The sequence below is a fragment of the Haloarcula sp. H-hyl6 genome (assembly GCF_056934455.1).
The window spans coordinates 114,014-170,690 of sequence record NZ_JBRIIK010000003.1; the positions used below are offsets into that span (position 1 = coordinate 114,014).

The 56,677-nt window shown below is 61.5% G+C and carries 55 protein-coding genes and 1 pseudogene (2 of these 56 cut by a window edge); 32 read left to right on the forward strand and 24 right to left on the reverse strand.

Features of this window, described 5'->3' with window-relative positions; translation table 11 throughout:
- On the forward strand, positions 1-1,187 hold the 3' portion of the coding sequence (locus tag Hhyl6_RS19075) for an aldehyde dehydrogenase family protein (RefSeq protein ID WP_483740839.1). 328 nt of this gene lie to the left of the window's left edge; only the last 1,187 of its 1,515 coding nucleotides appear in the window; its start codon lies beyond the left edge, outside the window; the stop codon is at positions 1,185-1,187.
- A 1,265-nt stretch (positions 1,188-2,452) separates the two neighbouring features.
- On the opposite strand, the gene Hhyl6_RS19080 is transcribed toward Hhyl6_RS19075, so the two are convergent.
- Positions 2,453-2,932: a hypothetical protein gene (locus Hhyl6_RS19080; RefSeq protein ID WP_483740840.1), complete on the reverse strand. Its 480-nt coding sequence runs from the start codon at positions 2,930-2,932 to the stop codon at positions 2,453-2,455.
- A 25-nt stretch (positions 2,933-2,957) separates the two neighbouring features.
- Between Hhyl6_RS19080 and Hhyl6_RS19085 the strand changes: the two genes are divergently transcribed.
- Positions 2,958-3,188 carry a hypothetical protein gene (locus Hhyl6_RS19085; RefSeq protein ID WP_483740841.1) on the forward strand — a complete coding sequence of 77 codons (231 nt, stop codon included), beginning with the start codon at positions 2,958-2,960 and terminating at the stop codon, positions 3,186-3,188.
- A 102-nt stretch (positions 3,189-3,290) separates the two neighbouring features.
- Here Hhyl6_RS19085 and Hhyl6_RS19090 read toward each other — a convergent pair whose 3' ends face one another.
- Together Hhyl6_RS19090 and Hhyl6_RS19095 are read right to left on the reverse strand one after the other, a co-directional pair.
- The gene (locus Hhyl6_RS19090) at positions 3,291-3,710 is read right to left on the reverse strand and encodes a DUF8059 family membrane protein (protein WP_483740842.1); all 420 of its coding nucleotides are present in this window, start codon (positions 3,708-3,710) and stop codon (positions 3,291-3,293) included.
- 1,003 nt (positions 3,711-4,713) lie between these two features.
- Positions 4,714-5,763 (reverse strand): DMT family transporter, encoded by a 1,050-nt coding sequence (locus tag Hhyl6_RS19095; protein ID WP_483740843.1) that lies wholly within the window; start codon positions 5,761-5,763, stop codon positions 4,714-4,716.
- A 927-nt stretch (positions 5,764-6,690) separates the two neighbouring features.
- Between Hhyl6_RS19095 and Hhyl6_RS19100 the strand changes: the two genes are divergently transcribed.
- Positions 6,691-7,521, forward strand: coding sequence for a succinylglutamate desuccinylase/aspartoacylase family protein (locus Hhyl6_RS19100; RefSeq protein WP_483740844.1), 831 nt, complete (start codon positions 6,691-6,693; stop codon positions 7,519-7,521).
- The gene (locus tag Hhyl6_RS19105; protein ID WP_483740845.1) at positions 7,518-7,811 is read left to right on the forward strand and encodes a hypothetical protein; all 294 of its coding nucleotides are present in this window, start codon (positions 7,518-7,520) and stop codon (positions 7,809-7,811) included. Before Hhyl6_RS19100 ends, Hhyl6_RS19105 begins: the two co-directional genes overlap by 4 nt.
- Before the next feature lie 902 nt (positions 7,812-8,713).
- On the opposite strand, the pseudogene Hhyl6_RS19110 reads toward Hhyl6_RS19105, so the two are convergent.
- Both Hhyl6_RS19110 and Hhyl6_RS19115 read right to left on the reverse strand, forming a co-directional pair.
- Positions 8,714-9,200: pseudogene (locus Hhyl6_RS19110) on the reverse strand (flavodoxin domain-containing protein).
- A gap of 147 nt (positions 9,201-9,347) precedes the next feature.
- Positions 9,348-10,244: a CPBP family intramembrane glutamic endopeptidase gene (locus tag Hhyl6_RS19115; protein WP_483740846.1), complete on the reverse strand. Its 897-nt coding sequence runs from the start codon at positions 10,242-10,244 to the stop codon at positions 9,348-9,350.
- A 93-nt stretch (positions 10,245-10,337) separates the two neighbouring features.
- Between Hhyl6_RS19115 and Hhyl6_RS19120 the strand changes: the two genes are divergently transcribed.
- The gene (locus Hhyl6_RS19120; RefSeq protein WP_483740847.1) at positions 10,338-10,766 is read left to right on the forward strand and encodes a universal stress protein; all 429 of its coding nucleotides are present in this window, start codon (positions 10,338-10,340) and stop codon (positions 10,764-10,766) included.
- Positions 10,767-10,896: 130 nt separating this feature from the next.
- The gene (locus tag Hhyl6_RS19125; protein ID WP_483741154.1) at positions 10,897-13,077 is read left to right on the forward strand and encodes a heavy metal translocating P-type ATPase; all 2,181 of its coding nucleotides are present in this window, start codon (positions 10,897-10,899) and stop codon (positions 13,075-13,077) included.
- A gap of 14 nt (positions 13,078-13,091) precedes the next feature.
- Here Hhyl6_RS19125 and Hhyl6_RS19130 read toward each other — a convergent pair whose 3' ends face one another.
- The 3 genes from Hhyl6_RS19130 to Hhyl6_RS19140 are packed head-to-tail and all read right to left on the reverse strand — an operon-like array spanning position 13,092 to position 15,916.
- Complete coding sequence (locus tag Hhyl6_RS19130; protein WP_483740848.1) at positions 13,092-13,745, reverse strand: hypothetical protein; 654 nt, start codon at positions 13,743-13,745, stop codon at positions 13,092-13,094.
- Between the two features lie 31 nt (positions 13,746-13,776).
- Positions 13,777-15,696 carry a heavy metal translocating P-type ATPase gene (locus Hhyl6_RS19135; protein ID WP_483740849.1) on the reverse strand — a complete coding sequence of 640 codons (1,920 nt, stop codon included), beginning with the start codon at positions 15,694-15,696 and terminating at the stop codon, positions 13,777-13,779.
- Between the two features lie 4 nt (positions 15,697-15,700).
- The gene (locus tag Hhyl6_RS19140) at positions 15,701-15,916 is read right to left on the reverse strand and encodes a heavy-metal-associated domain-containing protein (RefSeq protein ID WP_483740850.1); all 216 of its coding nucleotides are present in this window, start codon (positions 15,914-15,916) and stop codon (positions 15,701-15,703) included.
- A 201-nt stretch (positions 15,917-16,117) separates the two neighbouring features.
- Here Hhyl6_RS19140 and Hhyl6_RS19145 point away from each other — a divergent pair, with 201 nt between their 5' ends.
- Positions 16,118-16,639, forward strand: a complete 522-nt coding sequence (locus tag Hhyl6_RS19145; RefSeq protein WP_483740851.1) for an ArsR/SmtB family transcription factor — start codon at positions 16,118-16,120, stop codon at positions 16,637-16,639.
- Between the two features lie 407 nt (positions 16,640-17,046).
- A complete protein-coding gene (locus Hhyl6_RS19150; RefSeq protein ID WP_483740852.1) occupies positions 17,047-17,292 on the forward strand; it encodes a hypothetical protein in 246 nt (81 codons plus the stop codon).
- Positions 17,293-17,660: 368 nt separating this feature from the next.
- Here the strand turns inward: Hhyl6_RS19150 and Hhyl6_RS19155 are convergent, their stop codons facing one another.
- Together Hhyl6_RS19155 and Hhyl6_RS19160 are read right to left on the reverse strand one after the other, a co-directional pair.
- A complete protein-coding gene (locus Hhyl6_RS19155; RefSeq protein ID WP_483740853.1) occupies positions 17,661-17,936 on the reverse strand; it encodes a DUF7521 family protein in 276 nt (91 codons plus the stop codon).
- A gap of 3 nt (positions 17,937-17,939) precedes the next feature.
- Positions 17,940-18,290: an ArsR/SmtB family transcription factor gene (locus tag Hhyl6_RS19160; RefSeq protein WP_483740854.1), complete on the reverse strand. Its 351-nt coding sequence runs from the start codon at positions 18,288-18,290 to the stop codon at positions 17,940-17,942.
- Positions 18,291-18,404: 114 nt separating this feature from the next.
- Here Hhyl6_RS19160 and Hhyl6_RS19165 point away from each other — a divergent pair, with 114 nt between their 5' ends.
- Positions 18,405-18,971, forward strand: a complete 567-nt coding sequence (locus tag Hhyl6_RS19165; protein WP_483740855.1) for a DoxX family protein — start codon at positions 18,405-18,407, stop codon at positions 18,969-18,971.
- Positions 18,972-19,086: 115 nt separating this feature from the next.
- Positions 19,087-19,392, forward strand: a complete 306-nt coding sequence (locus tag Hhyl6_RS19170; RefSeq protein ID WP_483740856.1) for an SHOCT domain-containing protein — start codon at positions 19,087-19,089, stop codon at positions 19,390-19,392.
- Positions 19,393-19,415: 23 nt separating this feature from the next.
- On the opposite strand, the gene Hhyl6_RS19175 is transcribed toward Hhyl6_RS19170, so the two are convergent.
- From Hhyl6_RS19175 to Hhyl6_RS19205, 7 genes are all read right to left on the reverse strand, one after another.
- A complete protein-coding gene (locus tag Hhyl6_RS19175) occupies positions 19,416-19,730 on the reverse strand; it encodes a ferredoxin family protein (protein WP_483740857.1) in 315 nt (104 codons plus the stop codon).
- A gap of 1 nt (position 19,731) precedes the next feature.
- Entirely contained in the window at positions 19,732-21,090 is a 1,359-nt protein-coding gene (locus tag Hhyl6_RS19180; RefSeq protein WP_483740858.1) for an FAD-dependent oxidoreductase, read from the reverse strand.
- A complete protein-coding gene (locus tag Hhyl6_RS19185; protein ID WP_483740859.1) occupies positions 21,087-22,112 on the reverse strand; it encodes an electron transfer flavoprotein subunit alpha/FixB family protein in 1,026 nt (341 codons plus the stop codon). The genes Hhyl6_RS19180 and Hhyl6_RS19185 overlap by 4 nt, the downstream gene beginning before the upstream one ends.
- On the reverse strand, positions 22,109-22,900 hold the full coding sequence (locus Hhyl6_RS19190; RefSeq protein ID WP_483740860.1) for an electron transfer flavoprotein subunit beta/FixA family protein: 792 nt from the start codon (positions 22,898-22,900) through the stop codon (positions 22,109-22,111). The genes Hhyl6_RS19185 and Hhyl6_RS19190 overlap by 4 nt, the downstream gene beginning before the upstream one ends.
- Before the next feature lie 263 nt (positions 22,901-23,163).
- On the reverse strand, positions 23,164-24,474 hold the full coding sequence (locus tag Hhyl6_RS19195; RefSeq protein WP_483740861.1) for an MFS transporter: 1,311 nt from the start codon (positions 24,472-24,474) through the stop codon (positions 23,164-23,166).
- A gap of 89 nt (positions 24,475-24,563) precedes the next feature.
- Entirely contained in the window at positions 24,564-24,797 is a 234-nt protein-coding gene (locus tag Hhyl6_RS19200; protein WP_483740862.1) for a hypothetical protein, read from the reverse strand.
- Positions 24,798-24,990: 193 nt separating this feature from the next.
- Entirely contained in the window at positions 24,991-25,782 is a 792-nt protein-coding gene (locus Hhyl6_RS19205; protein ID WP_483740863.1) for a 2-oxo acid dehydrogenase subunit E2, read from the reverse strand.
- Positions 25,783-26,017: 235 nt separating this feature from the next.
- Between Hhyl6_RS19205 and Hhyl6_RS19210 the strand changes: the two genes are divergently transcribed.
- Both Hhyl6_RS19210 and Hhyl6_RS19215 read left to right on the forward strand, forming a co-directional pair.
- A complete protein-coding gene (locus tag Hhyl6_RS19210) occupies positions 26,018-26,569 on the forward strand; it encodes an SRPBCC family protein (protein ID WP_483740864.1) in 552 nt (183 codons plus the stop codon).
- 305 nt (positions 26,570-26,874) lie between these two features.
- On the forward strand, positions 26,875-28,032 hold the full coding sequence (locus Hhyl6_RS19215) for an MFS transporter (RefSeq protein WP_483740865.1): 1,158 nt from the start codon (positions 26,875-26,877) through the stop codon (positions 28,030-28,032).
- 230 nt (positions 28,033-28,262) lie between these two features.
- Here the strand turns inward: Hhyl6_RS19215 and Hhyl6_RS19220 are convergent, their stop codons facing one another.
- The 3 genes from Hhyl6_RS19220 to Hhyl6_RS19230 all read right to left on the reverse strand — a co-directional run bounded on the left by Hhyl6_RS19220 (position 28,263) and on the right by Hhyl6_RS19230 (position 31,949).
- Entirely contained in the window at positions 28,263-30,605 is a 2,343-nt protein-coding gene (locus tag Hhyl6_RS19220; protein ID WP_483740866.1) for an outer membrane protein assembly factor BamB family protein, read from the reverse strand.
- Positions 30,606-30,795: 190 nt separating this feature from the next.
- A complete protein-coding gene (locus Hhyl6_RS19225) occupies positions 30,796-31,155 on the reverse strand; it encodes a group I truncated hemoglobin (protein WP_483740867.1) in 360 nt (119 codons plus the stop codon).
- A gap of 149 nt (positions 31,156-31,304) precedes the next feature.
- Positions 31,305-31,949 carry a helix-turn-helix domain-containing protein gene (locus tag Hhyl6_RS19230; RefSeq protein ID WP_483740868.1) on the reverse strand — a complete coding sequence of 215 codons (645 nt, stop codon included), beginning with the start codon at positions 31,947-31,949 and terminating at the stop codon, positions 31,305-31,307.
- Between the two features lie 306 nt (positions 31,950-32,255).
- Between Hhyl6_RS19230 and Hhyl6_RS19235 the strand changes: the two genes are divergently transcribed.
- Positions 32,256-32,729 (forward strand): FKBP-type peptidyl-prolyl cis-trans isomerase, encoded by a 474-nt coding sequence (locus Hhyl6_RS19235; protein ID WP_483740869.1) that lies wholly within the window; start codon positions 32,256-32,258, stop codon positions 32,727-32,729.
- 41 nt (positions 32,730-32,770) lie between these two features.
- On the forward strand, positions 32,771-33,097 hold the full coding sequence (locus Hhyl6_RS19240; protein ID WP_483740870.1) for a DUF5783 family protein: 327 nt from the start codon (positions 32,771-32,773) through the stop codon (positions 33,095-33,097).
- A 203-nt stretch (positions 33,098-33,300) separates the two neighbouring features.
- On the opposite strand, the gene Hhyl6_RS19245 is transcribed toward Hhyl6_RS19240, so the two are convergent.
- Positions 33,301-34,734 (reverse strand): PAS domain-containing sensor histidine kinase, encoded by a 1,434-nt coding sequence (locus tag Hhyl6_RS19245; RefSeq protein ID WP_483740871.1) that lies wholly within the window; start codon positions 34,732-34,734, stop codon positions 33,301-33,303.
- Between the two features lie 693 nt (positions 34,735-35,427).
- Between Hhyl6_RS19245 and Hhyl6_RS19250 the strand changes: the two genes are divergently transcribed.
- The gene (locus Hhyl6_RS19250) at positions 35,428-35,886 is read left to right on the forward strand and encodes a pyridoxamine 5'-phosphate oxidase family protein (protein WP_483740872.1); all 459 of its coding nucleotides are present in this window, start codon (positions 35,428-35,430) and stop codon (positions 35,884-35,886) included.
- A 346-nt stretch (positions 35,887-36,232) separates the two neighbouring features.
- On the forward strand, positions 36,233-36,538 hold the full coding sequence (locus Hhyl6_RS19255; protein WP_483740873.1) for a DUF8000 family membrane protein: 306 nt from the start codon (positions 36,233-36,235) through the stop codon (positions 36,536-36,538).
- 186 nt (positions 36,539-36,724) lie between these two features.
- Here the strand turns inward: Hhyl6_RS19255 and Hhyl6_RS19260 are convergent, their stop codons facing one another.
- Positions 36,725-37,885 (reverse strand): zinc ribbon domain-containing protein, encoded by a 1,161-nt coding sequence (locus Hhyl6_RS19260; RefSeq protein WP_483740874.1) that lies wholly within the window; start codon positions 37,883-37,885, stop codon positions 36,725-36,727.
- Positions 37,886-38,351: 466 nt separating this feature from the next.
- Between Hhyl6_RS19260 and Hhyl6_RS19265 the strand changes: the two genes are divergently transcribed.
- From Hhyl6_RS19265 to Hhyl6_RS19340, 16 genes are all read left to right on the forward strand, one after another.
- Positions 38,352-38,495, forward strand: a complete 144-nt coding sequence (locus Hhyl6_RS19265; protein WP_483740875.1) for a rubrerythrin-like domain-containing protein — start codon at positions 38,352-38,354, stop codon at positions 38,493-38,495.
- 2 nt (positions 38,496-38,497) lie between these two features.
- On the forward strand, positions 38,498-39,787 hold the full coding sequence (gdhB, locus tag Hhyl6_RS19270) for a glutamate dehydrogenase GdhB (RefSeq protein ID WP_483740876.1): 1,290 nt from the start codon (positions 38,498-38,500) through the stop codon (positions 39,785-39,787).
- Between the two features lie 198 nt (positions 39,788-39,985).
- Positions 39,986-41,641 (forward strand): right-handed parallel beta-helix repeat-containing protein, encoded by a 1,656-nt coding sequence (locus Hhyl6_RS19275; protein WP_483740877.1) that lies wholly within the window; start codon positions 39,986-39,988, stop codon positions 41,639-41,641.
- A 108-nt stretch (positions 41,642-41,749) separates the two neighbouring features.
- Positions 41,750-42,574 carry a YihY/virulence factor BrkB family protein gene (locus Hhyl6_RS19280; protein WP_483740878.1) on the forward strand — a complete coding sequence of 275 codons (825 nt, stop codon included), beginning with the start codon at positions 41,750-41,752 and terminating at the stop codon, positions 42,572-42,574.
- A gap of 207 nt (positions 42,575-42,781) precedes the next feature.
- The gene (locus Hhyl6_RS19285; protein ID WP_483740879.1) at positions 42,782-43,219 is read left to right on the forward strand and encodes a universal stress protein; all 438 of its coding nucleotides are present in this window, start codon (positions 42,782-42,784) and stop codon (positions 43,217-43,219) included.
- A gap of 812 nt (positions 43,220-44,031) precedes the next feature.
- Entirely contained in the window at positions 44,032-44,292 is a 261-nt protein-coding gene (locus tag Hhyl6_RS19290; RefSeq protein WP_483740880.1) for a DUF8071 domain-containing protein, read from the forward strand.
- 250 nt (positions 44,293-44,542) lie between these two features.
- Positions 44,543-44,875, forward strand: a complete 333-nt coding sequence (locus tag Hhyl6_RS19295) for a HalOD1 output domain-containing protein (RefSeq protein WP_483740881.1) — start codon at positions 44,543-44,545, stop codon at positions 44,873-44,875.
- Positions 44,876-45,244: 369 nt separating this feature from the next.
- The gene (locus Hhyl6_RS19300) at positions 45,245-48,115 is read left to right on the forward strand and encodes a bacterio-opsin activator domain-containing protein (protein ID WP_483740882.1); all 2,871 of its coding nucleotides are present in this window, start codon (positions 45,245-45,247) and stop codon (positions 48,113-48,115) included.
- A 121-nt stretch (positions 48,116-48,236) separates the two neighbouring features.
- Positions 48,237-48,380: a rubrerythrin-like domain-containing protein gene (locus Hhyl6_RS19305; protein ID WP_483740883.1), complete on the forward strand. Its 144-nt coding sequence runs from the start codon at positions 48,237-48,239 to the stop codon at positions 48,378-48,380.
- 192 nt (positions 48,381-48,572) lie between these two features.
- Positions 48,573-48,875, forward strand: coding sequence for a hypothetical protein (locus tag Hhyl6_RS19310; protein WP_483740884.1), 303 nt, complete (start codon positions 48,573-48,575; stop codon positions 48,873-48,875).
- A gap of 123 nt (positions 48,876-48,998) precedes the next feature.
- A complete protein-coding gene (locus tag Hhyl6_RS19315) occupies positions 48,999-50,252 on the forward strand; it encodes a Glu/Leu/Phe/Val family dehydrogenase (RefSeq protein ID WP_483740885.1) in 1,254 nt (417 codons plus the stop codon).
- A 750-nt stretch (positions 50,253-51,002) separates the two neighbouring features.
- The gene (locus tag Hhyl6_RS19320) at positions 51,003-53,228 is read left to right on the forward strand and encodes an AAA domain-containing protein (protein WP_483740886.1); all 2,226 of its coding nucleotides are present in this window, start codon (positions 51,003-51,005) and stop codon (positions 53,226-53,228) included.
- A gap of 77 nt (positions 53,229-53,305) precedes the next feature.
- Positions 53,306-53,536: a HalOD1 output domain-containing protein gene (locus Hhyl6_RS19325; RefSeq protein WP_483740887.1), complete on the forward strand. Its 231-nt coding sequence runs from the start codon at positions 53,306-53,308 to the stop codon at positions 53,534-53,536.
- A gap of 127 nt (positions 53,537-53,663) precedes the next feature.
- Complete coding sequence (locus Hhyl6_RS19330; protein ID WP_483740888.1) at positions 53,664-54,380, forward strand: winged helix-turn-helix transcriptional regulator; 717 nt, start codon at positions 53,664-53,666, stop codon at positions 54,378-54,380.
- Positions 54,381-54,584: 204 nt separating this feature from the next.
- Positions 54,585-55,235, forward strand: coding sequence for a DUF7344 domain-containing protein (locus Hhyl6_RS19335; protein ID WP_483740889.1), 651 nt, complete (start codon positions 54,585-54,587; stop codon positions 55,233-55,235).
- A 133-nt stretch (positions 55,236-55,368) separates the two neighbouring features.
- On the forward strand, positions 55,369-56,169 hold the full coding sequence (locus Hhyl6_RS19340) for a hypothetical protein (RefSeq protein ID WP_483740890.1): 801 nt from the start codon (positions 55,369-55,371) through the stop codon (positions 56,167-56,169).
- Positions 56,170-56,198: 29 nt separating this feature from the next.
- Here the strand turns inward: Hhyl6_RS19340 and Hhyl6_RS19345 are convergent, their stop codons facing one another.
- Positions 56,199-56,510 (reverse strand): hypothetical protein, encoded by a 312-nt coding sequence (locus Hhyl6_RS19345; RefSeq protein WP_483740891.1) that lies wholly within the window; start codon positions 56,508-56,510, stop codon positions 56,199-56,201.
- A gap of 90 nt (positions 56,511-56,600) precedes the next feature.
- Positions 56,601-56,677, reverse strand: the final stretch of a protein-coding gene (locus tag Hhyl6_RS19350) for an ester cyclase (protein WP_483740892.1). 346 nt of this gene lie beyond the right edge of the window; the window shows 77 of its 423 coding nt (coding positions 347-423); its start codon lies off the right edge, out of view — the gene reads right to left on this strand; its stop codon occupies positions 56,601-56,603.

Here is a 56,677-nt window from a genome sequence, read left to right on the forward strand (position 1 = left end):
GTCTCGACACGGGCAAACCGATGCGAGACGCCCGTGGTGAGGTCGAGGGCGCGATCAGTACGATCGAATACTACGCGTCGATCGTCCGGGCCCAAACCGGTGAACAGGTGCCGGCCCAGAACGACCTGCACATGTACACCCGGACCGAACCGTTCGGCGTCGTCGGACAGGTCACGCCTTGGAACTTCCCGGCTTGGGCCGCCGCTTGGAAGCTCGGGCCGGCGCTCGCAGCCGGTAACGCGGCTGTATTGAAACCCTCGGCACACGCGCCGCTCTCGACTGTTCGGATGGCGCAGCTATCGAAAGATATTCTGCCCGACGGCGTACTCACCGTCCTCACGGGCTCGGGTTCGACTACCGGTAAATCGCTGGTCGAACACGAGGACGTCCGGAAAGTCTCGTTTACCGGGAGCGAGAGCGTCGGCGCGGAGGTGATGCGTGCAGCAGCCGAGCGCATCGCACCGGTGACGCTCGAACTGGGTGGGAAATCGCCGATCGTCGTCTTCCCCGACGCCGATATCGAGACGGCTGTGCAAGCGGCCGCCGACGGCATCTACTACAGTACCGGCGAAATCTGTGACGCCTTCTCCCGAGTCCTCGTGCACGACGATATCCACGACGAATTCGTCACCGAATTCGTCGAGATGTCTGAGAGCTACGAACTGGGAGACCCCCTCGTCGAAGAGACGACGATGGGTCCGCTGACGAACGGCGAGCAACTGGACACCGTTACCGAGTATATAGAGGTCGGACAGGCGGAGGGCGCAACCCTCGCAACGGGCGGGGAGATTCCGGACGACCCGGCGCTGGCGGACGGTCACTACGTCGAACCGACCGTGTTCACCGACGTCGATAACGATATGCGAATCGCCCGTGAGGAGATATTCGGTCCCGTGCAGACGATCCAGTCCTTCGAGACGTACGAGGAGGCGATCGAACTCGCGAACGACACCGAGTTCGGATTGGCAGCCGGCATCGCGACCGAATCGACCGACATCGCACACAACGCGGCTGCGGACATCGATGCCGGCATCGTCTACGTGAACGCCTACGGACCGATTCGGTCGGAAGGACCCTACGGAGGGTTCAAAAAATCCGGAATTGGCCGCGATCTCGGAGAGTCAGCGCTCGATCACTACCGCCAGACGAAAACCGTCTACGTCAATCTCGACGAACCGAAGGTGTAGTTTCCAGCTCCGTTGAAACTTACAGAGAATAACAGGTTCGACAGGTAGGTTGACCGAAGGCAGGTTATCCCGAAATCGGGGTTGCTTCGGTTTGTTGAGCGAGCGTTTCATTTGACCTTGCCGCGGTTACTGCCCTGTGTTCCGAGGAGGCCAGTATCACCCTCGCTCTGAAAGGTCCGATATGACTGTTTAGTCGATATCGGATTGTGTCAGTCGATGAGTCACACTCTCACTTCCACATTCGATTCAGAGCGAGGAATAGTTCGAGTACTTCGATAGCTCGGTCGTGACCAATCAGCGACTATTGTAAGATTTCTCGATAATTGATTCCGAATACTCACGCTAAACTCTGCAAACAGGAGGTCGTGGTATGCCCGCAACGTGCACAGAAGCGGGCCGAGTCGTGATTGGGAAGCCAACTGGGCGTCGTCTTTTGTCGCTCGAGAACGAGCCCATCAACAGTCAATATCGGACCGACGTCGACGGCACGCCTCGGTGAGAGCCTCCAGTCAATAGGGACAAGTATCACGACGTGGCTGCAGTTGGTGGCCTCCTTGCGTTGCGCTTAGAGACCAATGAAGTCCGTCAGTCTGTTTTCCGTGGCGTCGATATTCTCGAAATTATCGGTTTTCTCTGTCGAATTCGGCAATATGAAATATAAATTGTCTATTTTAGAGTTATAAAAATCAATACAGTAATATCTCTCCTCTATTGAATGTGGAATTTAGAAAATCTCGATATCGAACAATATTGAGTGTAGATACAAAACGTACTATGCCAAGAGAACCTACTGGACGTGTGGCGATGCCAGTCTGCGACCGGTATGGCCCATACTTGCCTGCGCGCCCGGCCCACCAGTCCTGGGTGGGTCATGCCTCACGCTCCCGAGGCCCAATAGCCCTCAGTACCGGAGCCATCGGACGGTCGGGAATTGTCCCAGGGCACACAGACCGTCAAGCGCTCTGGAGCGCGCCGGATGCGAGCATTCCGACCGCGTCGGTGTCCGGCCGACGTCGGGAACCGTCATGCCGGACCACAGCCCAGTCGGTTGGCAGGTGCGACCTTGATAATGCAACCCCTTTCGCGCTCGACCCACGAGTTTGCGGTGGGCCTCGATACTCCTGACCCTCGCGGGCAGACCGATATCACGAACACACCAAGGTCCGCTCTACGGAGAGCTTACCCGTTCGCTCGCCGGTGTTACTGGAAGTGGCGAGTGGACCCTGGACCGCCTCACCTGACCTAAGTACCCAGTCTGGGGTCCGCTAGAGCGGCAGCGTCTGTGTGAAAATTAGCTTGCACAAGCAAGGATTATCTGCCTGAAGCGCCTGTTCAGGGCCTCTCCGAACAGTTCTGGGGTCCCAATCACTCCGCCACTCGTTGAGAGCGATAAGGACGTAGAGCAGGCCAACAACGCGCGTCCCGGTGTACACCCACGGCTTCCACTCTGGCGAGGATTCCTCGGTGTACGCGACGTCTGCGCCATAGTCCACGTACGCTCGTGGGAAGAACAATGCAAGCAGACCGACGAGACCAAGGCATTTCTTGAACGCCGAATACGAGTCCTCACTCCGCCAGACAAGCCAGAGAATGACCACTCCCTCAAGTCGGGCACTCGGAACTACCCACGACCGCCAGTCACACTCGCCGGAATTTTCGAGAGCAACTCGTTCGGCAGACTCAAGCAACGTCCCTGGAGCAAGCACCTCAACGGTACCGACCACAGTGAGCACCTTGCGAAGCATAGAGATACGTTTGCTGTCCGTGAAGATGAACACCGCGGCCCCACAGAACCAGCAGGTGAGCATCCAGAACAGTCGACGAGTGCCAATCATCGGCGCCGCCGCCTATGTCGCACAGCCACAGACCAGCGGTGAGGTATCGGCGACCGTCCGTCGAGCCGGCGACCTCACCGACCGCACGTGGTCGTTTCCGCAAGGGGAAGTCGAAGTGGCGCGGACTATCTCCGAGCAGGTGCCGACGCTGAACGGGCCAGCGTAGATACCACTTAACCTGTCGCTCAGTGGGGGTGCGTACTGCCGGCAAATTCTCGACCTTGTGACAGTGTCAGGAGAGGGGGAAACCACCGAACGACACAATAGTCTAATCGTCGGTCGGAATCGTGCCAGCTGGACCGGTCCCGGTCGTCTCGTTGGGATGCGTGACCGACTTATAGAACATGATAAGCATAGACACGATGAGTGCGCCGCCCCAGAGAAATCCGGTCGGGAGTAGAATCATCAGACCGAAGCCCTCACCGAGCCATACGATTCCGGGAATTCCCCACTGCCCTGAGATGAAGAGAACAGTTACGGCTGCTCGGAGTCGTCCGGTCACGCCGAGTGCAGGCACGGCGAACCCCATCACAATGGCGAGAATCGAAAGCACACCGAGGTGTGCGTGCCCGCCAATCATCCATCCGGGGACCCCTTGTCCACCAGACAGTAAGACAAACTGATACAGCCCCACTGCCATCATTGTTGCCAAACCGAGGAAACCTGATCCTTTGAGTGCTCGCGTCATGACACCATCATCGACCAAAACGGGTGATTTAATAAGTCTTTCTGATACGTAATATATCTGTACTTACTCAATTTCTCATGTTCAAGCGACCCCAAGCCTGTTTGGTGTGGACTAAGACGTTGGGCCGCGAGTCGGCGACTCTCTATCGGCGGTCACGTACGGGTATCGAGGCGTGAGCGGTCTCATGAAACAGTACGGGCGGGTTTGTCGGACTGCCCGAGTATTCGAGATTCGGTGGCGACCGCGGCCGTCGACGTCGTCGCGGCGGAGAGGTCGACGAGTGGGGCAACGTCAGTATCTCCGTCGTCGATATCCTTCGTCAGTTGCGCAGCTAGAGTAGTCCCGGTATCGCTACGGGCCTCCTGCGTCGCGGGTCCATCCTTTGTGACTACACTCCCGTCCCCAGTATCGTGTCGGGCTGGGCCGTCCACGGCACCGACTATATCGCAGTGGGGAGTCTCGGTAGTGGCTAGCGACGTCGGTAGCTCCCAGTATCGGTGTGTTTAGTCAAAGACGCGGTCCGAGGCCCACTCGTGAGCACCACCAGTGGGACAGATGGAGTACTCGATTGGGACGTGTCCTGTAGGGTAAGCCGGGCCAAACCGTTCGGTATCACCTGACTGTTTTTGTGTCGGGAGTGCAAGGTCACGATACGGTCGTCGGCCACTCGTGTTCTCACCCAAGAGCGTTTGATGGTCGGCGACCATCCACCACCGGTTAGCCGCGTTGCTGTGCACGGACAGGCGTGTCGTCCCTTCTCAGGTACCGCCGACGCCTCCAACACAGTGACACCAATCCCCTCATCATCGTGCTCGAAGGCGACCGTCGCGAGGCCATCCTCGACAGCTCCCACGAGGCCAGTATACTGACCACTGCGAGTGAGTGGACAGCCGTTTGTACGTCTCCTGTCGCACGATGTGATGTCCCGTCACCGTTTCGCACACCGACGCAGCCACGTATTCGACGGGTGAGTCAGCGTGACAGACGTGGCCCCGTGGCAATCTCAGTCGTCACAGTCCGCTCTGTCTCCACCAACAGTCTGTCCACGGAGTCGTCGACCGAGCCGGGCGAGTTCCGCGCCAACGACGTGGCGTTCGATGAGTGCGAACCCGGCGACGACGACGAGGAACCCGACGCCAGTCCAGAGCGAGACAGTCGACTCGAGTAACAGCCAGCCGCTGAGGGCGGCGAAGACGGGTACGAAATAGGCTACTAGGTTCGTCCGGACCGGCCCGACCCGCTCGATGAGTCCAAAGTAAATCGCGTATGCTACTGCTGTCGATGGAATCCCGACCGAGAGCAGGCTCAATACCGTCACGGATTCGAGGGCGAGCAGGTTCGGTTGCGACTCCCCTATGGCGAGACTGCCGGCGTGGAGGAGTACCGCTCCAGCGGCCATGGCCCACGCGGTCAGCGAGATGCTCGCCATCCGTGGCTCGAGGCGGCGGAGTAAGACACTCCCCAGAGCGACCGCTCCAGCGGCCCCGAGGACGAGCAACTGTCCGATGGCGCTGGCATCGGTAAACGTCGACGGCGACGGCTGGACGATAATCACGACGCCACACAGCGCAACGCCAATCCCGACCACACCACGTGCGGAGAGTCGGTCCCCGAGTAACCACCACGCGAACACGGGTGCCAGTATCGGATTGAGTCCGTACATCACCGACGCTGCAGCGGGGGTCGTCGTGACCTGCCCGAGGAACAATAGTCCGTTGTTGAGTGCCACGAGAAATACCGCTCCGGTTCCGATACCGAGGTAGTCAGCACGGGTTTTCGGCAGCCACGTCGACCGGTCGCTCGTAACAGCGATGTAGGTCAGTAGGACGACAGCGGCGATGTCGAAGCGCAAGCCTGCGAATATGAGCGGTGACAGCTCACGGAGCCCGGTTTTGATTGCGACGAACGACGCGCCGAAGAGGGCCGCAAGGAGCACGAAGAGACCGGCATCACGATACCGGGGAGAGAGTGCGCTTCTGGACCAGCGGGCAGTGGACACACGATAGATATTCGCCCGATAAATAAGAGCACTGTGAAGCCAGTGTGCAGCCATGCAGCGTGGAAGCTGTCGGCATCGAACTCAATGTCACGACGCTGAGTCACCGCGTCCATCAGCGTCGGTTCGGTGCCGATTCTGTCCTCAAGCCCCGTTCGTCACGAGTTAGATGGACGATGTTATCACAACGGGTGTGACACCGACCGTCGTTGTCTGTCGGTCACTGGTCTCCGGGACCGACGTCGGGACGTCGTGCCGGACCACCGCCCAGTCGGACAGCAGAAGTCACCCTGATAATGAAAGCCCTTTTTGCTCTCAACCCATGAATTTTCGGCGGGCCTCGGGGCGGCGTGCTCACAGGACAGACCCACTATCACAAACACACCCGAGGTCCGTTCTGCGGCGGTATGGGAAGTAATCACCCTACTGTCACTAGAAACGTAGATAGAGGATACGGGTCCTGAGACTCCCCTCGTGACCCAATTTCGTATTCCCGGACGACGTTCTACCGGCGCGGCCGCGCCTGCGTGGAACTCGGCTTGCACCAACAAGCATCATCTGTGGGGACGAGACGACACACGATTGAATTCGCGTTCCACAACCGGACAGCTATGCTGGAGAGACAGCCAGTGAGGAGTGTCCCGAGAAGTCGGCGTCGCAGTTCGGGCCGTCGCGATGACGGCGTCCGACCGCTTCTTACGTCACCACTACCAATCCAGACCCTCGTCCTCGATACATAGTCGACATGCATGGCCCGTTGTGCGCCGTTCGTGGGGTAGACGGGCGGCTTTCTCGGCGTCGAAGACACACCGCGTCGTCAGGGGTCGCGTCGTCATCGTGAATTAGTCGAAAAGCGCGGTGCAAGCCGCACACAACCGCCAGCAGCGCGGGAGCAGGGTGCACCACCACGTCTCACAGCAACGAGACACGACGAACGTACTTAGCTGCCCGATAATTTTCCAGTCGTGGGTTCGAAGGCGAACAATGAGACGACGGACGTTCCTTGCCCACTCGGCGGCGGCCCTCGGTGGCTCAGCGCTCATCGGGACCGGTGGGACGACAGCAACGACGGCACCGACGCAGACAGGTGGGGGTGCGCGCTCGACGGAGACGCTTCTGGCGGGGACGAAGTACGCATCGGAAGTGGTCACCATCGATGCGTCGAACGACGGCCCCACCGCCGTCGTCGTCGGCGGGATGCACGGTGACGAACCGAGCGGGTATCGGGCGGCGAGCGACGTCGCCTCGTGGGAGTTCGACGCCGGAAAACTAGTCATCCTTCCGAAGGCGAACCAACCCGCCATCGAGCGAGAGATGCGACACAACGACAACGGTGACCTGAATCGGAAGTTCCCCACAGGTCGAGAGGCAGAGACGAAACTCGCGCGGGCCATCTGGCGACTGGTCGAGAAATCCGACCCCGACGTCGTCCTCGATTTACACTCCTCCCAAGGCGTGTATCGAACCCACGAATCGTCCGTCGGGCAAGCAATCTTCCCGACGGTCGTCGACCCAGCACCGGCGTACGCGCAGACGGCCATCGATACCGCGAACGACACCGTCGTCCCGTGGTATATGCCGTACCATCGCTACAAGCGCGGGAACCTCCTCGACGGGTCTTCGCCACTCCTCGTCCACAAGGTCGCAGGTGACCTCGACCTCCCGGGTTACATCGTCGAGTCGACGAGGTTCATTCTCGACACGTCGACCGGGACACAGTGGACATCGCTCATCGCCGAGACGTTGTTGGCGAAACACGGCATCTCGCGGCGTGACGGGCGGGTCGAAACCACGGGCGGTGACAGGAACACATGAGCGACGCAACTGCGGGTGGACTCGACCGCCAGCATCTCCGGACGGTGTTCGCTGGTCGCGTCGTCGCAGTCGTGTTCACCTTCCTTACGATTCCGCTCGCCGTCGGCAGTCTGGACGGCCGGCTGCTGACGCCGTTGGCGTATCCGGGCTACCTCGTGATGATGCTCGGAAGTTCCGTCGGGAGCTATCTGTTCCCGCACTTCGAACTCTGGGTGTTCTGGGCACCCTTCTTGTTCGGGAGCTACGCTGTCGCCATCGTCGCCGGTGTCGGCTACCGCATCATTCGCTGACAGCCGTCCGCTGGCAACCACTGACGAGACGGCCGAAGGCGAACGCACACGAATCGCATTCGGAGTTCACTACCGTGACAAGCGGCGAAAGATGCCTCGAAAAGCCGAATACTCGGTTCGTTCGTGAGCGAGACGCGCACGTATCCACTACTCCTTATCCCAGTCGTGTTCATCCGAGCGGTGACACTCTCGTAGCCGGTGGTCGCTCGTAGCCAGAGCTCTCGAGCAGTTCGATGCCTCGCTCCACGACTCCATCGTAACGGACAGACTGGTCTCAGCTTGCAGTGGTCGCATGAGTTCGAGTTCATTCGATATCGAGAGTTCGCCGCGCCGACATCCCCGACACGGCTGCTGGTGCGCTCGCGGAACCCCCTGCCGGAGAATCCGGCGGTCCGAGTCGCCTCCCTCGCAGCCCTCGACCCGGTTTCGTCACTGATGACCTACGGAATGCTCCAGGGGATACGGGGCCGGGCGGAACGACTCGCCAAGACGGGACGAGACAGGGAGCGAACCGAGCCCGGCGAGGTGACCGCGATATTTCCCGCGTACCTCGTGGATGTGTCCGGATTCCCGCCGCGTAACAGCCCTTGAGGGAAGAGAACGTAGCTGAGAACCACGCCGCTGTGAACACGCTTGGGACGACGGTCCGCAGAGAAACGAACCAGACGAGGATGTCGTCGTGATTGACGTATAGTCCGGTTCGCTCCGACACCCGACCGATCGACCCGGGCGCGTTCGACGCCGCCATACGGCTAGTCACCGTGTGGCGCTGACAGATATATCCGCGAGACGGCCGGTCTGCGCCGAGCGACGTCCCGACGCTGACGAGAGCGACGACGTCGACGGTGTGCGTCGATGCAACGAGAGAGGGCCGGTGAGGCGTCGGGGCAGTGGCGAGGTCCTCATACCGGCGAATCATCGATGGTGTCCGGGGTATCGCCGAGACGGCCTTCGACGAACGCGGCGACGTCCGCTGCGAAGGCGTCGACAGCGTCCCAGTCGGTGAACTCGATGTCGGTTTTCGGTTTCCGCTCTTCGGTACGGAGTTCTTTTGCGATTTGCTTCATCACGAGGCGCTTGAGGAATCCGTACTCGGAGAACCGAAGCGCGCCGATGATAGCGACACCTGGAAGAATGCGGTCGGCATTCCCGACGAGGCGTCTCGATTGTCGGTGACGAAGTCACGGATCGCGTCCTAGTGTTTGCCGACGTGGATCGACGCGCCCACGACGACGGTGTCGTACACGTCCGGGATGAAGAGTCCGGACGGTCACGCACGTCGATTGCGTTCGCCTCGTGACCGCGCTCGCTGATTGTGGCCGCGATTCGTTCTGCGATCGTCGCCGTCTGACCTTCGCCCGTCCCATAGAGTGTCAGAAAGGCGCTCACGTGTTCTCACACCTCAGTACGTGTGTTCGCCGCACCGCCAGGTGAATTCTGGTTGGACTCGAGGTTCCCGCCGAGTCGCGGCTCGACGGCTGGTAGTTCGAACGGGAGCAACTCCGAACCCGTTAGGTGTCCATCGTTGGTGTGTACTCACCCGGGAGCTTCTGATTCGGTCTCCGGTGGGAGGCCGGCGTCTTGGGGGGTCGGTGGGTCGCGATTTGCGAGCCGATCCGCACCGTAGACGACGACCAAGAGAATCGCGATCAGCACGAGTGGAACGGCGCCAGTGACTTCGGCGAGCAGATTCAGCCAGGGGTCCGGCACACCGTTCGGGATGAGCGCCTCCGGGTCGGCGGGGTGGAAGATTCCCATCGCATTGACGCCGGCGTGGAACACCGCGACGGCGAGGACGCTCCCGCCGGTGCTGTTGTACATCCAGGTCCAGAGAATAGATCCGGCGAGTATAGAGACCATCCAGAGGAGTTGTTGGGAGAGCGGCCAGCCGCCGTGGGTGGTCGTGGCGTTCAGGAACAGCGGGAGGTGCCAAGCCGCCCACGTGACGCCCACGATGGCACTCGACACCAGCGCGCTGTAGGAGTCTTGGAGTATGGGCAGCATGAAGCCACGCCACCCGAGGTCTTCTTGACCGCCACCCCACACGGTCCCCCACGCCATCGCGAACAGGTAGATGAACGGAGATTCGAATTCGGTGAGGTCTATCGGACCACCGGCTAGAACGAACAGTAGGACGCCGAGCGAGAGGATGACGAACGGGAGTCCGAGCGCGAGCACCCACCATTTCACACCGATCCGCCATTTGAACATCTGTCCGACCCACGTTCGGAGGCTCCCACCGGAAGCCCAGATGACGACCGCCGCGCCGATCGGCGGACCGAACCCGCCGAACCCGATCAGGATCGAGTGCGTCCAGGAGGCTTCCATCCCGGAATACGCGAGTGCGCCCTGGATCGTCCAAGTGAACGCGTACGCGATTGCGACGAAGGTCAAGAGACGGTGGTGGTCGATCCACGGGCGGACACTGAACATAGCACCGATTGTGACACGCTCGTAATTAACGGTACTGCCAACTGCCGTGGTTTCGGCAGTACACTCTTCTCAACTCGTCTCGAATCCATTCGTATGCCCGACAACGTTCTCGTCGCCTTCGACGGTTCCCCACTTGCCGAGCGTGCGCTCACGTACGCTCTCGAGAACTTCCCGGACGCCGCCATCACCACGATTTACGTCATCAATCCGATCGACTCGGTGATCGACGTCGAGGCAGGTGGCTTGCCAGTCGCTGAGGACTGGTACGATAACGCCAAGGAACGCGCCGCCGAAATTCACACGACAGCCACGGACCTTGCGGCAGAGCACGGTATCGACCTCGACACTGTCACAGAAATCGGCAGACCGACACAAGCAATCCTCGAATACACTGACGAGCATGGTATCGATCAGATCGTGATGGGCAGCCACGGCCGCTCAGGGATAGACCGAACGCTCCTCGGAAGTGTTGCCGAGACAGTCACCCGCCGAGCACGGATTCCGGTGACTATCATTGGATGAGCGCTCTGACCAGCGTCCCGATACCAAGGTTCGCTCCGAGGGCTCGGAGATCGACCCCGTATGCAGTCGGACGAATACTCGTAGGTGTACCTAAAAAGTGGAATCCAACCAAACTGTAGGTCCCGAGAACGTGGCTGTTACTGACCCACCGTCTCTCTCGACGTGTTCTGTCCAAATCGAACGACGAGGTGGCCGTGGCGAAGCGGGAGCGCAGGCACTCGAACGACATCTGCAGAGCCTATCTGGCGTCCACGACGTTGACGTCTCGTTTCGAACGGGGAGCGCTCGTATCACCTACGACGGGAGCGTCACCTCAGAAGAAACGATTCGAGACGCAGTCCGAAACCGTAACGTCTCGATCCAAGACGATTCCGATACCGCAACGGCTGGCGTGAGCACCCGCTCGGAACTCGGGCGGGAAGTGGCGTTCGTCGGCCTGACGCTGCTCGGGATGGTGACCGGTCTCGTTACGGGGTGGCTCGAGGGGCCACAGCCTCTCATGTGGGCCGGCTACGCCGTCGCATACGCCTTCGGCGGGTGGTACGGTCTCAAAGGTGCAATCGAGACGCTCCGACACCGAGCGGTCGACATCGACCTCTTGATGATCGTCGCCGCGCTCGGCGCGCTCTCTATCGGCGCGCCGTTCGAGGGCGCGATGCTGCTCTTCCTGTTCTCGCTGTCGAACACACTCCAGCACTACGCCATCGGTCGTTCGCGCCGGGCGATCAAGTCCCTCGTCGAGATGCGGCCAGACGAGGCACAGGTCATCCGCGACGGTGAGGAGGTCACCGTGGCTATCGACGACGTCGACGTCGGTGACGTGTTCGTCGTCCGTCCCGGCGACAGGATTCCGCTCGACGGCGTCGTCGCGTCCGGTGAGGGGACAGTCGACCAGGCCTCGCTCACCGGCGAGTCCGTTCCCGTTCCGAAAGAATCCGGTGACGAGGTGTTCGGCGGGACCATCAACGAGAGCGGGAGCCTCGAAATCGAGGTCACGCGGCAGGCCCACGAGTCGGCGATCAGTCGCCTCATTCACATGGTCGAACGGGCCCAGAGCGAGAAAGCCCCGACACAACGGCTCATCGATCGTCTCGAACAACCGTACGTCCTCGGGGTGTTCGGGCTCACGATTGCAGCTATCGCCATCCCACTCGCACTCGGGAGTGAGTTCACCAGTACGTTCTACCGCGCGATGACCCTGATGGTCGCCGCGTCGCCATGTGCGGTCATCATCTCCACGCCAGCGGCGGTCCTCTCGGCGATTGCCTCCGGCGGGAGGCAGGGCGTCCTGTTCAAGGGCGGCGAGCACGTCGAGGCCGCAGCGAACATCGATGCGGTCGCTTTCGACAAGACGGGTACACTCACGCAGGGTGAAACACAGCTGACGGACGTGTTCGTCCGTGACAGACCGGCGGACGAGTCGCTGACGCCCGACGGACTGCTCTCACTCGCGGCGGCCGTGCAAGCCCGCTCAGAGCATCACCTCGCTCGTGCGACTGTGGCGGAAGCAGAAGCACGGTCACTCGACGTCCCCGAGGCACGGCGGTTTCAGTCAGTTGCTGGGAAGGGCGTCCGAGCGGATGTCGACGACGGAACCATCCATATCGGGAATCGAAGTTACGTCGAGACGGTCCTCGAAGATGCAGTAATCGAGGGGGTCGAACCAGGTCTCGACCGCCTCCAAACCTTAGAATCGGAGGGCAAGACGAGCGTCATCGTCGCCCGAGAGACTCGCGGCGAGGTCACCGTGTTGGGGTGGCTCGCGTTCACCGACACGGTTCGGCCCGGTGCCGCCGAGATGATCGAGGACCTCCGCTCTCTCGGGGTAGAGCACATCGTCATGCTGACCGGCGACAACGAACGCGTCGCACAGCAAATCGCCGACGAGGTCGGCATCGACGAAGTGCAGGCGGAACTGCTTCCAGAGGAGAAGGTGGCGACCATCGAAGAACTGGTAGAACGCTACGAGAACGTGGCGATGGTCGGTGACGGCGTGAACGACGCCCCGGCCCTGGCAACGGCCACGCTCGGCATCGCGATGGGTGGCGCCGGCACTGACGTTGCACTCGAGACGGCTGACGTCGTGTTGATGGGTGACGACATCGGGAAGATACCCTACGTGCTCGGACTCGGTCGAAGGACGCGCCGGACGCTGACAGTCAACCTCGTAATCGCCTTCGGTGCTATCGCGTTGATGGTCGGTACAATCCTTTTACGAGGCATCCCCTTGCCGCTAGCCGTGGTCGGCCACGAAGGGTCGACTGTACTCGTTTCCCTGAACGGGCTCCGGCTCCTCGGCTTCCGTGAGTAGGAAATCGAGGCAAGTTACACTGCTTCGACGGTGAACAGCGAGTCGTCGCTGAGGACGACCTGAACGCGGCGGTGCCAGGCCTCAGCAAAGGCCGCTCGCTGCTCGTCACTCGCCGACCCATCGAGAATCTGCTGGAGAGTCCCGATTGCGGGCCCACCATCGGGAACGTCGCCGACGTGGTAGGTCACCTGCACCGTCTCGTCCGTGTCGGTTCGCCGGAACCGGAACGTCGGGGCCGGCGTGTCAGGGTCGAACGCATCGAAGTGCAGGAGATCGCGACGGCCACCGTAGCCGCCGGCGAGCCCGCCGAAGCCATCGTCGTCGGTCGCGCCGGTGATGTACGAGATGATGCGACTCGTCACGCCGTGTGCGGCATCGTCTCGTGGGCCGGCCGCCTGCACTTCGATATCGCTTCGGATTGGATAGCCGTCGGGATACAGGGCGTCGAGTCCGAGCTGGACCATTCGGTAGGCTCCCGAGGCGGTGGGACAGGAGTGACCGGCTTCTTTCACCGCGTCGGTGTAGGTGACGACGAATGGGTCGCCCGGTTCGAGGACGCCGAGAGCCTCCGCGACGGGGTCACGGATGTTGATAGGCTCGACCTCGTAGTCGATTTGCCAGTCGGTTCCTGTCTGGGTTGTGTCAGTCGCAGTTGCATTCGATGTCATGAGTAGTGGTAGTGGTGTGAGTGTCTGGTGGTCAGTAGCGAAGCAGTCGCATCCCGTTGAGGATGACCGCGAGGACGCTGGCCTCGTGGACCAGCATCCCCGTGGCAAGGGTGACGTAGCTCGTGAGCACGCCCGCGAGGAGGACGGTCACGGTCAGCACCGCGAGCCCGACGTTTTCGAGGACGTTCCACCGCGTCGCTTTGCTTAGCGTGACTGCGTATGGGATGCGTTCGAGGTCGTCGGCCATCAGCGCCATGTCCGCCGTCTCGATGGCGGTATCCGTCCCGGCAGCGCCCATCGCGATGCCGACGTCTGCGGTGGCCAGCGACGGCGCGTCGTTGATGCCGTCGCCGACCATCGCGACGACGTGGCCGTCGGCCTGATATTCTTCGATGACGGTCTGTTTGTCCTCGGGAAGGAGTTCCGCGCGGTACTCGTCGATGCAGACCTCCTCGGCGACCGCGGCCGCGACGCGCTCGTTGTCGCCGGTGAGCATCACCGTCTCGATGCCGGCGTCCTGGAGCGCTGCGACGACGCCGGGTGCAGCCTCCCGGAGTCCGTCCCGCATCGCGATTGCGCCGACGACGTCTCCATCCCGGACGACGTGAACGACCGTCTCGCCGCGCTCCTCGCGCTCGCGGACGTACTCGGTGACGTGACTCGGGGTGTCGATGCCGCGGTCGTCCAGTAGTGCGCGGTTCCCGACGACGAGTTCGTGACCGCTAGCGTGAGCGATGACGCCCTTCCCAGCGACCACATCGAAGTCGTCCGGGTCCGGAATCGACTGACGGTCGGCGTCCGCCTCGTCCCGTCGGGGGACTGTCGTTCCACCATCCGTTGCGGCGGTTGGACGTTCGCGTGCCGCGTCGACGATGGCGTTCGCGAGGTGGTGTTCGCTCTTCTTCTCGGCGGTCGCCGCGAATTCGAGTACCTCATCGTTGGGGAGACCGAATCCCTCGACGTCGGCGACGGTCGTCTCGCCCTTCGTGAGCGTGCCGGTCTTGTCGAAGGCCACGAGGTCTATCTTGCCGGCGCGCTCTAGGTGTTCGCCGCCCTTCATCAGGACCCCCGACCGGGCGGCGTGCCCGATGGCGGAGACGATGCTGACCGGCGGCCCGATGACGAGCGCCCCAGGACAGCCGATGACCAAGAGCGTCAGCGACAGGAGCGCGTTCTGCGTAACCGCGAACGCGCCGATGGCGAGCACGATGACGCCCGGGGTGTAGTACTTCGCGAACCGGTCGATGATGCTCTCCGTCGGCGACTGGGCCTCCTGGGCCTCCTCGACGCGGCGGATGATACGTTGGAGGGTCGTATCCGAGCCCGCACCGGTCGTCCGGATTTCAAGGGCACCCGCCTGGTTGACCGTCCCGGCGTACACCTCGTCGCCGTCGGCCTTGTGGACGGGCGCACTCTCGCCGGTGACCGGCGCTTGATTGACGGCGCTCTCGCCGTCGACGACGGTGCCGTCGACCGGGAGCTTCTCCCCGGGCTTCACGACGACGACTTCGCCCTCTTCGACGTCGCGGGCAGGAATCTCTTGCAGTGCCCCGTCGCGGCGGACAGTCGCGGTGTGGGGTGTCATCTCCAGCAGCTCCTGGAGGGCCGTCCGGGTCTTGCGCATCGTCCGTCCCTCGAGGTAGCTGCCGAGGCTGAACAGGAAGACCACAGCCGCGGCCTCCCAGTACTCCCCGATGACGATGGCGCCGATGGCAGCCAGCGTCACCAGCGTCTTGATACCGAGCGTCCGATTGGTGACCTCGTGATAGGCAGTCTCGGCGATGTCGTAGCCGCCGACAATCGCTGCGAGGACGAGGACGCCGGCGCTTGCGGTATCGAAACTGGTGAGATAGCCGAGGCTCCAGCCGCAGCCGTAAAGCAGTCCGCTGGTCGTCGTGACGATGGCTTTCCGGTGTTTTCGGTAGTACTGCGTGATTGGTTGCCAATTCATGGCATTAGGCAGGCTGGGGCGTGTAGCCCTGCGCTTCGATGGTCTGTACGAAGGAGTCGGGGTCAGCGACGCCGTCGTCGTACGCTATCTCGACGCGGCCGGTCGCGTAGTGGACCTCTGCATGCTGGACGCCGTCGACGTTCGAGAGGGCGCGTTCGACAGTACTCGCGCAGGTCGGGCAGTCGAAGTCGAGGACGCGGAACTGGATTGTGTCGCTCATCACAGTTTGAGGTAGTGCCGGTATCCCAATAAATATTTTTTAGATGATATGTTTAGATTCTTAGATAGGGTGTTGGAACAGTCAAATAGGTCGTCTAGGGCTTTCGCTCTCGCGACTCCATCTGAGTGTCAGTTCGTCGGTCTATGCTTGCTCGACTCGTTCCCCGATACCTTTTCCCACGTGCTCACACTCGGTTCTCGTATGAGTAGTTCCGGTACTGGTCGCCGTCTGGACGACATCGCGGTGCGAGACACCCGGGTTTCGGATGCTATCGACGAACCGATGCGGGCGATGATCCTCGATATTCTGTCCGAGGAGGCCCTGACCGCGACCGAAGTTCACGAGCACCTCGGCGACCGCGGCGTCGACCGGACGGAGAACACGGTTCGCCACCACATCAACGAACTCCGCGACGCCGACCTCGTCGATGTCATTCGCTTCGAAGAGGGACGTGGTGGAACGACGAAGTACTATCACGCGAACACGATCGTCCTCTCGTACTCGCTTCCAGAGTCAGCTGACGACGCAGTTGAGGAGATGGTCGACGCTGTCCAGCCCCAGATTTCGGACGCCCTTGCCACGCTCACCGAGGAGTACGACGACGCTATCGAGGAGATAGTCGCGAATATGCAGCCCTGTGAACACTGTCGAACCCAGAAGTACGAGACGTACGTTCTTCTGACTGTCCTTCGACGTGCGTTCGTTCGTGCTCACCGAGATTGAAGCACACACTCTATCTACGACTACCGCACTATTACTGATAGAAGATTCCGGCCATCAGCGACGACATGGAGTCACGCGGCTCTGTTGAAACCCTCGGAAGTTGACACAAACGGGCTGCTGAATAGGGAGCATGAATCCATCACTCTCGCCCAACTGGAACCGGGAATGAATAGGGGTCTGTTGGGAAGGGACGAAACACCAGAAAGTCCAGCGGCAAGTAGGTCCGGGCCACTCCCTGTACGACATCATTCTGCCAGGCCAGATCGGCGGGGGTGAGCTCAACGAGGCAGACACGGACACTCCCGATACATGATCAGTGGACATGCATGGCGTGGCTTGTCAAGCCTCAGGGGCAAGCATTTGCAAGCTCTTCCCTTTTCGTCCTGTATCACCACGTAACAGGTGGTATGCATAGCGAGTTCAGCGACTTACACCGAGGGAAACCGGTTGTCACGTACGATGGCCACACGATCGGAACCGTCCAAGAGGTACGAAGTGACCGGGCAACCGTTGAACGGACCGACGACCACGACAGCCTGACTGATGAAATCAAGGAGATGCTGGGATGGGACGACGAGGATCAAACCCACGAACTCCGCCGGGAAGACGTAGAGAGATACGAGGACGAAAAGATTCACATCCGACGTTCATAGAACTTTTCCAGAGGCCGAATGGAGCGCCGGAGCCTGGCATAAGCGCCCCCTGCTCTCTCTTTTCTAGGACTAGCACCCTTCACCAGAACGAACAATGCCATGCTCTATTTTGAGGGCACGGTTCGATCTACGGTTTGTAAGGCTCGCGCTGTGTATGCAGCACGACCGTTGAAACCTATCACCGATTGAGGGTTTCAACAGAGTCAGTCACGCAGATGGTGACGATTCACTACGACGATATTCTCTAAACAGCGAGTCGATGAACCACCACGGCAGTGAGCCACGCTTTCAGTAATTACACGATACATCCTCACTCAATTCTGCCGCGCGAATGCGGAAGAGAAGGAGGAGGTCGATGATGTGGGCCTTCAGGGATTCGGCGCATAGAGAGCGTACAGGATGGAAACCATCCCCGCTGCGGCGACCAATGCAGCCACGAAACCAGCCTGGAAGATAGTCACCTGTAGCAGTTCGAATAGAACTCCTTCGAGGAGCCCACCAACACCAATTAGTGCGAATCCAAAGGCCACGTAGAGCATCAGTTGTGTTCCATGACGTTGATGACCGCGAAAGGCTTGATACGCGATGACCAAGGCCAACGCTGTCGTGAACAGTTTAGCGATGACGAATAGCGTGTGTTCCATCGGTCAGTCTCCTCGCATGTTTTCGAAGATAGCTGTAATCCGGTCAGCGGGGTCCGGCCGGACATCGACCTGGATGTCGAACCCCGCGTCCTGGAGGAGGACCTCGATACGTTCGAGGCGCGCCTCGTACTCCCGGTAGTGTCGACCGGCGGGGTCGACGTGCGTGTACTCTTCGAGGAGCCCCTGCTCGACGAGTGTGTTGACGCGGCGGGAGACGGTGGGACGAGACATATCGCATTCCTCGCTGAGTTCTTTCGCGGAGAGTCGCTCCGTCTTCGTCGCCACGAGAATGTCCCGGGCGTACTCGTCGTCGAGTGTGGCGAAGACGACTGGTGGGCTCAGCTCCTCAGTCACACCTGTATCGTCGTCCTGGCGGTGTGAAATAACCGCCCGGTTTTCTGACTCAGAACGCCGGCTCTCTATTATATCCCCTCTGTTCGCGTACTCGTAGTCGAAGGTGAACTAACAATGTCTACAATCGACTCTGGCATCAACCAACTGGAAAGCAATGTCGGCGGGCTGACCATCGGTGGTCGTGTCCACAGTCTAAGCGCGTGGTTCGTTCTCGCGCTCCGGCTCATGATGGGCTACGCGTTCGCGTACTCCGGATTCACGAAGATCGTGGCCGCGGAGCCGTTCTCGGCGGGCGGCTACCTGGCGAACGTCGCGGCGACCAACGGCAACCCCCTCGCAGGAATATTCGCGTGGATGGGTTCGACGCCGTGGTTCGTCGAGTTCGCGAACGTCGCCGTCCCGTGGGGTGAGCTGTTCATCGGTCTCGGCCTGCTCGTCGGCGCAGTCGTCCGCCTTGCGGCGTTCTTCGGCGCGCTCATGATGCTCATGTTCTACTTCGGGAACTGGGACATCGCCCACGGCGTCATCAACGGGGACTTCGCGTACATGCTCGTGTTCCTGGCTGTGGCGGCGTTCGGTGCCGGCCGTATCCTCGGGCTCGACAGGTACATCGAACAGTACCAGATCGGTGGCCAGACGCTCGTCGAGCGCTACCCGGTCCTGGAATACATCCTCGGCTAACCACGCAGGACAACCGCTACAGAGGACAATCATGCAAAACCCGATTCAAACACGCGGCACTCGATCACTGGGCATCATCGTCGTTGGGGCACTGACGTTCGCAGTCGCCGGTGGAATGGCTCTCACGCACGCAGCCGTTCCAGATGCGATGATGTGGGACTGGCACTACGGAATGTGGGACGACGGTCACGTGGTCGGCTGGGGCCTGTGGGGGTGGGGGATGGTGCTGTTCGGTCTCCTCTGGATGACCCTCATCATCGGTCTGCCCATCTACCTCGTCTACGGGCTAGCGACCCGATATCAGACTGGCGAACCGGCCGAGGATAGTGCCCTCGCTGTTCTCAGGGAGCAGTACGCTCGCGGTGAGATCGGCGACGAAGAATACGAACGCCGTCGTGGTCGCCTCACAGCGAATCGCTGACGGTCGTCGCTACCGAAGAGGAATCACCCGTTTTTGTACGTCACACCTGCGCCGGTGTCCGGATACGACCAGTCGACGTTTCCGTGGGGACAGGCGAACCGGCAGCTACTGCACTCCAGACAGTTTTCGTAGGCGATTTGCGGGATGCCGTCCGGTCCCTCGCGCCAGACGTTTGCCGGGCACACGGAGATACACTCGTAGGTGACGCACTTCTCGGCGCAAATGCCCGGAATGTTCACGTCTAGATGCGATTCGCCAGGGTCTTCGTACTTGACAGTGTAGAGTCGGTCTTCGAGCGAGTCGTTCTCGACGGTCGGAATCTTCGGTTGAATGCTCATGTTAGATCAGTTTCCGGTACCGGAGCGCGAGTTTCGCCGCGCCGGTGTAGCCGCCGACGGCCTCCAGCAGTCGTTGCCGGGCCGCCGACGCGTGTTCTCGTTTGGGCGCTCTGTCCATCTGGAAGTACTCGCTCCCTGCATCCGCCACCGCTCGCGGTAACTCCTCGAACAGGAACTCGCGGTCGGACTGGACGGCCTCCATCAGCCAGTCGTACCGTTCGAGGTTCTGTACGACGAACGAGTCGGCGAGGTCGTCGCGATACTGGGCCAGCGCCTCGGCGTCGTCTTGCAGCGAGGTCGCAGCGTCGGCGATCGCCCTCCCGGCGTGGTACCCGCTCTCGACGGCCATGTTGGTCCCCTCGAGGTGGACGCCGTTGTTGAGGACGAGGCCGGCCGCGTCACCCACGATGACGGCCCCATCGTGGACCAGTTCCGGGATGGAATCTGTTCCGCCCTCGGGAATCGTCTTTGCAGTGTACTCTACTGTCCTCGCGTCGCGGAGTAGGGGTGCGACCGCCGGATGTGTCTTGAAGGCGTTGAGAGTGCCCTCTGGGTCTGGTTGGCTGGTGGCGGCGTCGGAGAGACGGTAGGCCAGACCGACGCTCACGGTGTCGTCGTTCGTGTAGATGAACCCGCCGCCGAAGGCGTCGCCGACAGCCCCTTCGCCGAAGTAGTGGTACGAGGCCCCGGCGTCGCCGCCGAGCCGGAACCGCTCCTCGATGGCTCTGTCGTGGTCCGGGAACTCCAGCACCTCTTTGACGCCGACGGCGACGTTCTCGCGGGACTCCCGCTTTTTGAGGTCCGCCCCCTCGCTGACCAGCGAGTTGCCACCCTCCGCGAGGACGACGTAGGGGGCGCGAATCGTTCCATCGGGGCGGTCGGTCTCCACGCCAGCGATCCGACCGTCCTCCCTGACGAGTCCCGTCACAGTCGTCTGTGTGAGCAGGGTCGCGCCGGCATCGACGGCCTGTGTGGCGAACCACTCGTCGAACTCGCCACGGAGGACGGTGTAGGAATCGTTGTGTGGCGGGTCGTGCCACTCGCCGGGACTGATCGAAACCGCCGTCTCGTCGTCGTCGGTCAGCATCCCGAACCGGCGTTCGGCGATGTACCGCTCCAGCGGTGCCTCGTCGATGTCGACCAGTCGACGCAGGGTCGGCGTGTAGAGCACACCGCCGAAGACGTTCTTCGCGCCGGGGTATCTGCCGCGTTCGATAAGCAGTACGTCGAGACCGCGGTCGGCCATGGTGACTGCCGCCGCGCTCCCAGCGAGTCCGGCACCGACGACGACTGCGTCGAAGCAATCGTCGTAGCTCGGGGTCTCCGTTTCACGCTCACTTCGGTCGATGACGTCAGTCATTGGTTCACCTCCGTCAGTCCCTCCGCCTGGATACGTTCGGCGAGAGCGGGACACACCTCGAAGAGGTCGCCGACGATGCCGTAGTCGGCGTGTTCGAAGATCGGTGCGTTGGGGTCGTTGTTGATCGCGACGACCACCTCGCTGTCGTTCATGCCCTCGACGTGCTGGACGGCCCCGGAGATGCCGACCGCGACGTAGAGCTCCGGCCGGACAGTCTTGCCGGTCTGACCGACCTGTCGAGAGCCTTCGATCCAACCCTCGTCGACTGCTTTCCGGCTGGCTGCGAGCTCGGCGTCGAGCGCGTCAGCCAGTTTCTTCACGGGGCCGAGGTCCCCGTCACACCCGCCGCCGACGGCGACGATACGGGAGGCGTCTGTGATGTCGGCAACGTCGCCGACGACGCGTTCGCGTACCTCGGTGACCGTGTCCGCTTCGTCGACCACGACGTCGACAGCCTCTATCTCACCCGCCTGCTCGGGGTCAGGGTCGGCCGCCTCGAAGACGCCCGGTCGGATGGTCGCCATCTGCGGTCGATGCTCCGTACAGATGATGGTCGCGAGGACGTTCCCGCCGAATGCTGGCCGGCGTGCTTGCAACACGCCCTCCTCGTCGACGTCGATCTCGGTGCAGTCAGCCGTCAGGCCGGCGTGGCTCGGAACGGCGACCCGTCCGGCGAAGTCTCGGCCCGTGTGGGTCCCGCCGATCAGGACTATCGACGGCTTTCGTTCCTCGACGAGCGCTCGGAACTGCTCACCGTAGGGGTCGGCCCGATAGGGTTCGAAGACGGCGTCGTCGGCGACCAGCACGCGGTCGGCACCACGCTCGATGGCCTGCTGAGCGACGTCGTCGACGTCCTCCCCTATCACAAGCGCGACCAGCTCTTCGCCCAGTTTCTCCGTCAGCTTCGAGGCTTCGTCGAGGAGTTCCCACGAGACGGTCGTCACCTCGCCGTCGTGTTCTTCGACGAACACCCAGACGTCGCTGTACTCGTCGACGTCGACCGTTCCGTCGTCGACGCTCATGCGACCACCTCCGAATCGCGGAGCGTCTCCACCAGTTCATCGACAGAGTCGGCGACGACCTGTTCCCGCTCGACTGGTTCGACCGTCTCCATGCCGCCGACTTCGGTGGGTGAGGCATCCATCCCGACCTCGTTCTCGTCGAGGCCGAGGTCGTCGGCCGACAGTTCCAGTGGCTCGAACTCGTTTTCGGCGTAGAGTTTGCGGTGCAGACCGGCCGTTCGCGGTTCGTTTTCCCCGTAGGCGATAGCGACCACGACCGGGAGTTCGGCCGCGACGACCTCGTGGCCACCTTCGACGTCACGGCGGGCGACGAGCGTGCCGTCTGCGAGCCGGGGTTCGAGTTCCTCGACGTAGGTCAACTGCGCCCAGCCGAGGTGGGCGGCGATACCGGGTGGAACCTGTCCTGTCGAGGAGTCGGTCGTCTCTTCGCCACAGACGACGACGTCCGCGTCGAGCGCCTGTGCGGCCGCCGCCAGCGTGAGACTCGTCGGCCACGTGTCGCTCCCGGCGAACTTCCGGTCGCTGATGAGTGCGGCGTCGTCACACCCCATCGCGACGGCTGCTTCGAGTACGTCAGTGGCTGTCGGTGGCCCCATCGTAATCGCGAGGACTTCACCGTCTGTCTGGTCACGCAGCGACAGCGCTGCTTCGAGGGCGTTCCTGTCAGGCCGATTCATCACTGCTGGCGCGCTCGCACGGTCTAACCGCCCCGTGTCGGGATCGATACGAACCTCGTCGTCGTCGGGCACCTGTTTGATGCCGACGACAATTGTGGGTGCCAGTGTCATATGTTGTCTCCCATACTCCGTGTTGGTGACGAATCATCAACCGATACACGTCGTTAGCAACTACTTTTCGGGCGGTCGTAAGGGGGAGTGGCGTCTCCTGTGACGCAGGAATAGTCAGTAAATTCATATACGTTGTCTCCCGACTAGTGGGCAGACACAGCGCTGTTGTTCTCCGGTCTCAGCGCGGGAATCCTCACCACGCGTTTACTGCGCGACGCTGACACGAGTTGTACTGAACCGCCGACGGCTGTTACTCAACGGCCTCAGTCCGCAGAGTGGACGGCTTTCGAGGCCGACTGTTCTCGACTGGTCGCTCGAATCGCCATGGCCACGAACGCCACCGCGGCAGCGCCAGCACAGCCCGCAGCCACCCAAAACGCGACGAGGGCCGACGTTGCTTCCCAGATTGCGCCGACTGCCACCGGCCCAATCAGTTGCCCGATCTTCCACGAGAGCGAACGGAGCGAGAAACTTCCGGCAACGGCGTCCAGTCGCTCGCCCTCTTCGACGAACAGCGTCATGCTGGCGGGCAGCCTGATACTGTCACCGATGCCAAGAATGCTGTATGCAGCGAAGAGTCCGAAAAACGCGGGAGGGAGTACCATTGTTCGCCCGACTGCCGACAGGGAGACGGTCGAAAGGAACTGCGGCGCAGACCCGGCTAGCGGGATGAAGACGATACCGACCGCGTAGACGGCCGCTCCCGCGAACACGAACTTGTAGCGGTGCTCCGCGTCGTCGATGATGGTCCCCATGCGGCCTTGCAGGACGGATTTCGTGAGTTTCCCGCCGGCGAGAATGCCGCCGATAGCGAGCGGGTTGATGCCGAACTGCGTCTTCGCATAGATCGGGAGGAAGATGATGACTGCCATCTTCGCGACGCTAAACCCGAAGCGGAAGGAGACGAGCGCACGAATGGCGGGGCGTTGCAGGAGTGCTTTGAGCGTGTCGAGGCCGGACGCGTCTGTGGTGTCCGCTTGCTGCCCGGGGTTGTCTCGGAGGTACCGGTAGACGGACAGCGTGGCGAGGGTGGTCACGACGACGAGAACAGCGTAGGTCGTTTGAAACCCGTAGGTGTAGAGGAGGAGACCGCCGAAGATGGTGCCAGCGAGACTGCTCACGGCGGCCACCTGATTGTAGCTGCCGAGCCACAGCCCACGTTTGCCGTCGGGGCTGATCTCCCCGACGACAGTGCTGCCGGTGATCCAGAGCAGGCTGGCACCGACGCCTTGGAGAGCACGGAGGACGATGACGTGTTCGACAGCGGTGACGAAGGTGAAACCGGTGAAAATGGCGATGTTGAGCAGGAGACCCGCGAGAAGGTACCGTTTGGAGTTCCCGGTGTCGATGACTCGTCCGAGCGGGAGGACAATGAGGAACTGTGTGAGGGCAAAGGCAGTTCCGAAGAGGCCCTCGACGGTGCCGGTAGTCTGGAAGAGGTCGGCGTACATGGCGAGGGCGATGAGGATGGTAGAGTAGGCTTGGCTGCGGGCGAATGCGGTGCTTGCGAGGGCGACGAACTCTTTGTTCCTGAAGAGGTCGGCAAGTGAGGTCGCGTCGGCTGCGTCGGTCACGGTGGCTTCCCCCTAACGGGCTCCCTCATTTAACTCTGATTACAGAGCGAATCACACACCTGAGAGGGTGTTACTCCAACTGGTGAGAACTATCCGGAACGGGTCCCCTGAACCATCCGGTTCCCGAGCGAGTCGGTCTCGACGACCCCGTGTTCGTAGATGAGGTCCTGGGCCGTTTCGTGGTCGACATCGAGTTCGGCCCTCAGCCACTTGGCGGCAGCATCCAGCGCCATGGCCTGGCGCCGCCCGTCGAGGAGTTCTCCAAGCGCCTTCTCCACGGTCTCTCCCGTTGGACTCTCACAGTCTTCGGAGGTCTCGTTCATGGAGTTGGTTCGCGTCCGATGGAGGAGAGGGCGGGGGTTGAAAGTGCAACGTCTCCCGGTGACGGTCCCAGAGACGGGGCGCTCTTGGACACGGCCTGAGCGCCGTCGGCTGACAGAAGGCCGTGCGCTGTGACCAGTGGGTGTATTCGGGACGTGTGGGCTAGCGACGAGACCGAGGGCCAGTGAGGTCCCGTCACCGTTCGTCCAGTGTCGGTATTCCGTGGGCATCCTCCACGAGCTCTCGCAACCGTTGAACGAACCGCGTAGCGGGCGCACCGTCGACGACGTCGTGGTCGAACGTCACGGTGAGGTCGAGGAACTCCCGAGGGGTGAGTTCCCCGTCGATTAGTCTCGGCTTCCTGCTGATACCCCCGATAGTCAACTGCAACGTGTAGTTGGTCGGACTGACTGCCCATCCGCCTCCCTGCCCGAACATCCCCACCGAAGTGACAGCGACGGTGCCCGCCATATCCTTCCACCGCCGGGGGAACCACTGCGGAAGTCGCCAGACGAACCGTCGGACGAATCCGGGGAGTCGGAGCGCCATCGTCTCCACTCGCGAGAGCGCTGTCGGGTCCGGAGACGCCTGAGCGGTTCGTATCTCGTCGTGAATCGACCGGACAGACCGTCCGTCTGCCCCTCTGACGACGTGGGGGACGCCCAATTGCTCGCCGTCGACCGTCGTCTCGACGAGCACGTTCACGTCGACGTCGTCGAACACGTGGACCCGACCACGCCAATCGCGATACGCGTTGATTCGGGGGTGGTCAACGATAGCGTGTGCGAGACAGAATACGACGAAAGCGGTGAACGAGAGTTCCTCTCCCGTCTCCTCTTCGATGGTCCGGATGCGTTGCCTCGCCTCGGTGACGTCGAACTCGACGATGCCGTGGACGTTGCTTCTCCGGCCCGCCGTTCGCATGTAATCGACCGTCCCTCGACGGCGGAGGGAGAACGGCTCGATTCGGTCACCATCGTCGCCCATATCTTCCGTCACTCGGGAAGGGACATACCTCTTGACCCTCCGCGTCGAATATAGGATAGCGGACAGTCGAATGTTAGAACGCGCGAGAAACGGTGGCTCGACGGAATCGGCAACTGCATCGTTCAGTCGGTCCGGCAGTACCTGGGCTGTCCTCCTCTCCGTGGGCGGAATGCTGGCCGTGTATCACGTCTTTCTCCGACCCTGGCACAGGACGTGGGGTGCCACCGACGAGGAAGTGAGCCGACAGCTGCCAGGTGACGATGTCCTCCCCGAACCGAGTGATGAAACCATTCGGGCCGTCACGATTGCGGCGCCGAGTGACGACGTCTGGTCGTGGGTGGTTCAACTCGGGCAGGGGCGCGGCGGCTTCTACAGCTATACGTGGCTCGAGAATCTGGTCGGTGCAGACATCCACAACGTCGACCGCATCGTCCCGGAGTTCCAAGAGCTAGAGGAAGGCGATTCGATCCGGATGGTCCGCGAAGAATACTGGCTCCAGAGCCCGATTACCTCGATGACGGTCAAACGAGTCGACCCCGGCCGAACGCTCGTTCTCCAGGGACACGACGGCGGGACGTGGACGTTCCATCTCGACCCGATAGACGAGGAGACGACGCGCTTCGTCGTCCGCGGACGGAAGCCCAAGAACCGAACAACCGTCGGACTCCTCTCGCGCTCTCTCGCGTACGAACTACCGCACTTCGTCATGGAGCGGGGAATGATGCTCGGAGTGAAGATTCGTGCCGAACGTCGATATCGAGACGAGGGTCGAAACTCGACTTGGTAGTTCCCAGTAACGAATAGGTTGGCACCGTCGGTACGACATCGGCCAGGGCTATCCGCCGAGGAGGGCGGATTCAGAGTCCCATCCGACAGCAGTCCATTCCGTACAGAGGAGGGAGGAGGAGACCCACATCACGCCGTGACGTCGACAGCGAAACAGCACCACTCACCGCCACTTTTCGCCCTGACCAATAGGACTATCAGCGATATCCCTCAAGCGGTCACACGTTGAACACCAAATTGACCGATACTCGTCATCTCACCGGAACTTCGGCGTGGCGGTCCGTGACCCTCGTGGCCGGATGGCTGATGCTCCTGTTCGTCGGTGCCTACCTAATCACCCCCGCGAGTGTCCTCAAACTGGTGATGGCCGATCTCGACATCTCCGAGGCCATGGCCGCAGCACTCGTCTCGATGCCACAGGTCGCCGCGACAGTGATCGGGATTCCCGTTGGGATCTACCTCGATCGTGTCGAAACCCGCGCGGCTGTCCCGGTTGCGGCAGCCATCCTCCTCGTTGGCAGCATCGGCGACTGGTTCGCTGCGAGCGGTGGGAACGTCTCGCTGCTCGTCGTCTCACGACTGTTCGCAGGCGTCGGGATGTTCGTCCTCTGGGTGGTCAGTATCAACGTCGCCTCGAGCGCGTTCCCTCCCGGCCGGCGGGCGACGGCGACGTCAGTGATCATCTCGGGGTATCCTGCTGGGTACGCGCTTGGACAACTCGGTACGCCACGCTTCGCCGAGGTCGTTGGCTGGCCAGGAGTGTTCCCTATCTTTGGCGGCGCGGTGCTGCTGGTGTCGCTCGCGTTCTACGTCGCTGCCGGACAGGTTCCCCGGTTCCAGACGTCGTCGGAGCCGATGACGGTAGCCGACTTCAAACAGGTGCTGAGGAACCGGAACGTGTGGGCGGTCGTCGCCGTCACGATCCTTGGGTACTCGCTGTACATGGTGTTCAACTCGTGGATGCCGACGTACATGGCCCGTCGGTTCAGCGTCTCGCTTGCGGAGAGCGGTACGTTCGTCGCGCTGTTTCCCGCGGTCGGGATTCTCGCTCGGCCCACGGGCGGGTGGCTCTCGGACACCGTCTTTACCCAGCGACGACGGCCCGTCTTCGCCGCCTCGTTTGTCGGTGCAACCCTACTGGCGGCCGTCATGTTTTACAGCACGACAATCGCGACGCTGGTCGCGATGCTCGTCCTCGCGGGGGTGTTCATCCAACTCCAGATCGGACTGATGTATCAGTCCATTCAGGAGTTCGTCGACCCAAGCGCTGCTGGGACAGCCGTTTCGCTCGCGAGCGTGGCCGGGTGGTTAGGGTCGTTTGTCGCACCCGTCGTGGCCGGAGAGCTGGTCGCCACCGCTGGAAGTTACGCCGTCCTATTTGTGCTTGCAGCCGTCCTCGGTATCATGGGCGCACTCACGGTCTGGCAGATGGCCGAGTCCGGCGAGTTTACAGCGACCGCTTGATTACAAGCTCTCTGTCAGCCACGATGGGACTCACAGGTCTTCAGTAGGTCGTTCACCACCCTACCGCGTAACGCCCCCTCGTCCACGACGAGGCACTCGTCGTCTCCAAACCCTTCGACCGCCGCTGATTCCCCTTCGAGGAGGGTTCAGGCTGGGTCCGGTATCCGAGACGAATCCCCGAACGCTGGGGGGCTCCTCGCCGCACCAGGCCAGCGCCGGCTTCGGTGCGCTCAGGGCCTGTGGAACCGATAGAGAGACGCGTCCTCATTGCCGACGAACGCGCTATCACTCGATATCGCCGGGGTCGAGCGAATCGAACCGGTGGTCTCGAAACGCTCGACGACGGCACCGTCTGCGGCGTTCACCGCGTACAGCCGCCAGTTACCGGTCGCGAACACCGTGTCCTCGACGACGACGGGTGTCGTATCCACGACAGGTTCAGCGGAGGAGTCGATCGCGAGCGACCAGCGGCGGGTCCCGTCAGCGTCGAAGGCGTGGAGGAAGCCAGTGTATTCGGGGTCCTTGGTCTCCTCTTCGCTCCGTTCGATGCTCGTGGCGTACACCGAGTCCGCCGTGGCAGTGAGCGACCTGACGCGGTGCCTCTTGTCGGGCCACGGCGGCGCGCGTTCGTTCAGGTCGAACGCCCACCGGACCGAGCCGTCGGTGCCGTTCAGCGCATAGACAGTCGAGTCGTCGAACCGCTCTTGGCTGTAGTAGACGCCGTCGCCGCCGGCCGCCAGCGAGGTCAGCCCCTGCTCCGTTTCCGTCGTCCAGATTCGGGACCCGTCGCTACGGTCCAGCGCGAAGATCCGACCGGTTCCCCCGGAGTTCCTCGCGACGTAGACGGTGTCACCAGCGACGACCGGCGGCGCCGCGACTTCCAGGGAGGGGCACACATCCAACTCGGCAGACGACCACCGGGTGTCTCCGGTCCCCGCGTCGATGGCCACGGCATTTGCTTTGTCGGTTGTCGGCGCGATGTAGACAGTCCCGTCGACTGCAGTCCGAGCGAGGCGACCACCCGTGTCTAGAGACCACTGGGTAGCGCCGGTCTGGACGTCGAATCCCGAGAGACCGTCGCTGATCGTGATCACCCGGTCGCCGGCGGCGACGATGCCGAGTCCAGCAGTCGCACTCACTCCCTGAGTCTGCCACTGCGTTTCGCCACTCTGGACGTCGACCGCGTAGAGGGCGCCGGTCGTATCGGCTGCAAACACCGTGGAGTCAGCCACGGCGAGAGCGGACCGCACTGGTCCCGCCGCCTCGAAGGGCCAACCGACCTCCGAATCCGACCCGGTCAGCGCGTAGGCGTAGCCGTCGCCGTCGGTGAGCACCACCGCGTCGGAGACGGGAGTGGCCGCGGAGCCGCTCCGGACTTCCATTCCGACACCCAGAGCGGATCCCCGCATCGGGAGTGTCCACAGTACCGACCCGTTCTCGGGGTCGAGCGCCCACAAGCCCGGCTCGCGTTCGTCGGAGTCCGCGGTGTAGTAATTGGGGCTGACAGTGAGGTAGACGACCCCGTCCCCGGACGCGACCGATCCGGGCGCGCCCCCGGCGGGGTCGATGGACCACGCGACGCTCCCGTCGCTGCGGTCGAGTGCGGTGACTCGCCCGCCCGACCCTATCTGCGCGTACGTGGGCACGATCACCAGGTCGTCGTAGCGGGCGGGGGCCGCGGTGGGGAGTTGGATGTCCGGCCCCTCGATACCGGTTGCCCAGCGCGTGCTTCCGTCCGCGGGGTCGAGTGCCTCCACGCTACTGCTAGTGTTACCGACGACGATGACCAAATCGCCAGCAACCATCGAGACCGCCTCCGTCCTCGTCTCGTCCGCCTCACCCCAGATGACGCTCCCGTCTGTCGCGGAGAGAGCGGTCGAACCGACGAACACCATATCTCCGTCCACCGCCGGCCGGGAGGGGAGGCCGTAGTCGGTCCCGATCTCGGCCTGCCACTGCTGTTCGCCCGTCGCCGCCTCGAACGCGTACGTCGACGGGGGAACGGCGAAGCCGACGGTCGAGGTGTAGACCGTCCCGTCGACCACGGCCGGCACCGACAGGAAGCGATCGGAAAGCCGTTTCGACCAGCGGAGCGTACCGTCGGCCCGCGAGAAGGCGAGCAGCCTGCCGTCGCTGACGACGTAGATGGCCGCCGGTCCGACCGCCGGGTAGCTGGCCGGCTCCTCCAACTCGGTCCGCCAGCGCGGGGCGCCGTCCTCCAGGTCGACCGCCGTCACGACCCCTCTGGACTCGTATTCGGTCCCTGAACTCCCGCCGAAGTAGACGACCCCGTCCACGATTGCTTGCCCGACCTCCCTGTTTGGGTCCGGGCCGAGGCCCAGGTCCGTCACCTGCTGGCTCCAGTCGACCAGCGGTTCCTCGGCAAACGACGTGCCTCGGGGATTGGACCCTGTTCGGTGGGGACCGCGACCGAGCATCGGCCAGTCCGAGCCCGACTGGCCGTCCGCGTCTACGGCCGCCTCAGCTCTCGAGAGCTCCGTGTTCGCAAGGACAGTTCCGCCGAGCGCGAGTCCGGCCGCGCCGATGAACGAGCGTCGTGTGTGGTTCGACATCAAGGAACACAGTCTGGTGTGTGTTGGATTATTATCCGTCTGCTAAGAATCTACAAACCGATCACGTGCCACGTATCACCGGCCAGAGAGTGACAGGCGCCCTTCGTAGCGACTGTACTGGCCAAACTTGACCTCGGATGTAGTTCTGGTGACGGTTGGCCGGTTTTACCAGCTCTGGCCGGCTGGGTGATCACTGACCGAGAACGGGTGCTTTGAGCGCCATCACCTCGGCCATGATTGCCTCGACGTTGTCGTCATCAACCCCGTTCGTCTGAAGTGCTGCTTTGAGATATTCGCCGACGATTTTGAAGTCTTCTTCGTCGATATCGAGGTGCGCGTGGGCCTCGCGCATGTCGTCACCGGTGTAGTCGACCGGACCGCCGGCAACTGCACTGATGAATTGGATTTGGTGAGCGCGTAGGTCATCCATATCCATGCCGTCGAAGTAGGGGGTAAGTCGTTCGTCAGAGAGGACTTGGTCGTAGAAATCAGTGACGACGGCTTCGACTGTATCTTTTCCGCCAATCTCCTGATAGATTGTCTGAGACATTGCGTTCGTGTACGATTGCCGGCGAGGCGGAATACGACCTATCGCTAAGATACTCGGCCTTTTTTAATCCCATGGTTGTCGGTAACAAGGTTCTTGCTGAGAGGGCTGTCCGGGTGGGATCGATAGCAATCGACCGCAAACACAGGCATTCACTCTGAAAGGATCTGGTCTAACAACTTCCGCTGTGCAACGGCGAGGTGCTCGATAAAGGTGGGCACCGTGATTCCTAGTTCGTTGGCGACCACTTCGGAGTTCGCCCTCTTCGGCGACGAGAAGTATCCCATCTCGTGCGCTGTTTCGAGCACCTCGTACTGCCGGTCTGTGAATACGCTTCGGTCGACGACGAGCAACGAGGGGCGTTCATTAGATTCGTCAGACTGGGTGAGGCGGCGAACCGTAACGTCTGCACAGCACGCTTTGAGGTCGGAGATTACCTCCCGTAACGTTTCGAGGTCCGACGCGATAAACGAGAGCACCAGCCGTTGGGAATCCGCCCGGATATCGCGGACAGGGCAGCCGTGGCTTTGAACACTTGTACACGGGCACGTACTGTTCTCGTGTGTGTACCGATACACCGACGTCGAACTGTCGTCGAACACTTTGTCGGCGGACTCCAGTTCTGACCCTGCATCTTCCGAGTGCTGTACTGTTACCTCACCGACGACGTGCGGTCGCTCCGACACAGGACTCGGGCTGACTTGCACGGATTCAATGGCACACTCCTCGCTCAGCGAAGACACGGGACAGCCAGTTGCGTCGCTCACTTCCAGCTGTACGTGGACCCCAGAAGTCATATCTAGAGCGGGGTGCTCGCGAAGTATAAGCAGGTGGCTTTGCTGAACCCCTTCCCCGCAGACATTCGCGAGAATTCCTCTCTTGGCCCCAAAGCGGTAGAAACTAGCCACTTTAGGAAACCACAAGACGAGAAGAGGGTTTCAGCAGACCCACGTGTCCCTGGTAGAGCCGCCGCTACTACCGTCGATGCCGACTCCCGTCGACCTCTCACAACGCACACCAAAACGCGCGGGTTCAACTGTGTTTCACGAAGGATGACCGAACTCGATAAAACCGTTTATCCGTGCGACTCTCCTTCGGACAGTATGACCATCACGGATGGTAACACCGTGTCGCTTGAGTATACGGGTCGACTGGACGACGGAACGGTTTTCGACACCTCGCGCCGCGAGGTCGCCGAGGAGACAGGCGTCATCGAGGAACAGCCCGGACGAGACTACGACGCTCTGACCGTCGAAGTCGGTCAGGGAGATGTCATCGAAGGACTAGAAAACGCGCTGTACGGACTCGAGGAGGGCACTGCGACGACGGTCGTGATTCCGCCCGAGTCAGCATACGGGGAGTGGAGCGAAGAGGACGTCAAGGAGATCAGCGCCGAGGAGTTCGATACGATGGTCGGCGACCAAGACGCCCAAGAGGGGGCGTTTATCCAGACCCAGATCGGTCTCGGTGAGATCGTCGACATCGGCGACGACGTCGTCCAGATCGACTACAATCACCAGCTTGCAGGTCAGACGCTGGAGTTCGATATCGAGATTATCGACGTCAGCGACGACTAGCTGTCTCTGAGTGGGTCGAGCAATTAGATCAGAACACAGCCATGACAGAGTTCGACCGGGAGAAATTCGACGAGAAGTACGTCCATTACTTCGAGGAGCTCGAGACAGCATACTCGAACGCCTACCAGCAGCTTCACGGCCGGTGCGATTCGGAGGTCCTCCGCGCGATCGACCGGCAGGTCCTGAGCGAGAGCGAACCAGTGTACGATGGCGACGGCGGATTTCGAGTCGTTCTTCCGGACGATATCGAAGCTAGAGCCGCGTCGGTACCCGGAGACGAGGAGACGTTCGAGACAGTGCTCGACACCTTCACTGACAACATCGAGCAGGAACTGCGTCGCATCTTCGAGTTCGAAGACGAGTCGTAGAAAAGCGACTCGAACGTATCTGGTTGGTCCACGGTATCGTGGCCGCCGAGGACCACGCACCGGAACCATCGACGGCGACACGGCGATTCGATGGAACAGGTAGGTCACATCGCGTGCACTACTTCGAGTGAGAAGTATGGACTAAGCAGTGGGGAAGCATAAGTGAACAGCAACGATCCATCGAGCACTGCAAAGGGGAGACGTCACAGCAGACTCGTCTTGACTTCGAATCTGGCCCCACCGTCAGCCCCCTCCGTTGCCGTAATCGACCAGCCGTGCCTCTGCACGATTTCTTTGACGACCGAGAGTCCGATTCCAGAGGTCCCGCTCGTTCCGTCGATGCCGATTTCGAACAGTTCGTCCGGTGCTGTATTGCCGAATCCCTCCCCGTCGTCGGCGACGTAGAATCCAGCGAGATAATCGCCCATATAGAGCGGCCCGACTTCGAGCCTCGACGCCGACGTGTGCGCGAGCGTATTCTCGAAGAGTTTCGCGAAGATCGTTTGCAGGAGCGACCTATTGGCCGGGATTCGTTCCATCGACTCGGTGTGCAACGACACCGTCTCGTCACCGGCGCTTCGCCATGCATCCTCCGCAACCGACTGGACGTCCACCATCGACATATCCGAGACAGTGTCGTCTTCCTGTACTAACCATAGTGTGTCCTCAATGACGTCGTTCAGTCTGTCGACGTTACGGTCCACGGCGTCTAAGTGCGAACTGTCCCCGGAATCGCGGTACAGTTCCAATTGGCCGTGAATTACCATCAACGGGTTTCGGAGTTCGTGGGAAAGGACGTTAGACAGCCGCTCCAAGCGGTGTTTCTCTTCTCGTAGGTTCTCTCGTAGTTTCTCAGTCTCTGTTCGTTGTTCGACGAGCCCCGTTACATCCTGAATGGCGCCGCGTGTCTTCTGAACACGTCCGTCGGTCGTCTCTGCGTCCCCACGGACCCGAACCCATTTGACGTTCCCTTTCGCGGTCACGATTCGAACCTGCAGACTGAACGGCTCGCCCGTTTCGAGCAACGTCTCGAGTTGCTCCCGCATCACCTCGCGGTCTTTCTCGTGGTAGAACCCAAGTGCGTCGTCGACGGTGGGCTCGTATTCATGCGGTAGTTCGTGGATTTCGTAGACCTGTTCCGTCCACCGCAGGTCTTCCTTGTCGAGGTCGTATTCCCAGCCACCGATGTTGCCGAGTTCCTGCGTTCTCCTCAGAAGGTCGCGATTGCGGTGGAGTTCAGCTCGTGTCCGAGTATTCTGAATCGTGCAGAGAACGCGATGCTTGAGCACTGACTGATTCGTTTCTAAGACAGCTTCGACGAGACAATCGTCGACGACGGATAGCACGTCTTCACTCGTCGTCCGGCCATTTCCATCGATGACTGCCAGCACGACTGGCGTTTCTGGCCACCGGTTTCGAGCTATCCCGACGGTTCCTTTGATTTTCGCATCGTCGAACGCGCCAGAAACCAGGACACAGTCGACCAATTCGGGTAAGTCGTCAGGGCACTTGTCGACGAGGTTGGATAGCGTCTCAACGTCGAACTCTGGAATCGAAGCAAGCGCAGTAGCGATGTCTGGCAGCGGGTCGCAATCCTTCCCAACGAACAGCAACTGGGACTGACTCGTTTCGGTCACTTACTGGTAAACCGACAGTTATGCCGTATAAGACTATCCGTTGGAATCTCAGTCGTGAGATTTGCCGTGACAGCGGATGAAGATTTTACCGTCGGAGGGGTCGCATCCTTGACTGAAGCTGTTTCACGTTCACTCTACATCCCTGGCTCACCCCGTTTAGCATCCGGTCCAGACATCCTCGTATGAGCCTGACCTACGGCGACGAGACAGTCCACGAGAGCACTGCCCTATAGACGCACGAGAACTACTGGACGGCCATCAGCCACGAAAACAGGACGACGGCCGGTGGCTGGCGACGCAGGCTGGTGTCGCCGGCGAGCACCCGGAGAGACAGGAGCCGACGCCCGTCCGGTCAAGTGCGGTCGGTTCCACGGCGAAGCCGACACTGGTCCACGTCTCCCCACACATCCCACAGCCGGCCAGCGCAGGAGGGTAGCGGCCCCGACGCCGGCGAGGATGTTACGTCGGCACATGGCAGGTAATCAGTCCACGACGGCGAAACCATTCACAGGATTACGGATGCTGAGTCGCCGCTGCCGTCCGCGGACGCTCGTTCGGTCGAACCATCCCGACAGCGCCGATGCGGCTGCACCGTCGTAACTCGACTGACCGATACGCACTGTGTCCCTCGTTGGTCTTGCTAGATCTGACAGTCAGAATGGTATTTTCTCTGTTGATTCCGTAGATCCCCCTATGGCCACGATATCTGGTGCCTGGTCAGAGGAACAACTCCAAGAGTTTCTGGAGGAATCAAGGATTCCGATACGTATCGCCACCCAACGAGGAGACGGCTCGCTCTGGATGGTCGCGCTGTGGTTTCGGTACCGGAACGAGTCGTTCGAGTGTGCGACGTGGTCGAACGCTCACATCGTCCGGTTTCTCGATAGCGACCCCGAAGTCGCATTCGATATCTCGACGAACGAGCCGCCGTACCGCGGCGTCAGAGGAAACGGAACTGCCTCGATGTCGCCGGATAAGGCGAAGGACACGCTTCGGGCACTCGTCGAACGCTATCTCGGCGACGCCGAGTCCGCCCTCGCCGAATGGCTGTTGAGCGACGCACGTGACGAGATTCGCATCAGAATCCAACCCAACGAGCTGTATAGCTGGGACTACACTGACCGGATGCGAGGAAGCGAGCCGTCCTCCTAATTTGGGTCGACACGACGAACAGCCCTCACCGCAGACCGAGATATTCAAGCGCCGACATCGAGGCAAGCCAGAGCAACAGTGAGAACCCGGCTTTGACCCCAGGCAATAGGTTTAGCTAATTCACTCGCACCGCCGAACAGGTAGACAATCTCCGGGAAGACGAGAGCTAGGAGGTGGGCACCGAGCACGAGGGACGCCAGACGATGTACGAACGTAACGACTCGTGCTCCGAGTGGGGTCGCTTCGACGGCCTCGTAGCAGGCCGCTCGACCGAGGAGCTTTAATTGTCCGTATACCGAACCTCCGATACCGGGATAGCTCGGACTATCGAGATTTTACCTCGATCGTGTACCTCTTCTACGCGTCCTCACTGGCGATTGTGCTGATTCTGACCTACTTCGTCGTGTTCCCACTCGATGATTCGACCAGCGTTTTGGTAGCTGTCTCGCTGGCGGCGTTGGTACTCGTAGCGGCGGCCGACCTGTGGTACTGGAAGCGCGGCAAGTTAAGCGAACACCTCAGCACGGCTGTGAGGAGAGACATCCCCTACGACATCGCAGATGACCCAGGTGCGTACCTCGGAAAAGCGGCCAAACAGCGATGGATGAAATCGACCCGTCACCTACCCGAGCGAGACGACGAGGAAGACTGATTACCTGGGTACTGTCTCCGGGGGTTGTATAGCGCGAATTTCAGACCATTCAGTGATAGTATTCAGATTGAATCAGTGAGAGTTTTCGAACAACCGGGGAACGGCGGATACTGACGTACTGAGAAGCCAGACGACACTATTTCTTCCTGACATCCACCCACGGCTAAACGTGTAGGCTTCCGCTCGCTACGTGTCGGTGAACGCCCCCGTTACCTCTAATCGCCACTCGTTGAGTTCTTCGATAGCCGTTCGAAGCGAATCGACCTCTGTCTGCTGGGACGTCGCTGTCTCATCAAGGCGTGACTCCAGAGAGTCGACAGTACTCTCGACGTCGTCGAGTGCTGACTCCATGGTCTCGACACTATCGACTCGCTTCCGTAATTCGCTTTCTCGCCTAGCAATAGTCGTAATCTCTGACTCGAGCTCCGTCACCTGTTCTTCGATGGACGACAGTTCGCGTTGAACTTCTGTGAGGAGTTGCTCACCGGTGCCTTCCTCGTTCAGGAACTCTTCGAGCGCGTCAATGTAGGCTGCGAGATCACTCAGCTGTGTTTGACACTGCTCTATACGCGCGTTCGTACTCGCCGCCGGTTCGACTCCGAGTTCTGCACGGAGCGTCCTTCGCTGGACATCGGAGAGCTCAGGCTCCTGGAGGGCCCGAATGAACTCGTCGACGAGCGTGGTCCCAGAGTGGGCAGGTAGCTCACTGGGTCCGTCGCCGGCCGTTTTGGCGGCCACGTCGATATCCGAGAGTGTCGGTTTTCCGCCATCCGATTCAAGGGCTTTCACCGACGGAATTGCCGATTCGAGCCTATCAGATGCTTCGTCCCGCGAGTCAGGTTGGTCACTATCGGACACCTCTCCTGAGGGACTTCGTGCTACCGTTGACGGAGTTTTTCCCCCGTCGCTAACGAGTTGTTCCTCGATGGTGGCAGACTCTCCCGTTGGGAGGCCCCGGATATCGAGTTGGTTCTCCGGTACCTGTATCCAGTCCGAGTCGGCCTTGTCCGCCTCAGACTCGATCGGGGCGACTTCGACGGTTGGCATCCCTGCGAACGCGTTCAGCGAGTCAACGTCCTCAGTCTGAACGCCAACCACTGTTTTCAGTGTTCCTTCCGAGTCGATAGCACGCTCGAAGAGGAACCGGTCGTCGGTGACTGTCCAGTGGTCGGCTGTCTCCCTCTTGAAGCGTAACTCATCAGGATGGAATTGCCCCGGCAGACAGTCCGATACCCGTAGTTTGAGTGCTTGGTCTACGTGAGATGTGAGTTCGTACGAAAGGAACGGTATAGTATCGTGGTCCTGTCCAACTCGTTTTTCGAGAATTAGACTCGGAGTCTGGTCCATCTAGTCCACCCACGACGACACAACACCGCTATCGATATTGTTATAAATTGGCTACTATTTGCATGTTGATTACTTACCAGATTACTGGAGGGCCTATACTCGAACTGTCTGAAACCGACTGTCTGAAGTCTCTCTTTCCGGTCACTCGTGAGAGAGAACGACAGTATACTCGTCCTACCCCTGTAATGCAGGCAGCGATAGTTTGGAGAACACCGTCGACAGTGTGAGGCGGACTTCGGAGGCGTCGTGGCGAGCGTGGCCTGCGTTCCATGAGCGCGCTTGAATCCTCCAGCGGAATTGTTACCGCACTGTTCAAGAAAGACGCTCACTAGCCGCCTCGTCTCTGATGGTTCAATAGCTAACCACTATATTCGGATTGAGTTATATTGTGAATAGTCGGATATTCCCTTATACAATTATTACCCCTTATAGAGTGCCCCACCAAACCGGGCGCTCGTGACTCACAATGAGAGACGTCAACCCTGAATCCGACGAAGAAACTCCGTACGAGTGCTTCGGGTGTGGCAATATCGTCGTCGCAGAGAACAGCCCCGGCCAATGCCCCAACTGTAGCGGACCGATGCGAAACCGTCGGACACCGCTCGAGTGACCATGGCATCGAAAATTGAGTCCGGCCGCGACGAGACGGCGGAATCGACCGAATCGGAATCGGCACTCGAAACTGCTCGCCGCCAGTTGTACCATGCTGCCGACCATCTCGATATCGACCCGAATATCGTCGAACGACTCAAACACCCGAAAAAGGTCCACGAGGTGACCGTACCCATCGAACGGGACGACGGGACGGTCGAGGTGTTCACGGGCTATCGCGCCCAGCATGACAGTGTCAGAGGACCGTACAAAGGTGGAATTCGATACCACCCCGACGTGACCAGAGACGAGTGTGTGGGCCTCGGCATGTGGATGACCTGGAAATGCGCGGTCATGAATCTCCCTTTCGGTGGGGCGAAAGGCGGTGTCGCTGTCAACCCAAAGGAGCTGAGTACTGGCGAAAAAGAGCGGCTCACTCGGCGGTTCACACAAGAACTTCGCGACAATATCGGACCCACTCGGGATATCCCTGCACCAGATATGGGGACAGACCACCAGACGATGGCGTGGTTGATGGACGCGTACTCGATGCAGGAGGGCGAAACGATACCCGGCGCCGTCACCGGGAAGCCGCCCGTGGTCGGCGGCAGTAAAGGCCGTGAAGAAGCCCCCGGACGGAGTGTCGCTATTATCACGCAACTGATGTGTGAACACTACGACCGGGCACTCGAGGAAACGACGGTCGCAGTGCAGGGATACGGGAGCGTCGGGGCGAATGCTGCCCGCCTCCTCGACGACTGGGGCGCGACAGTCGTCGCCATCAGCGACGTGAACGGGGCCATGTACGAGCCAAAGGGAATAGAGACGGTGTCTGTCCCGACACATGACGAAGAACCGGAAGCGGTCACAAAATATGCGGACACGGTAATTTCGAACGACGAGTTACTCACGCTCGACGTCGACGTTCTCATTCCGGCCGCCCTGGGGAACGTTATCACCAAGGAGAACGCGGACGCAATCGCCGCGGATTTCGTCGTCGAAGGCGCGAACGGTCCGACGACGACCACGGCTGATTCCATTCTCGCCGAACGGGATGTCGCTGTGATTCCCGACATTCTCGCCAACGCCGGTGGCGTCACGGTGAGCTACTTCGAGTGGCTCCAGGACATCAATCGCCGGGCCTGGTCACTCGAACGGGTGAACGACGAACTAGAAGCGGAGATGCAGTCCGCCTGGGATGCGGTTCAGTCGGAGTTCCAGCAGCGCGACGTCACCTGGCGTGACGCAGCCTACATCGTGGCGCTGTCTCGCATCGCGGAAGCCCACGAAGCACGAGGGTTGTGGCCGTAGCCAGAGCCTCATCCTTCCGTTGAGCGGGCGTGGTTCCCATCGATACCGCTTGCGTACGGCCTTTATCTTCGTCGAGGCGGCCACCAGTTCCATTACTCGCGAGAGCGATAGCCTTCAACGGTAATGGCCGATGTTCCTCGTCGGACATTCTGTGCGCTTCTCGCTTCCTCTGCGGGAACGCTCTCGGGCTGTAACATAATGGGTCAGAACTCAACCGCTGCCGACGGCCGTCAGGTGAAAGACGGGACCATCGTTAGGACGCGAACGGAACTAGAAGCGGCGTTCGACGACCTCTCGGCGGGCGAGACGGTCTATATTAGCCAAGAGAACGCCCCGTATCGTACGACTGACTGGCAGGACATCGACGTCGACGGCGTAACGGTCGACGGGCCGGAAGTCCCGACAGTTATCAAGCCCGCAGACGGCGCGAACGTCGGCGGCATCCGCATCGGGCACAATTCCCGGTGTCGAGAGATAGACGTCCGCGGTGTCGGCTTTCACGGAAATCCGGATGGCCAGAGCCAGACCGCCAACCGCCTCCACGGCATCACCGTCCGTGACGCACAGAACGTGACGCTGGAGGGCAACCAGATTCGCGCGACCTACCCCACACGCCACGGGGACGGCGGCAGCGGTATCAGCGTCGCCCGACAGGCGTCGGGAGTCCGCGTCATCAACAACCGCATCCACCGATACGGCGACCGGGGCGTCCAGCTCGGCGGCAAGCGCCTCATCGTCTCGGGCAACGTCATCACGAACGGGCTCGACCGGCCGGTCGCCTGTGACCTTTGGTCACCGAAACGGAACAACAATACCGCCCAGAGCGTCGCCATCTTCGGCAACCTGCTCGGCAACAGCGTCGAAGGGAGCCTGATAGGAGTGGCCCGAAACACGGCCCAGACCTCCACAAAGGAGTACGTCAGTATCTTCGGCAATATCGGGTTCGGCTCACACAAGAGCTTCTGTCACATCCGCGGACCGAAGCCTATCCAGAACGTCAGCGTCCAGAACAACGTGAGCGTCCAGACGACCGAGGCCCTCCAGACCGACCAAGAGGGGTTCGCCGGCGTCGCCATCGACGTCGCAGAGGCCCGAAACGTCGCCATCAAGAACAACGAGCTCTACGATTACAGCGGCCACGGGATTCACGTCTTCGAGACGTCGGTGTCGGACCTCAGCATCCAACACAATAGCATCGCCCGGTCCAGCCGTGCGGGTGTTCGAGTGGGTGGCGCAACCGCTGCGGCGGTCGACGGGAACCTCATCACACGCCCGGGGGAGGTCGGTATCCGACTCAGCGATGCGGCCAAGTCCGCCATCCGGGGGAACTACGTCCGCCGGGCGGGAACCGCCGGCATCCTCGTAGAGGGGTCGTCGTCGACGGTGGGCAACTCGATTTCCGCGAATCACATCACGGCCAACAATCAGGCGGCCGACCGCACGTCACCGGCAATCCTCGTGGCCGACTCGGGCGTCACCGTTCGGGCGAACACGGTACACCAGAACGGCGCACCCGCGATCACCGAGACCGACAGCGCGGGGAACAACCACTACGCCGGCAATTGGGCGGACGGCCAACAGCCGTGGCGTATCTCGAGCCCGAGCTCACAGGTCAAGAACCACACGCCGGCCGACGGCGTCCACCGTGACGTGTCGACCGGGCCGCAGAGCGATTCCGTCACCGTCCGTTTCGAGCGCCCGTTCGCAGAGCCGCCGCGCCTCTCCTACGGGCGCGGCGTCGGCCAGATAGAGGAGTGCTCGTATCGGACGGACGACCGGGGGAATTACGTTGGCGTCCAAATCGTCACCCGCCGGCCCGGGACGACGTTCGACCTGTTCGTCGACGACACTTGACGCGGAAGCACGGGAGAGCGGGATTTGAGCGGGTCTGCGATACAGTTAACCACCGGCCAGTCAGTAGCGGCCCCGCCGATTACGGTGTCCGAGTGAGATATACGAGGTATGGACACGCAGGCGGCTATCTCGCACGCGAAGATAGTCAAGACCGTCTTCAGCGAGAAGAACGTGACCTTCCTCGCTGGCAGTATCGCCTACAGCGCATTCATCTCGCTCGTCCCACTGGTCCTGTTCTTCTTACTCGCAGTGTCTGTCCTGGGCGCGCCCGAACTACAGCAAGAGATTATCGACGTCACCACCACCAGTGTCTCTCCATCTGTCGGCGGCGTTATCGAGGTGATGATAGCCCAACAGAGCGACGCCGGAACCGGCTCGACGATTGGGGCCTCTCTCATCGGGGCGCTCACGCTCGTCTGGGGTGCAATCAAAGTATTCCGCGGCCTCGATACTGCGTTCTCGGAGATTTACGAGACGACTGCCAAGGAGTCGCTCCTCGGCCAAATCAAGAAGAGTCTGCTCGTGCTTCTCACTCTCACGCTGGGCATCATCGCGATGGTGGGAGCCACCAGTATCGTCGCGCTCTTCTCGGGAATCCCATTCATCGGAAGTGTAATCCCCCTGCTACTCGTCGTCGGCCTCTGCGTGGCGTTCTTCCCGATGTACTACTTGTTTCCGGACGTCGACGTCGCACCGCGCGACGTACTTCCAGGGACGATTGTCGGGGCCGTCGGGTGGACTATCCTGCAGGTGTTGTTCCAGGTGTACGTTTCTCTGAGTGGAAGTGGGGGTAATCTCATCGCGAGTATCCTCCTGTTGGTCACGTGGCTGTACTTCAGCGGCGTCGTTCTGCTTCTCGGTGCCGTCGTCAACGCCGTCGCCATCGGCCGTGCTGGTGCGGTCGTCGAAACGACAGCCGAGTCTGCGCGCTGAGATACTGCGATGGGCCGACGAGACGTCGAACTGAGGCCCTCGGCCGGGGTTCGAGGGGGTCGGTCGGGAGTCGCTGCGGGCGTAGTCGGCGTCAATGACAGAGTGCACTCACAGTGTCCTCGGCGACCACCTCTGCCAGTGCAGTAATCCCCGTCTACAGTGTGAACCGTGGGCAAGAATTACTTGTTCTGGGATGATACGTCAGCCATGGACGAAGCCATCGACTTCGACGACATTCTGGTTCCGACCGACGGGAGTAAATCCGCCCGAAACGGAGCTATTCAGGCCATCAAGTTCGCAAAGCGCAACGGAGCCACGTTGCACGTCCTGTACGCGATGGACATGGGCGACGCCGACTACGTCGCCATCCCGAGCGATATCGAAGAGACGCGTGACCGGATGGAGAAGAAGGGACAGACGTTCGTCTCGGAGATAGCTGACCTCGCCGCCGACGAAGACGTTCCCACCGTGACGAAGGTCACGGCGAACACGCCCATCGAGGCCATCATCGAGTACGTGGAGGAGCACGACATCGACCTCGTCGTCATGGGGAAGCGGGGCCGTTCGGACCCCGACAAGCCGCTCATCGGCTCGATAACGAACCGCGTCATCGGCTCACTCGAGGTACCAGTGTTCACGATGTGACAGCCGACAGTTCGTACGCTCGACCACTCGACGACCGATGCCGCCGTATTACTGACCAGTGATAGGTGCTGATTCTGACCACGAAGGGAGCCTTACCTCACGGAACCAGCGCTGTGGATACTGTGTACGCTAACTTTTCCGTCGCGAGCCGACAGGTCGATGGAACAGAACCCCCCACGGAGGAGGCCACACAAGCACGGATTTGGGGGAGGGGGGCCCGAACCCTCGGGTCGGCCTGCGGCATCGAGCATGGTACAACACACACCGCGGCCGGGTTCGAGTCCTGTTCGGGACCCATCAGAACGTTCGTCGTCGTAGATGATGAACGTAGAGCCGAATTGATTGGGTCAGGGCCCGTTCTCAGTGGTTCGTGAAACGTGGGGGACCACGATTTTCGGGCAGGAGCGGGTCAATCGCTGATTGCTTGGCGAGGGGGTGCCATCAACACACCGCGTATCGGTCGCGCGGCCGCGACGTTGTATCAGCGGTTTCGTCGAGGATACGCACTACGAGTCCCCCTGTAAGCGGCGTCGCTGAAACCGAACTTTGAGTCTCAGGCCGATTTATTACGGAATCGATTCTCGGAGTGAATGGAGCCCTCCAAAATGAGTCGATTCAGTTCGCAAGTCCAATCGTTGGTTGACTCGGCCGCAGCAAAGCCCCCGATACGACCAATCGGGAATCGGGTGAGCGCAGTCGTCGTCTCCCTCCTTGCAGTCGTGGCTGGTGTTGGGACTGCTCGCTACGTTGCCGTCACGGAGAGTTATCTGCCGATCCAATAAGCCCTACCGACTTACGACGGGAGCCTGGGGATGTATTTCTACCTCGGTGGTGGTGTCCTTCTGGGACTCGCAGTGGTAAGTGCGTCTCTCAGAGCGGGAGTGGTGCCGACGGTACTGCTAGCGAGTGCGCCGGTCGCGGGATGGGGAGTGAACCACTTTGCCTCCCCTATCAGTCCTCAGTATGCGGTCACCTTCCCAATCGAGATGGCACTTCTATACGGGGTTCTCTTCGGTGTTTCGGGGTACCTTCTCGGAACGACCATCCGCCAAGGTGTCCAGACCGTCGTGTAGGTCCCCTGCCGACAAAATCGTCCGCACTAGAGGATTCCACGGCGGCGGGCGACGGCGGCGAGTGACCGAGGAACAAAGGCAGACACAACCGTCGGTATGAGACGGGTTACTTCCGCTCGCTGAATCAAGTTGACTCCAGGAGCCTCGCTCATTTCTTGGGGGCTAGCAGTCTAGCCTCTCCGTCTCCCCCAGCGGTATATACTTACTAATAGAGAGTAAGTCGGTTGGAACAGTAGTATCTATTGTATTGATGAACCGGTCCTCGACCCGAAGTCCGCACTGTTCAGGCGGTGATGATAGCGTACTGCTGAAGATTACAGAAAAGCTCGCTCGGGAGCGTGGGGTGCAACCTGCAGAACTCCCGCCTCTAAACGATTACATCGACGTAGACGCGTTATCGTCGCTATTCGATTCGACCACTAGCGGTGGGAACGCCGCGTCGGGCTATGCGACCTTCACTGTCGAAGACTACGAGGTGCAAGTGGGTCACGACGACACTGTGTCTGTCCGAGAACTCGGGAGCGAGTCGCCACCGGTACTGACTGATTCGGCACTTTCGGGGGGAGACGACCAGCAATGCTAACCGACGGTGAGGAAGACGTTCGTCAGCACGGCAACTATCGGGCAATCGAATACCGGAGCGGGTCTACACTACTGACAGTCGTTCAGGACGTGGAAAACGAAGACGCGTGGGTGCAGTCAGACACGCGGATGCCTGTGATGCGGTGAGATTGCTCGACTCGCCGGGCACTCTCGACGGCAGTTGCGGACGTTCAGCGACGTCGCCGTACAGGACCGGTTTGTTGACTACCGAACGTCTTTACTGAGAGGGGTTTGATTGTGAACCATCGATGAAAGCGCTTCTCCTCCCCAGCCAGGGTCACGGGACTGGAATCGGTTCGGCGCGCGCGCACGAAATCCAAGTCGATGACCGGTTAGAGGGTGACTGACGATGGGGACCAGATTCCCGCTCGAATCTGCGGACGTCCTTCTCGTCGGCGCGACCGACTGGCTGGAAGCACTCGCAGCGGAACTCGAATCAAACACTGGAGCGGCCGTACATCGGGCTGAAACGGCACAGGATGGGTTGAGTGTCGTCGACGAGAGCCCCATCGACTGCCTCGTCACGGCGTATACACTGGATGGGACGACCGGCCTCGACCTTTTGAGAGAGGTGCGGGAAACAGAGCCGACACTGCCTGTCCTTCTCGGAACGGCGAACGGCGACGAAACAGTCGCCAGCGAGGCCATTTCGGCCGGCGTCACCGACTACGTTGTGGTCGAAGACCCCGCTGAGCAGACGGCTGCGACGATGTCGAACCGAATCGAAGACGCGTTGCGTTCCGAACGGCGGGCGAGTGACAGACGGGAACGGGCGCGGCAGTTCGACGCCGTATTCCGTGACAGCCAGACGGCGACGTGGGTTCTCGACCCCGACGGAACCCTCGTCCGGGCTAACCAGACAGCACGTGAGATGATAGACGACGAGTCGGACCCAATCGTCGGAGAGCCGTTCTGGTCGCTCACGTGCTGGTCGAACACGGCGTCGACCCGAAGCGAGGTCCGACAACTCGTCGAACAGACGCGCGACGGGACGTTCAGCAACGCGACCATCGCCGACCCGCGGGACGGCGAGACCCAGCGCGTCATCGACCTCTCGATTCGGCCCGTCGAGGACGACCACGGTGACCTCTCCTCCATCGTCGTCAAGGGCGTCGAGATTACGGATAGAGTCGCGCTCGAACGCAACCTCCGCCAGTCCGAAGAACTCCATCGGGTAACGCTCAACAACATGACCGACACCGTCCTCATCACCGACGAGGACGGCGACTACACGTACGTCTGTCCCAACGTCCACTTCATCTTCGGATACACGGCGGACGAGATACGTACTCGGGGGACTATCGACGACCTCCTCGGCGAGGACCTCTTCGACCGGGAGGAACTCGCCGAGACTGGGAGCCTCAAGAACATCGAGTGTACGGCGACCGACAAGGCCGGTCGGGAACATACGCTACTGGTCAACGTCCGGGAGGTCGACATCCAAGGCGGCAAGCTACTCTACAGCTGCCGTGACATCACGAAACGCAAGCAACGGGAGGAGGCGCTGGCGACGTTACAGGAACTCGCACGGGGGTTCCTGTACGCGGGAACCCACGACGAGATTGCCCAACAGATAGTCGACAACGCTCCGGGTGTCCTCGACCTCGACGCGACCGCGGTGTACCTGTTCGACGCCGACAGTAACGAACTCCGACCGGCCACCTACTCGCAGGCGATGCGGGATAGCCACGGCCCTCTCCCAGGCGTTCACGCCGACGGAGACTCGCTTCCTGGGTCGGCGTTCATAGAGGGGACGGCGATGTTCTTCGACGACGTGCACGAGGCCGAGCGGCTCGATAACCGGGCCACGGACCTCAGGAGTGCGGGCTACGTCCCGCTTGGCGACCACGGCATCTTCGTCGCCGGGACCACCGACATCGGGGCGTTCGACGAGGTCACCCGAGAACTCGCGGACCTGCTCGCGGCGACCGCTGAGGCGGCACTCGACCGCGTCACGCGAGAGTCACAACTCCGCGCCCAAGAGCGACAGCTCCAGCAGCAAAACGAACAGCTCACTGCACTGAACCGCATCAACGAGACCATCAGAGCTATCGACAGGGCGATAGTACAGGCGGAAACGCGCGACGAGATAGACCACAGCGTGTGCGAACTGCTGACTAGCGACGACCGGTTCAGTTTCGCGTGGATCGGTGGCGTCGACTCGACGTCCGACACGCTCGAACCGCGGGCGTGGGCGGGTGACGAACAGGGGTATCTGGAGAGCAACGAGTTCAGCGTCGACCCCTCGGGCACCGAACCGGCCGGGAAGACTGCGGCGGACGGCGACGTGACCATGGTGCCAAACGTCGCGACCAACCTCCGTGAGGATTCGTGGCGCGCAGACGCACTCACCCGCGACTTCATGTCCGTCCTGAGCATTCCGCTCGTGTACAACGACCTCACGCACGGCGTCCTGACGGTGTATGCGGACTCTCGGGACGCGTTCGATACGACCGCTCGGTCCGTAATGGTTGAACTAGGGGAGACGATAGCCTCGGCACTCAGCGCCATCGAGCGGCGAAACGCACTTCTCACGACCTCGCTGACCCGTGCCACGTTCGAAATCGACGACGAGACGTTCATCCTCTCCCGTCTCGCCCGGGTAGCCGACTGCACCCTCTCCTACCAGGGCGGCGTCCAACAGACGACAGACGGCAGTTACGTGTTCGTCACCGTCGAAGATGCCGATATCGAGGACGTGCAGGCTGCCGCATCCGAGCTCGCCGGCGTCGCCGACGTCCGACAGATAAGCGAGGAGAGCGACGGCGGCGTCCTTCGACTGGGACTCACCCGGCCGTTTCTCGCGCTGGAGTTGGCGGACCACGGTGCCGTCTTCCGGGAAGCGACTGCGGACGCGACGTCCACGACGCTGACCATCGATGCTCCCGACAGCATCGACCTCAGGACGGTTTCGCAGTTGATGGACGAGGCGTTCGCCGACGTCGAACTCCACAGCAAGCAGACGTTCGACCAAGGGGCAGAGCACGACGTCTACACGCGGTTCCTCTCTGACCTCACCGAACGGCAACTCGAAGTGGTCCAGACGGCCTATTACAGCGGCTTCTTCGAGTCGCCACGTGAGAGCACCGGTGAAGACGTCGCCTCGATGCTCGATATCTCCCCGCCCGCGTTCTATCAGCACGTCCGGACAGTACAACGAAAGCTGTTCACGACGATTTTCGAAGAACAGAGCGTCTCCGTCGGTCCCGCCGAGAGGTAGGGTTCAATAGTAAACTCCCACCTCTCGGCCTACCTTGTTGCTAAACTACAGAGTATTCGCTTATACCCGTCTTTGTTCCAGTTGAGTGCCGCGGCCGACGGCTGGCACTCGTGAGCGCACTATGAGAGATGTCACGCAAACTCCCGACGAGGAAACGCCGTACGAGTGCTTCGAGTGCGGAGCCGTCGTCGTTGCGGAGGACAATCCCGACCCCTGTCCGAACTGTGGCGGCGAGATGCGAAATCGCCACACTCCGATGGAGTGACGATGCCGGTCGGACCCAGCATCGCCGCCACCGGTCTGCTCAGCGACCGCCCAGAATCACCGGAATGCGTGCCGACGGTATCGACCGGGCGACCGCCGGCCGAGGTGAAACCGAACGGGCGGACCACCGGCAGACAGGTCGTGACCCGATAGTTGGGGACGTTCAGCGAAACTCGCAAAATCTGACTCAGCCATGACAGACGTTCAAAGTCGTCTAGAAGAGACGAGAGCCGTCAGGTACGTAGAGGAACCGACGTCGTTGCCGCTGTTCCGCGCAGTCACGCGAATCTGGCACTTCCCCAGCGAAGACGTCCTCCTCGAACTTGCAGAGCACCGCGATTGTCTACTGCCGAACGTCGACGTGGTCGACGTTCCAGCGAGCGAGGTGACGCAAGTTGGAGACGCTGTGGCACTCGACACAGAGACCGCTGTTCGGGTCTCCGAAGAGTCGGGCGGACTGAAAGTTAGAGAATATGATAAGAAGATGACGCTCTGAGACCATAGACCGCCATAGAAGTGCGGAGAAAGCCCTCTCGGTAGAGGTATCTCTACCCCCGGATATACTCAAAATCCGGACACAATGGATAGCTTTTGGTATCTCGATTTCGCTGGTAGATGTATGTCCGAGATAAACCCGTACCAGAGCTTGCGGACACAGATCGACGAGGCGGCTGAATACCTGGACGTCTCCGACGGCCAGATCGAGCGGCTGAAGAACCCCGAGCGGATACTGGAGACGAACCTCTCGGTCGAGATGGACGACGGTTCGGTCGAAGTGTTCCGTGCGTACCGGTCGCAGTTCAACGGCGACCGTGGCCCCTACAAGGGCGGTATCCGATACCACCCGCAGGTCAGCCGCGACGAGGTCAAGGCGCTCTCGGGGTGGATGGTCTACAAGACGGCGACGAGCGACATCCCCCTCGGTGGCGGGAAAGGCGGCATCGTCATCGACCCCAGCGAATACTCCGAAAGCGAATTGGAGCGCATCACCCGCGCTTTCGCGGAGGAGTTGACCCCGCTTATCGGCGTCGACCGAGACATCCCTGCGCCGGACGTCAATACGGGTCAGCGCGAGATGAACTGGATCAAGGACACCTACGAGACCATCGAGAACACCACCGAACCGGGTGTCATCACCGGGAAGGACCTTTCGAGCGGTGGGAGCGAGGGCCGTGTCGAGGCGACCGGACGCTCGACTGTCGTCGCGGCGCGTGAAGCGTTCGAGTATCTCGATAAGGACCTCGAAGGCGCGACGGTCGCAGTGCAGGGCTTCGGCAACGCCGGCTGGATTGCGGCGAAACTCATCTACGAGATGGGGGCCAACGTGGTCGCCGTCTCGGACTCCAGCGGAGCCATCTACGCGGAGGACTCCTTCGACCCCGTCGACGTCAAGGAGTTCAAACGCGAGACCGGGAGCGTCGCCGGGTACGACGGCGCCGACGAGGAACTCACCAACGACGAACTGCTGACGCTGGACGTCGACCTGCTGATTCCGGCCGCTCTGGAGAACGCAATCGACGAGTCACTCGCACACGACATCGAGGCAGACGTCGTCTCCGAGGCAGCCAACGGCCCGATTACGCCCGCGGCCGACGACGTTCTCAGGGACGAAGACGTCCTCGTCATCCCGGACATCCTCGCGAACGCCGGCGGTGTGGTCGTCTCGTACTTCGAGTGGGTGCAGAACCGCCAGCGGTTCTACTGGTCCGAAGAGCGCGTCAACGAGGAACTCGATTCGACCATCGTCGACCAGTTCTGGAACCTCGTCGACGCCTACGAGAGCCGAGAACTCCCGTCGCTCCGGACCGCCGCCTACGTCGTCGCACTCCAGCGCGTCATCGACGCCGGCGAGCAGGCCGGGACGTGGCCCTGAATCGGCTCGCAGCGTAGGGAATTTTCGTCCCAGCCGTCGAGCGGTGACGTGAACCGTCACCGTGGGTACTCTACCGCTCTTTCACGCCCCGTGGCTGCCGATGGCCGACTGACAGACGCTCACAGCCGTCGCTCAGCGGTCAGTACCTGGGACCCGGATATTCGTTGCTGTCAGAGGCACGTCGTCACCAAACGGTGACAAGCCGGGTCCCTACCAAATGGTACAAACGAGAAGTAAATAATCATTTCTGTATGCCGCGTGTCAGCAGTTTGCAAATCGATGTCCGTCCCAATCGGCAGAGCCGACGAGTTCAGACATCGTGCGCCTCTGACAGCACTCCGGAACCGAGTGACGACCCTGTCCCGGCATCACCCTATACGCACTCAGCCTAAATGTAGTTGATGTTTCAAAAGTGGCCTAAGCCATGGGCAGTTCGGTCCGGGGAGATGTCCCTGCTGTCGACGACTGACCCGTCACGAGCACCCAATAGGTCGATTGGCGGGGTGTCAACACCGGGACCGGACCGATTATCTACGGCCGTCCGGCGACGTCCGCCGTCCGGTCGAGGAAGTCCTCGTAGGTGAGCACCGCCGGGCCGTCCACCTCGTACGTTCCCGCGTCGGTTACGTCTTCATCACGCAAACTCAACCCTCGACTGCCGGCCGAGTGGTCGCGTGTCGAGCGTGAGCGGCGTCCCGACGGGCGGTCTGCACCTAGTGTTTTATTCCGGAAGGGCAAGCGCGGAGGCAGATGTCGCTCCTGTTCGACCACGTCATCGGGGACTTCGAACTCGCCGATGCGACCCTCCACGCGGTGACGGACGCCGACCTCGTCGACGGTGGGCCGTCGGTGCCGGCCAGACCGGTCGCGGAGTTCGCCGAGCATCACGACGCCCTCGCCCATCCCGACGAGGACTGGACGTGCATCCCCCTCCACGGGGAGAACGACGCGGCGCTGGCCGACTCGTTCGTGGCGTTCACCGACCACTCGCTCCACGGTCCGATTTTCGTCTTCGAACGCGACGGGGAACGCGACTTCCTCGACGCGGAGGCGTTCGGCGAGACGCGACTGGCCGACCGCATCCGGTTCTGGCACTCCGATTTCGTCCCCGAGACGTACCCGCCGACCTACGACTCGCCAATCGACGACAGCGAACCCGCCCGCAACCCCATCGACCCGGAGACGCTCGTAGCGGACCTCGAAACGTTCGTCGAGAGCGAGCGTGCGGCGACTCGGGAGTCGAACCGGGAGCGTGCGGCCGGTCGGTCGCCACAGGCGCTCTACGAGTCCGGCGGCGACGCGATTCCGCGACTCCACTCTGTCGGGTCCGAGGGCGACGGCGAGTACCGCTTTCGCGTCGACCTACCTGCCCACCTCGAAGACCGTCGTGACGGAGACTGGGCCTACTTCGTGGAGTCCGAGTTCGGTATCCACGAGGGGAACGAGGTGGAACTCCACGTGGTTGCGGGGCGCGGCGGCGACCAGTTCCCCGTCGACGCGACCGTCGAGCGCATCCGCGGGCTGAACGTGTGGCTCAGAGTCGGTTGGGGTGCCGTCAGCGGGGCGACGACCCTCCGCACCGTCCTCGGCCGCGACGACGCTACCTTCGGCGTCACGGCGCTGTTGAACCCAGTGCCGTTCGACCGGGAGCGGTCGGCCGTCGAGCGACTCCGAGACCACCGCCTCGGCGACGTCCTCGCTGGGACGCGACCCGTCACCTTCTCGAACGGTGCGGCGGCCCAGAGCGAGCGTCGCGACGAGGCGCTGAATCAGGAGCAGCGACTCGCCGTCGAACACGCGCTACTCGCCGACGACCTGTTCTGCATCCACGGGCCGCCGGGGACCGGTAAGACGCGAACCCTCGTCGAAATCGTCCGACGGGCCGCCGCCGCGGGCGAGAGCGTCCTCGTCTGCGCCGACTCGAATCAGGCCGTCGACAACCTAGTCGCCGGGTCCTCCACGGCCGACATCCCCGACGAACGGTCGCTGCACGCCTACGGGCAACACGGGGCCGGCGAGTTCACGCTCGACCGAGTGAACGCGAGCAACTCCGACAGCGACGTCGTCTCGCGCGCGTACCGCGACGTCCCCGGGCGCGCGGAGGTGGTCGCGACTACGAACAGCAGCGCCGCCACAGTGGCCCGAGAGTTCGACCTGCTCGTCCTCGACGAGGCGACCCAGTCTACCTGTACGGCCTCGTGTATCCCGCTCGTTCGCGCCCGACGGGCCGTGCTGGCCGGCGACCACCGGCAGTTACCACCCTTCAGCGCCCGTGACGAGCCACCCGAGTCGAGCTACGGTCACTCGCTGTTCGAGCATCTCTACGCCGAGGGCGGCGTCTACGAGGGCGTCGGCCTCCAACTCCAGACCCAGTACCGGATGCACCGCGACATCGCGTACTTCCCGAACCGAGAGTTCTACGACCGCACGCTTCGGAACGGCCGTGCCGTCGACTCCCTGCCCGACCGACCGGCGCTCGAAGGGTACAACGTGGGGGGCGAAGTCAGGACCGTCGGCCACTCCAAGGCGAACCCGACGGAGGCGCGCCTCGTCACCCACCTCGTGTCGGAGTTACTGGAGGACGTCCCGCCCGACGAAATCGGCGTCATCACACCCTACACCGCGCAACTGGCTTGCATCCGAGACACGCTGTCTGACACCCTCGACGTGGCCGACCGGGTCACCGTCGACACCATCGACTCGTTTCAGGGTGGCGAGCGAACGGCCATCGTCCTCTCGCTCGTCCGAAGCAACGGCGAGGGAGACGTGGGCTTTCTCGGCCGACCCGCGGACGGCCCCCGTCGCCTGAACGTCGCGCTCACGCGCGCCAAACGCTACTGCGCAATCGTCGCCGACTGGCACACGCTCCGGTACGACGCCGACGGGAAGTGCACCGACTGCTACGAGTCGTTCTACCAGTACTTCGAGAACACGAACCGCTTGAGCGCCGTCGACCCGGATTTCATCCCAATATAGCCCGTCGCCCACTTCAAATAACACCTAATTCTTTGGGCATGCTGTGTTTAGTTGCGGGATACTGACTGCTTTGCACCGTGGAGAGTATCACAGTCAGGATACTCGAGTGTCTCGCCGCAGCAGAGGGCGTAGAGCCGCGGGAGTTGGACTTCGTCTTACACGAGTACGTCGACCTGGACGCCCTGGAACAGCTCTTGCAGGGGAGTGAGTCGGTACACGTCTCACTGGCGGTCGATGAGTACACGGTGTCCATCACCAAAGACGAGTCCGTTGTCGTCGACATTCAGAAGGGTGAACTCCTGCACTAGCCCGGAGCGTCGGGTGTCGCTTCGGGCCCCCTCTTCGTTCTTCTCGCAACAGCTATGAGCCGTTACCGAGACGGGTCCCTAGGTGCCACAGGCGTGCGTCGAGAAGGCACCTACCGGAGGTAACAGAATGAGTACACGGCCTTGGACGATACTCGTCGTCCTCGTGGCACTCGGCGTCGTGACGGTCACGCCCGTCGCCGCTGCGGCAACCGCTCCGTCAGCGGCCGTCTCGGACGACCGGCCACGACAAACGACGGTCCACTCGACGGAGAGCATCGACCACGGCATCGCTGGCTCCGCACTACGGACCGCGTACTCGGACCTCGTGACGTCGGCGGCAGCCACCCGCCTGTCCACTGGCACGCTGGTAGTGGGCAACTCCCGGTTCGGTGACGTCAACCCGCTGGGTCACGACACCCGGCAGGAACTCTACGACGTCATCTCGGAGGACCCCGGCGTGTACGTCGCGGAACTGGCTCGCCGGACCGACACCAACGTGTCGACCGTTCGGTACCACGTCCGAGTGCTGGTCGACGCCGGATTCGTCGAGCGGTCGACCGAACGCGGTAGGAGCCGGCTCACACCGACTGGCCTCGATATCACCGTGTCGCAGATGGACGTCGAGGACGGCACTCGACGTGCCATCCTCGTCTCGCTCGACCGAGCGGGACCCGCGACCGGTTCCGAGCTAGCCGACCGCCTCGGCTTGACCGAGGGGACACTCTCGTATCACCTCCAGCGGCTCGCGGACGACGGCCTCGTCACTCGCGAGGAAGACGGGCGTACGGTCGTCAACGCGGTGACGGCCGACGTTTCCGAGTCCTACGCGACTGCCGAGGACTGACGGCTAGAGACAGCCGTCAGAACGTCTTTTTTATCAGCCCGAGACCCTCGAGTGCGATGACTACAGCACACACATCAGTAACGACCCCGGGACGGGCGACGTGCGTCTCGGCGAGGCGACGCCGATGCAGTTCTAGGACTGGCTCTCGGACGTGTAAGCGGCACGTTCCCGTCGGCGGGTCTCGAAGAAGCCGGGGACACTGAGATGGTACGTGGGAGTCCCAAAGGTCCAGAAGCGGGCGGAGACGACCCCGGTGAGGAGGTGACCGACCAGACTGCAGACGGAGAACTATCTCGAGACGACGTCTTCCACATGTTGCAGTGTCGTCGTCGGCGACTCGTACTCAAGTACCTACAGGAGTGTGGCGGCCGGGCGGAGATGCGCGACATCGTCGAGCACATCGCCGCGCTCGAACACGACACGACCGTCGAGAACCTCCGGTCACAACAGCGTCAGCGGGTCTACATCGCGCTCTATCAGTCGCACCTCCCGAAGATGGACAGGGCCGACATCATCGACTACGACCAGAGCCGCGGCGACGTCGAGACGACCGAACACACCGCACAGTTCGACGGATTCCTCGACGGAGACCCGTCGTTACTGGCCGTGGAATCCGACGACACGGTCCCCGCCGACGAACGACCGTCGGCCGTCGAAACGGGCGGCGAGCGCGGTTCGAAGTGGCAGACCCGGTATCTCTACACCTCCGGTGGCTGTCTCGCCGTGCTCGCGTCACTGGCGAGCGGACTGCTGTCCGGGTGGCCGCTGTCGCAGGCGAACGTCGGCGTCGCTGTGGCGAGCGTCTTCACCCTCCTGGCGGCGAACCACTGGGTCAGCGAGACGCGGGCCCCGTGATTCCGCTGGATTCAACTCACAGTTCCGAGTACCAGCTCTGATTGCGGCGCGTGTGTCCGATTATCATACCCTGTACTCACGGGTCAAGCTATATATCAGATAACAAAAAACGCACAACTATTGGGGGAATGGGATGTCAGAAGCAACTCGCCATCAAGAGGCACCGTCAGCATCGAACGGCAATCCCTCGCTGCATCCGATTATCGACTCGCCGTCGGTCGTAATCTTCGACGAATCTATTCGGCGGGAACTCTACGAGAAGTGGCTATCTGACGTCGTCACGGTCCATACCCCGACCTCGTGTAGCGATGCAAACCACGTCACTGGGGAGACTACCGCCGTCGCAATCGTTCGGCACGAACTCTCGACAGAACTCCGCGAGCAGATTGACGAGCTATTGAACACGACGGCCCCACAGAGTCGTATCGTGTTTGCCACGTCTAGTCACTTGCCCGTGTTCAATACCCTACCGGCGGCGAACGCTCACCTGTCGGAGCCGATAGATAGACAGCAACTTCGTGACGTGGTCCTCGGTCAGGCCCGAATCGCTGTGTACACCGTCGCGCTGTCCCAGTACTACGAACACACGCGGAAACTGACCGAGATACGACTCGATTCGACGGTCAGTTCGTCGGTTCACGACCGACTCGAAGCGAATGCCGACGCGTTGGGCACCGTCGTCAAGGGACTCGGTGCGAAACTGACCGCCTCCGAGCGGCGTGAAATCTTGAGTTCGATTAGTGACGAGGCACCGACGGCCGGGTCAGCCGGCAACGCGTCGAAGTCCTGTCCCACGTCCTGCTCGCAGTGTGACGACTCCCGAACCGGACAGGCCGCGTTCAGGTACCTCGGTGCGTACGTCTGGGAGTGTGTCTCCTGTGGGGCGGTGTACGAGCGGCCGGCGGCCGCGAACAGACGAGTCGCGAAACGGTAAACCGGCCGGCGGCGGCAACCTCGTCGTGCCTACCCGTCACAACAGACCGAGTAGTGGACGTCACCGTCGAGTAGCGCACCCACTTTGGCACACAGGCTGGCCGTCGTCTCGAACGGACCGAACTTGCTCACGATGGCGCCGTCCGCCAGCAACGAGAGCGTCCAGTGGACGGCGTCGTCGGGGCCGTCCCGCGCTCGGACGCGGACCACGCGGTCAGGGAGCGTCAGTTCGTACCCGTCGGTCGTCGGTTCGAGAGTCCACTCGCTGTGGAGGGCGGTTTCCGTCACCACCGTCCGGAGGGTGTCACGAAGGTCCGTCGACGTGGCCGCGTCGTCGGGCATAGCCGAACGCCGGGCCAGACGGACATAGCCGTTCGGTTCCGGGACAGTCTCGTCGGTCCGGGTGCCGAAAGAAAAGCACCGAGCGACCGGTCACTCGGTAGTCGGGCCGACCTGTTCGAGCAAGTCCTGCAAGTTGTAGAAGACGCGATGCGACTGAATCATCCCAT

What these genes read in the sequence shown, in the direction of transcription:
- Hhyl6_RS19150 (WP_483740852.1), top strand. Translation starts at nt 17,047, where the DNA reads ATGCATAGCGAGTTCAGCGACTTACACCGAGGGAAACCGGTTGTCACG.
- Hhyl6_RS19230 (WP_483740868.1), bottom strand. Translation starts at nt 31,949, where the DNA reads ATGACTTCTGGGGTCCACGTACAGCTGGAAGTGAGCGACGCAACTGGC.
- Hhyl6_RS19225 (WP_483740867.1), bottom strand. Translation starts at nt 31,155, where the DNA reads ATGTCTCAGACAATCTATCAGGAGATTGGCGGAAAAGATACAGTCGAA.
- Hhyl6_RS19320 (WP_483740886.1), top strand. Translation starts at nt 51,003, where the DNA reads ATGTCGCTCCTGTTCGACCACGTCATCGGGGACTTCGAACTCGCCGAT.
- Hhyl6_RS19080 (WP_483740840.1), bottom strand. Translation starts at nt 2,932, where the DNA reads ATGCTTCGCAAGGTGCTCACTGTGGTCGGTACCGTTGAGGTGCTTGCT.
- Hhyl6_RS19260 (WP_483740874.1), bottom strand. Translation starts at nt 37,885, where the DNA reads ATGGACCAGACTCCGAGTCTAATTCTCGAAAAACGAGTTGGACAGGAC.
- Hhyl6_RS19130 (WP_483740848.1), bottom strand. Translation starts at nt 13,745, where the DNA reads ATGACATCGAATGCAACTGCGACTGACACAACCCAGACAGGAACCGAC.
- Hhyl6_RS19305 (WP_483740883.1), top strand. Translation starts at nt 48,237, where the DNA reads ATGAGAGATGTCACGCAAACTCCCGACGAGGAAACGCCGTACGAGTGC.
- Hhyl6_RS19310 (WP_483740884.1), top strand. Translation starts at nt 48,573, where the DNA reads ATGACAGACGTTCAAAGTCGTCTAGAAGAGACGAGAGCCGTCAGGTAC.
- Hhyl6_RS19165 (WP_483740855.1), top strand. Translation starts at nt 18,405, where the DNA reads ATGTCTACAATCGACTCTGGCATCAACCAACTGGAAAGCAATGTCGGC.
- Hhyl6_RS19145 (WP_483740851.1), top strand. Translation starts at nt 16,118, where the DNA reads ATGAGTAGTTCCGGTACTGGTCGCCGTCTGGACGACATCGCGGTGCGA.
- Hhyl6_RS19095 (WP_483740843.1), bottom strand. Translation starts at nt 5,763, where the DNA reads ATGGCTGCACACTGGCTTCACAGTGCTCTTATTTATCGGGCGAATATC.
- gdhB (WP_483740876.1), top strand. Translation starts at nt 38,498, where the DNA reads ATGGCATCGAAAATTGAGTCCGGCCGCGACGAGACGGCGGAATCGACC.
- Hhyl6_RS19330 (WP_483740888.1), top strand. Translation starts at nt 53,664, where the DNA reads ATGAGTACACGGCCTTGGACGATACTCGTCGTCCTCGTGGCACTCGGC.
- Hhyl6_RS19085 (WP_483740841.1), top strand. Translation starts at nt 2,958, where the DNA reads ATGAACACCGCGGCCCCACAGAACCAGCAGGTGAGCATCCAGAACAGT.
- Hhyl6_RS19100 (WP_483740844.1), top strand. Translation starts at nt 6,691, where the DNA reads ATGAGACGACGGACGTTCCTTGCCCACTCGGCGGCGGCCCTCGGTGGC.
- Hhyl6_RS19170 (WP_483740856.1), top strand. Translation starts at nt 19,087, where the DNA reads ATGGCTCTCACGCACGCAGCCGTTCCAGATGCGATGATGTGGGACTGG.
- Hhyl6_RS19340 (WP_483740890.1), top strand. Translation starts at nt 55,369, where the DNA reads ATGTCAGAAGCAACTCGCCATCAAGAGGCACCGTCAGCATCGAACGGC.
- Hhyl6_RS19135 (WP_483740849.1), bottom strand. Translation starts at nt 15,696, where the DNA reads ATGAATTGGCAACCAATCACGCAGTACTACCGAAAACACCGGAAAGCC.
- Hhyl6_RS19105 (WP_483740845.1), top strand. Translation starts at nt 7,518, where the DNA reads ATGAGCGACGCAACTGCGGGTGGACTCGACCGCCAGCATCTCCGGACG.
- Hhyl6_RS19285 (WP_483740879.1), top strand. Translation starts at nt 42,782, where the DNA reads ATGGACGAAGCCATCGACTTCGACGACATTCTGGTTCCGACCGACGGG.
- Hhyl6_RS19205 (WP_483740863.1), bottom strand. Translation starts at nt 25,782, where the DNA reads ATGGGCGACGATGGTGACCGAATCGAGCCGTTCTCCCTCCGCCGTCGA.
- Hhyl6_RS19235 (WP_483740869.1), top strand. Translation starts at nt 32,256, where the DNA reads ATGACCATCACGGATGGTAACACCGTGTCGCTTGAGTATACGGGTCGA.
- Hhyl6_RS19345 (WP_483740891.1), bottom strand. Translation starts at nt 56,510, where the DNA reads ATGCCCGACGACGCGGCCACGTCGACGGACCTTCGTGACACCCTCCGG.
- Hhyl6_RS19315 (WP_483740885.1), top strand. Translation starts at nt 48,999, where the DNA reads ATGTCCGAGATAAACCCGTACCAGAGCTTGCGGACACAGATCGACGAG.
- Hhyl6_RS19335 (WP_483740889.1), top strand. Translation starts at nt 54,585, where the DNA reads ATGGTACGTGGGAGTCCCAAAGGTCCAGAAGCGGGCGGAGACGACCCC.
- Hhyl6_RS19180 (WP_483740858.1), bottom strand. Translation starts at nt 21,090, where the DNA reads ATGACTGACGTCATCGACCGAAGTGAGCGTGAAACGGAGACCCCGAGC.
- Hhyl6_RS19215 (WP_483740865.1), top strand. Translation starts at nt 26,875, where the DNA reads ATGCTCCTGTTCGTCGGTGCCTACCTAATCACCCCCGCGAGTGTCCTC.
- Hhyl6_RS19140 (WP_483740850.1), bottom strand. Translation starts at nt 15,916, where the DNA reads ATGAGCGACACAATCCAGTTCCGCGTCCTCGACTTCGACTGCCCGACC.
- Hhyl6_RS19090 (WP_483740842.1), bottom strand. Translation starts at nt 3,710, where the DNA reads ATGACGCGAGCACTCAAAGGATCAGGTTTCCTCGGTTTGGCAACAATG.
- Hhyl6_RS19300 (WP_483740882.1), top strand. Translation starts at nt 45,245, where the DNA reads ATGGGGACCAGATTCCCGCTCGAATCTGCGGACGTCCTTCTCGTCGGC.
- Hhyl6_RS19200 (WP_483740862.1), bottom strand. Translation starts at nt 24,797, where the DNA reads ATGAACGAGACCTCCGAAGACTGTGAGAGTCCAACGGGAGAGACCGTG.
- Hhyl6_RS19295 (WP_483740881.1), top strand. Translation starts at nt 44,543, where the DNA reads ATGAACCGGTCCTCGACCCGAAGTCCGCACTGTTCAGGCGGTGATGAT.
- Hhyl6_RS19280 (WP_483740878.1), top strand. Translation starts at nt 41,750, where the DNA reads ATGGACACGCAGGCGGCTATCTCGCACGCGAAGATAGTCAAGACCGTC.
- Hhyl6_RS19290 (WP_483740880.1), top strand. Translation starts at nt 44,032, where the DNA reads ATGTATTTCTACCTCGGTGGTGGTGTCCTTCTGGGACTCGCAGTGGTA.
- Hhyl6_RS19155 (WP_483740853.1), bottom strand. Translation starts at nt 17,936, where the DNA reads ATGGAACACACGCTATTCGTCATCGCTAAACTGTTCACGACAGCGTTG.
- Hhyl6_RS19175 (WP_483740857.1), bottom strand. Translation starts at nt 19,730, where the DNA reads ATGAGCATTCAACCGAAGATTCCGACCGTCGAGAACGACTCGCTCGAA.
- Hhyl6_RS19275 (WP_483740877.1), top strand. Translation starts at nt 39,986, where the DNA reads ATGGGTCAGAACTCAACCGCTGCCGACGGCCGTCAGGTGAAAGACGGG.
- Hhyl6_RS19220 (WP_483740866.1), bottom strand. Translation starts at nt 30,605, where the DNA reads ATGTCGAACCACACACGACGCTCGTTCATCGGCGCGGCCGGACTCGCG.
- Hhyl6_RS19240 (WP_483740870.1), top strand. Translation starts at nt 32,771, where the DNA reads ATGACAGAGTTCGACCGGGAGAAATTCGACGAGAAGTACGTCCATTAC.
- Hhyl6_RS19120 (WP_483740847.1), top strand. Translation starts at nt 10,338, where the DNA reads ATGCCCGACAACGTTCTCGTCGCCTTCGACGGTTCCCCACTTGCCGAG.
- Hhyl6_RS19190 (WP_483740860.1), bottom strand. Translation starts at nt 22,900, where the DNA reads ATGACACTGGCACCCACAATTGTCGTCGGCATCAAACAGGTGCCCGAC.
- Hhyl6_RS19115 (WP_483740846.1), bottom strand. Translation starts at nt 10,244, where the DNA reads ATGTTCAGTGTCCGCCCGTGGATCGACCACCACCGTCTCTTGACCTTC.
- Hhyl6_RS19265 (WP_483740875.1), top strand. Translation starts at nt 38,352, where the DNA reads ATGAGAGACGTCAACCCTGAATCCGACGAAGAAACTCCGTACGAGTGC.
- Hhyl6_RS19185 (WP_483740859.1), bottom strand. Translation starts at nt 22,112, where the DNA reads ATGAGCGTCGACGACGGAACGGTCGACGTCGACGAGTACAGCGACGTC.
- Hhyl6_RS19250 (WP_483740872.1), top strand. Translation starts at nt 35,428, where the DNA reads ATGGCCACGATATCTGGTGCCTGGTCAGAGGAACAACTCCAAGAGTTT.